Consider the following 57,671-nt stretch of genomic DNA (forward strand, 5'->3'; position numbering starts at 1 on the left):
ACCGTATTTCTTACGCTCTACCATGCGGGAGTCACGCGTCAGGAAGCCTTCCTTCTTCAGTGCCGGACGGAACTCAGCGTTCATCTCTACCAGCGCACGGGCAATGGCCATGCGCGTTGCTTCGGCCTGACCAGCTACACCACCGCCCCGAACGTTGACTTTCACGTCGTAAGCACCGGCACCGTTAACCGTCGCGAACGGTTGGTTCAGAATGATTTGCAGCACTTCGGTGGGGAAATATTGCTTGTAATCTTTCCCGTTCACCTGAATGGCACCGCTGCCGGCCGACAGATACACGCGGCTGATGGCAGTTTTACGGCGACCAATGGTATTAACTCGTTCCATGTGTTAGTTCGCGCCTGACTTAGAATTTGATTTCTTTCGGTTGCTGAGCAGCATGTGGGTGCTCGCTGCCTACATATACGTGCAGGTTGGTAAACAACCGCCGACCCAACCGGTTTTTGGGCAGCATACCCCGTACGGCATGCTCCAGCACGCGCTCCGGGCGCTTTTCCAGCAACAACCGGGGGGTTGCAAAACGTTGACCGCCGGGATAGCCCGTGTGGCGGACGTAAATCTTGTCGGTCATCTTCGAGCCGGTCAGGCGCACCTTTTCGGCATTGATGACAATTACGTTGTCTCCGCAATCGACGTGCGGGGTGAAGTTGGTTTTGTGTTTGCCGCGAATCAGACGAGCAATCTGGCTGGCCAGCCGACCCAGCACCTGCCCCTGAGCGTCAACCACAACCCAATCCTTCTGCACGGTCTCGCTATTGGCAGAGATGGTTTTGTAACTGAGCGTATTCACTGTTATGTAGTACTAATTGGTTGATTTCAAATGATTTGCTTACGCAAAAAAACTCCCGTCCGAAAACGGGAGTGCAAATATACGGTGTAAAAATCTGAAAGACAAGCGAGTGCTTGGTTTTGATACGGGTCAAGGGCTTCATGTACAGGGTTAGGGCATCCTTGTTTCACGCTAAACCTGAGGCCCTGAACGGACAACCTTACCTAACGGAGCTTCAACGTAGCGAGTGTAAGTACGGCCAGAATAATACCGACAATCCAGAACCGGGTCACGATTTTAGCCTCATGATAGCCTTTCTTCTGAAAGTGGTGGTGTAAGGGTGCCATCAGGAAGATCCGACGGCCCTCACCGTATTTTTTCTTGGTGTACTTAAAGTAGCTGACCTGGATAATTACGGAAATATTTTCGGCGAGGAAAATACCGCACATGGATGGGATCAGCAGTTCTTTTCGGATAGCGAGGGCCAGCACGGCTATCACCCCTCCGAGCATCAGACTGCCCGTATCACCCATGAATACCTGCGCCGGATACGAGTTGTACCACAAAAACCCGACGCAGGCCCCCACAAAGGCGGCACAGAAAATTACCAGTTCCCCCGCATTAGGAATGTACATGATGTTGAGGTACTGCGAAAACACTTTGTTCCCCGACAGATAGGCCAGCACGGCAATGGTCAGCGCAATGATAATCGACGTTCCGGCTGCGAGGCCGTCGATACCGTCCGTAATGTTAGCCCCGTTCGACACCGCCGTAATGATGAAAATGCAAACCAATACGTATACAATCCAGGTATAACTGTCGGGCAGCAACCCAAACAGGAGCGAACTGTAATCAAACTCATTGTTTTTAACAAAAGGAACTGTAGTAAGGGTGGACTTAATGTCGGTGTATACGTCGGGGACATTGGACGTGCTCAGTAACCTTGGCGCATACACCCGAATCTTGACGTAGTCATTGAAGTACAGCGTCAGGCCGACGATCATCCCCAGCCCAATCTGACCGACTACCTTAAATTTCCCCTGAAGCCCTTCCTTATTTTTCTTAAATACTTTGATGTAGTCGTCCAGGAAGCCAATCATGCCCGTCCAGACTGTCGATACCAGGGCCAGCACAACGTAGACGTTGGACAGTTTGGCAAACAGCAGCGCCGGAATCAGGAGGGCCGCCAGAATAATGAAGCCGCCCATGGTTGGCGTACCGCGCTTCTGCATCTGCCCCTCCAGCCCCAGATCGCGGATGGATTCGCCGATCTGTAGCTGGCGGAGTTTGTCGATGATCCGTCGGCCAAACACCGCTCCAATAATCAGCGACGTAGCAACGGCTCCAAGGGCCCGGAACGAAATGAACTGAAATACCCCGGCACCGGGAAAATTGTAACGCTCGTCGAGAAACTGGAAAAGGTAATAGAGCATGTTTCAATTAGCGAATGAGTAAATGAGTGAATAAGCGAATAGTGAGCGGTTTTACACATTCACTCATTCGCTAATTCACTCATTCAGCAATTGGGCAAAGTTACTGATTTCCGGCATTGGCAAAAGCTTCTCGCAATACCTCTCGATCATCAAAATCATATTTTACGCCTTTGATCTCCTGGTAGGTTTCATGGCCCTTTCCGGCCACCAGGATAATGTCGTGCGGCTGGGCCAGCAGAACTGCCTGCAAAATAGCATCGCGCCGATCTTCAATTGTCAGGGTTTTCTTAAAATCAACGGGGGGAATTCCGGCCTGCATCTGTTCCAGAATGGCCATGGGGTCTTCGTTGCGGGGGTTATCGGACGTCAGGATAACCCGGTCGCTCAGTTTGCAGGCAATTTCGGCCATGATCGGGCGCTTGGCCGCATCGCGATTACCTCCGCAGCCTACTACGGTTATGACTTGTGGGCGGTGTCCAGCTTCGTCGCCATGCCGTATTCCATCAATGGTTTCCAGTACGTTCTGCAAAGCATCGGGGGTGTGGGCGTAATCAACAATCCCTACAATGTTGCTGTCGGATATAACCTGCTCGAAGCGGCCCGGTGGGGGGGTTAGTCCGGAGAGCTGGGTCAGTACTTCCTCTGCCTCCTCGCCCAACAGAACAGCGGCACCGTAAACAGCCAGGAGATTATAGGCGTTAAACCGACCAATAAGCTTAAACCAGACTTCGCGGTCATCGATCTGCATGTTCAGCCCGAACAGACTATCGGCCAGAACTTTTCCTTTATACGTAGCCAGCGTCTGGAGCGAGTAGCTTTCCTTCCGGGCAACCGTATTCTGTAACATAACCAGCCCGCGTTTATCATCGACGTTGGTCAACGCAAAAGCGGTTAAGGGAAGCTGATCGAAAAAGCCCTTCTTGGCTTTGATGTAATTATCAAACGTACCGTGAAAGTCGAGGTGATCGTGCGTAATATTTGTAAAAATGCCACCGGCGAATATTAGTCCGGCGATACGCTCCTGCACCACCGCATGTGAACTGACTTCCATGAACACATGGGTACATCCCGCTTCGAGCATTCGGATCAACAGCTCGTTGATAGTCACCACATCCGGCGTCGTGTGCGTAGTTGGAATAACCTGATCGTCAATCTGGTTCTGCACCGTCGACAACAGTCCGCACCGGTAGCCCAGCCCACGAAAGAGCCGGAAGAGGAGCGTTGCGACGGAGGTTTTACCGTTCGTACCCGTCACGCCCACGAGCTTGAGCTTTTGCGATGGCTGTTCATAGAAGCTGGCAGCAATCAGGCCCAGCGCCCGGGCTGAGTTCTGCACCTGAATGTAAGCGACCTGATCAACCGTAGTGGCCGGCAACTCTTCGCACAGAATGGCCGAGGCTCCCTGCTGAATAGCCGTATCAATGAAGGTATGCCCATCCGTGACGGAGCCGCGGATAGCCACGAACAGACTGCCGGGGCCGGCCCGACGCGAGTCCATTGTCAGGTTGGTAATCTGGGCATCCATGCTACCGGACGTTGCCAGCAGCGAAACTTTATACAGGAGGTCTTTGAGTGATTTCGGCATCAATCAATGTATGACGGGTTGGCCGGCAAAGTTAGCAGCCTCTCCGTTAATTCAACGTCAGCGTAATCGGCGTGTTGGCTACCAGTTGCGCACCCGGCTCCAGCGATTGGTTCTTCACTTTACCCTGCCCCTCCACGGCAACGCGCAGGCCCCGGTTTTCGAGCAGGAACAACGCATCCCGTAGTGTCAGGCCGCGCACATCCGGTACGCGGTCGGTCCGGGTTGGCCGGGATTTCCAGCGGCCGGCTGGCGTAGCTTCTACCCACCCCTCGGTCGACGGCTCACTTTTCAGATTTAAGACCGCACTGATCGTATGCAGATCGTCGGAGTAGCCGGCCAGTAAACCGTCGGATGACGAAGGCTGCTGACTGCCCGGGCGAATGGGGGCGTGCATCCGAACGTCGTAGGCCACAATCCGGTCGGCTACCTCCCGGAACACAGGCGCGGCTACGGCTCCGGCGTAGAGCAAATCGATGTTGTCGCCCTGGGGCGAATCCACCACCGTGATACAACTGTATTTTGGTCGGTCGGCGGGGAAATACCCGATAAACGACGTATAATATTTACCCACCTGATAGCGTCCGTTGATAATCTTCTGGGCCGTACCGGTCTTACCCGCAATGGTGTAGTACGGATTATCAATATGCCGGGCGGTTCCTTTCTTTACAACACCCCGTAGCAATTCCCTCGCCTTGCGGGCCGTTTCGCGGGAGCAGATCGGCTCAGGCACTACATAGGGCTTGAATTCCTCAACGACTTCTTCTGCTTTCTTGATCTGCTTGACAATCATCGGGCGGACCCACTTGCCGTCGTTCGCTACGGCGTTGTAGAAGGTCAGCATCTGCAACGGGGTGATCTGCATTTCGTAGCCGTATGACATTGACGTCAGCGACACTTTACTCCATCCTTTCATGTCGGGATTCCGCACCACCGGGGTAGCCTCGCCTTTCATGTGAATACCCGTGGGTTGGGTGAGCCGGAACCGACGCAGGTACTGGCAGTATAGATCCGGGCGTTTGTAAAAATAGCTTCGCATCAACAGATGCGTCCCTACGTTCGATGACTTTTCGAATACCTGCCGGGCCGTAATCGTACCGGCTCCGCCCCGCTTGGCATCGTGTATACCCAGGCCATTGTAGGTCATCGACCCGCCACCGGTAGCTACCATCTGATCCAGCGAAATGGCTTTTTCTTCCATTAATGCCATCATCGTAGCGAGCTTGAAAGTAGAGCCGGGATCAGTTCGGCCCGCCAGCGCATGGTTGAAGTTTTCGACGTACTGATCTTTTTTACGGGTCAGGTTGGCCATCGCCTTGATTTCGCCGGTAGCCACTTCCATCACAATGACGCACCCTTTGGCGGCATTATACTTCTCCAGGGCCGAACGTAAGGCGGTTTCGGCCATGTCCTGAAAGTTGACGTCGATGGTCGTATACAGATCCATGCCCGACTCCGGCTTCATGTCCGGGCCATCGTTGACTGGCTTGCGGATACCCCCCGCCAGAACTTCAACCAGGCCCACCGCGTTTTTACCGGCCAGTCGCTGCTGGAAACTGGCCTCCAGGCCAATTAGTCCACGACCCGTTTTCGCATCCAGGTCACCAATGGTACGCTTGGCCATGTTGCCAAACGGATGATACCGTTCGTAGTGTGGACGTAATACCCCTCCCCGAGCAGCCACTTTCACCGAAGACCGGAAGAACGGCCACTTGATCATCATCTGCCGCTCCTGGAACGTAACCCGCCGACGGTTCAGCAACACGTACCGGCGCTTTCGGGCGCGGGCATCCCGTACCATATCAGCGTAGTCCTGCGCGGAACGGTCGCGGAAGATGCGCGAGAGCAGTATGCCCAGGGAGTCTACTTTTTTGGTAAAATAATCTGGTTTGGCAACAGTTGGGTCCAGGCCGACTACGTAGGTAGGCAGCGACGTAGCCAGCAGACTACCGTCGCTGGCGTAAATGTTACCCCGCATGGCCCGGATCGTATCCCGCTGAATGACGGCAGCCGCCACCCGGTCGCGCCAGAACTTACCCTTGAACGTCTGAAAATATTGTACGTACACCAACCGGCCGATCACGCAGGCCGCCAGCACGATCACGATGTAGGTGACGTGGCTCGCCCGCTGTAAGATGTCCTGCTTAATGTTCATTTAGATTGACGACGATTTTGTGTGGAGGAGTTAAACTATCGGTCAGGCCGAGTCCGGAAACTCGTTTACTAAGCTCGGATTGTTTGCCGCTTTTCATGAAATCGGCCTCCAGTGTGGTAGCCTGCGCCCGGAGTTCATCTACCTGGGTTTTGCTCCGCTGAATCCGGCGGACAAGTCGCTCGGCATTGTGGTTCAGCCCAATATAAATGATCAGCAGCAGGGTAACCCAGAGAATTCGGTCAATGTGCCGGATAGGCCAGGCGTTATCTTCGCCAAAAAGGCGATCCAGGCCAATGACGTCATTGATCCAGAGCGTCAGGCGGTTTTTGCGCTTCTGTTTTTTTTGTCTGGCAACGATGCGTTCGGGTTGCCGAAAGGTATTCTGAGCCATGAGGAACCAATGTGAACGTAGTCCGTCCGCTTGCACAAAGAAACGAAAAGCTCTGTACGGAATCTAGTCAGGCGATAAGAGATATAATGCCCGTTTGGTAAAATGAGACCACTGATTACGCTAAACAGACAGCGAGTCGGCTCAGAACTGACTCTTCATTAAGCTTTGCTGGCCGCACCCGAGCTTTATGGCCGGGCGCTGCCAGTTTACTCCTTCCACCGCCACTCGTTGGCAATCTGGAGGGGTGTCCGTAGTCCCTGCGCTACGAGGTAATCGCGGGTTTTGGAATCGTTCAGCCGGCGGGTCGGAATATCGTCGGCGTCGGCGAGGGCGTAGAGTAACATGGATGTATAGCGAACCGTATTTTTCAACTGCTCTTCATTGACGAGGTTGATCCGGTCGCAGTTGGCGTGGTAGCAGTCCAGCACCTCTTTCGACAGGTGCCCACTCATCCCGACAACGGGAACGCCTTCGAGCATAAACGGCTGATGATCGCTGTGCAAACCGGCCTGATTCATCATCTGATTGGCAAACGCCGGTTCAGCCCGCTTTATGGCCTCACCCACTTCGTTCAGAAACGGTAGCATATCATTCCGACCGAATGCATTCAACCCGGTGGGGTCGTTTGTCATGTCGAGGTTCATCATACACCGAACGTTGTCGAGCTGGCCGCTTTGTTTCAGCGCCTGCACCATGCTTTTTGAGCCCAGCAGCCCCTGTTCTTCGCCCATAAACAGGACAAATTCGATAGTCCGTTTGGGTTTGAGTTTCAGCGCACGGAATGTACGGGCGATGTCCATAACCGCAAATGACCCTATGCCATTATCGATGGCCCCGGTCGCCAGGTCCCACGAATCGAGGTGGCCGCCGATAATGATTTTCTCGTCGGGGTATTTGGCACCGGGCAACGTAGCGACTACGTTACGAGCGCGGATTTTACGGCTCTTGTTGCTCATGTCGATCATGGCGTGCAGCGGGCTTCGTTCCTCCTGCATCCACTGCCGTAGCTGCTGTCCGCTTTCCAGCGAAATGCAGACCGACGGAATGGGGATCAGCTTACCCGTAACGGAGGCCGTTCCGGTAAGCAGGACGTTACCCGGCACCAGATTCACCATGATTACGCCTTTTGCACCGTGCTGAATAGCCAGGGCCGTTTTCTCGGAGCGGTGCAGATTGCGGGCACCCTGAGCCGGAGCCGCTATGCCGATATTGACCAGCGCGACCTTTCCTTTCAGTTTGTGTTTAACGGCCGCAAAATCGCCTTCCAGCCCGTTGCCGACATCCACAATCTCACCCTGTACGTGCGCTTCGACCGGCGAATGCGCCAGCGCCACGACCGGCACCTCCCGGAAATTGTCGCTTTTGCTGGGCACGATGGACAAGGTCACCGTATCGCGCATCCAGGCTTCTACCTCAAACGGCTCATACCGTAGTTCTTTGAAACCGTACGACTTAAGCAAATCGTACGCATATGCTTCAGCCCGGGTACCATTGGGACTACCGGTCAGCCGATGACCAACCGATTTAGACGCATCAGCCAGGGTTTCGTAGGCCCGGCTCCGCTGCATCACTTCATTGTTGATACGGGAAAACGCTTTCTCGAGGGAGGGCTTCTGAAGGCTGAAGGCCATGAGTGTACCGGCAGTGCCAGCACAAATCAGAACAAACCGCACCGCATGAACCATGCCCGCCGGCCGCCCGGCAGACAAGACCGGCTGACGGGCAGACCGGCAATATGCGTAAAACTTTCGGTGCATATAACGGGAATAAATTCTGGGCTAAATATAGAGAAAAGGCTGTTCATTTCAGGCCCGTCCGATTAGACACCAAAAATGGAGTAAGCGTTCGGCTGAATCGTAACTAAATTTGCGTAATGGTTTGTAAGTTCGCCCATGCTCCCGGCTTCAAACCAACCAATCATGAAAAAAACCGGTTTATTTCTCATCAGCACGCTCACGCTGCATAGCATGACACACGCCCAGTTGCCAACGGCACCTAAAGCCGCCATAAAGCCGAAAGAACTTACGATTCACGGTCAGACACGTATCGACAACTATTATTACCTCAACCAACGCGAAAATCCGGAGGTGATTAGCTACCTCAAAGCCGAAAACGAGTACCTCGAACAGGTACTGGCTCCCGTCAAGAGCCTACGCGAAAAATTGTTTGAGGAGATGAAAGGCCGGATCAAGCAGCAGGATGAATCGGTGCCCTATAAAGAAGGAACCTATTACTATTATACAAAGTACGTAACAGGTGGCGAATACCCCATCTATTGCCGCAAGAAAGGCTCGCTGACGGGTTCGGAAGAGGTTATGTTCGACGGAAATACACTGGCTAAAGGTCACCCGTATTACAACCTCGGCGGCTACGAAATCTCGGACAATGAAGAACTGGCCATTTTTGCCGAGGATACCGTCAGCCGTCGTTTATACACGTTGCGGGTCAAAAACTTGAAAACCGGACAGATTTATCCCGAGGCCATTCCGAATACCGAAGCCGGCAGCTTTGCCTGGGCCGCCGACAATAAAACACTGTTCTACATCCGGAAAGACCCCCAGACGCTGCTCGGCTACCAGGTGTATCGGCACGTACTCGGCACCGATCCCAAGCAGGATGTGCTGGTGTACGAAGAAGCTGACAACCAGTTCTACCTCGGGCTATACCGGATGAAGTCCAAGAAATACGTCGCCATTGCATCCGACCACAACGGAGTGGCTACTGAATACCGGCTTCTTGATGCCAAAACCCCGACCGGCCAGTTCACGGTGTTTCTGCCCCGCGAGAAAGGGCATGAGTACGACATCGTTCACTTTGCCAACAAGTTCTATGTCCGCACGAACTGGAAAGCCGAAAACTTTCGGCTGATGGAAGTGACCGAAGGCAAAACTACCGACCGCGCGGCCTGGAAAGAGATCATCCCCCACCGCCCCGATGTGATGCTGGCCAACATGGACGTATTTGTGAATCACCTCGTGCTCGGCGAACGCAAAGCGGGGTTGACCAACATCCGGGTTATCAACCAGAAGACCAAAGCCGACGAGTACCTCGACTTCGGTGAACCGGCCTACGTAGCGGGCATCGGCTATAACCCCGATTTTAACACCAACGTACTGCGTTTTGGCTACTCGTCGCTGACGACGCCTTCGTCTACGTTCGATTATAACATGGACACCAAACAGAAAACCTTGCTGAAACAGCAGGAAGTGCTGGGTGGTTTCGACAAGAATAACTACGTATCGGAACGGGTGTATGCCACAGCCCGCGATGGGGTGAAGGTGCCGATTTCACTGGTATACCGCAAAGGCACCAGAAAAGACGGATCAGCGCCGTTGCTGCAATACTCGTATGGCTCATACGGCTACTCGACCGATCCGGGTTTTAGCTCGACGCGGCTAAGCCTGCTCGACCGGGGCTTCATCTACGCCATTGCGCACATCCGGGGTGGCCAGGAGATGGGTCGGCGCTGGTACGAAGACGGTAAAATGCTGAAGAAGAAGAACACCTTCAACGATTTCGTCGACTGCTCGGAGTTTCTTGTCAAGAATAAATATACCTCCTCCGACAAGCTGTTTGCGATGGGTGGCAGCGCAGGCGGTCTCCTCATGGGTGCGGTTATCAACCAGGCTCCACAGTTGTACCGGGGCGTTGTGGCCGCTGTTCCGTTTGTGGACGTAGTGACGACCATGCTCGACGAAACCATCCCGCTGACGACCGGCGAATTTGAAGAGTGGGGAAATCCCAAAGAGAAGAAATATTACGACTACATGCTGTCGTACTCGCCTTATGACAACGTAGAGAAGAAAGCGTATCCGAACCTGCTGGTGACCACCGGCCTACACGATTCGCAGGTGCAGTACTGGGAACCCGCCAAATGGGTCGCTAAGCTCCGTACGATGAAGACCAACACCAATCCCGGCCAGGAAACGCAGTTGCTGCTGCACACGAATATGGAAGCCGGTCACGGGGGAGCATCCGGCCGCTTCCAGGCGCTGAAGGAAGTAGCGCTGGAGTATGCCTTCATGCTCAATCTGGTGGGCGTGCAACAGTAAAATAAACGCTATCGAGTCGTAAAGCCCTCGTCAGGTTAAAGTAGGACTTTAACCTGACGAGGGCTTTACCGCTTCATGTAGGACTACTGCTGCTCGCAAGCGCATATTATCTTCTTGTTAACTCACTAATTCCTGAGATTACTATCCGTAATTTTAATGTCGAATCTACGTCAGGTGCCTTCGCCTGTTTTGCGGGCTTACCGTACTCACGTTAACAGCTTGTTCCATGCGTGCGCCATCCTTGTACGATTATCTGTTGCCCAGCTCCGGGCATACTCACGTACGGATCGATAAGTATGAAAAGGGAGCGTATATCTACCAACCCGGCGATGAACTCCCCCAAATCTTTCTGATCAATAAGGGAGCCGTAAAAATTGGCAGCTACTCCAACGATGGCGAACGGGTCATCTACGACGTACTCCAACCTGGCGAAATCTTTGGTAATCTGGATTACCTCAACGAAGGGGGTATCGAATTCTTTGAGTTCGCCCGTGCTGTTACGAGTATAACTGTCATGGCGATCGACCGGGATTACTTTAAACGCATCATCGTTCATGATCCCGTGGCCTCCGAGTGGTTCAACGTAGCTGTTGTCAGGCGATGGTGGAAGGCCGAAACCCGGCTGTTGCACATGACCCGGGGCGACATTGAGGCCCGGCTCAGTGTACTGCGCAAAGAATACGACAAACCCATTCTCGATAACGCCGGGTACCGCCATAACCTCTTCAACCTGATGTCGCATCAGGACCTGGCCGATCTGACCGGAACAACCCGGCAAACAATCTCCAAGAAGCTGAAAACTAACCTGGAGCCCAGTCTTTAGTCCCGTAAAAAGAAGCGTATGTTAAGACCGCTTCCGGAAAATGAAATTTGTGTGAATTATTAAAAGCACGTTAAATTTTAACATCTCCCTGTCCATACGCAACTGGATTTTTGTGGGTCTTTACCAACCTAAAATCGTGCTATGGATCGGTGCTTTACTGATTTTTTCAAGTTAATTTTTTGTCTAAGCTGTCTGGTACTGCTCACAACACCAGATACGTTTGGACAGGCAACAGATGCCACCATTACGGGCGTCGTCAAAGGTACCAACGGCGATGCGCTACCGGGGGCAACCATCACGGCCCGCAACGAATCGACCGGCTTCCAGACCGGTACGGTATCCAACATCGAAGGGCGTTTCACCATGCGGCAGGTACCCCTGGGCGGCCCCTACACCATCACGGTTACGTACGTTGGCTTTGCCAACCAGACCCGCACCGGCTACCGGCTTAATCAGGGCGACCGACTGGAGGTTAATTTCAACCTGAGCGAAAACGCGAGCCAGCTTCAGGAGATCAAAATTACGGAGAATGCGCTGAAAAGCCGGACCGACCGGCTGGGTGCAGCAACAGCCATCACGGCTAACAACATCGCCAAACTGCCGGTCATTAACCGGGACTTCAACAGCCTGTTGACCTTGTCCCCCCTGAGCAATAGCGGGATCAGCCTGGGTGGTCAGTTACCTTCATCAACGAACTTCCTCGTCGATGGTGCCAGCGCCCGTAATAACCTGACCAGCGGTGACCTTGGCAGCGGCCCCTACACGATCTCGCTGGAAGCTATCCGCGAGTTTGAAGTATCGACCAACGACTACGACGTGACGAAAGGTCGGCAGGGGGGCGGTACGGTCAGCGTCGTAACGAAGTCGGGCACCAATACCTTCACGGGTTCCGTATTCGGTTTCCACAACGCCGATTGGCTGGCCAGTCCGCGCGACATCCGGGGCAACATCCGGACGGTGGATTTCAGCCGGACTCAATACGGATTCAGCCTCGGTGGTCCGATCATTAAGGACAAACTGCACTTCTTTGCCGCGCTCGACCGCCAAAATGAGTCGTCGCCCTTCTACATTGCCGACATCCGTACAGACGCCGATGCCAACGCGCTACGTATCAGCAGAGGTGCCCTCGACAGCCTGATCACCATTGGCCGCGAGAAGTACGGCCTGAGCAGTGCCAAGCAGGTGGGCGAGTTCAACCGGAAGACGGTCGCCAACACGTTTTTCACCCGTTTCGACTGGCAGATCAACAACAAACACACGCTGACGCTCCGGAATAATTTCAGCAACTGGAACAACCCGAACAGCGTCGACGACAACTCCAACATCAACCTGTTTGAGGTGTATAGCAGCTTCAGCTCACTGGAAAACAGTACGCTCATGTCGCTGCGGTCAACGTTCAAGCCGACGCTCATCAACGAGTTAAAAGTTCAGTACCAGTACTCAACCCGAAACTACGAGCCGAATGAACTGCTGCCATCAGCCAATATTCCGCGAGCGATTGTAACGGTACGGTCAACGCTGCCGAACGGTACGCTGGGGAATACACAGGTTCAGCTGGGTGGTCAGCGATTCACGCCGGAGCGCAACATGGAACGGCAGATTCAACTGGCGAACACCACGTACCTGACCAAAGGCCGTTACAACTTTGCGTTCGGTACCGACAACACGCTGACGTACCTGGATACGTACATCTCCAACGAGCAGAACGGCCGCTTCATCTTCAACAGCCTGCAGGAGTTCAACAACCTGAATCCGTCGCGCTACGCCCGTGAGGTTCCGCTCCGTGGTATTCCATCGGTGCAGCAATACGTCCTGAACGCGTCGCTGTTCGGTCAGGTGCAGTTCAATCCGCTGCCGAACGTAACGGCGCAGGCGGGTCTGCGCTGGGACTTGACCAGTTACCTGACCAAGGCTGATTACAACCCGGTTGTTGACCGTGAGCTGGGCCTGCGGACGGATGTGAACCCGACGGACTGGAACAATATCCAGCCACGTCTGCAATTGACCTGGGACGTGCAGGGTAAAGGCCGCGACATCATCCGGATTGGTGGTGGTGCATTCTCCGCCTACGTCATCAACTACGCCCAGGTGAACAACATCCAGAACAGCGGTACGAAGGTTGCGGCCATTGATGTGACCCGCCCGTCGAACGCCAGCCAGCCGAATCTGGTACCCCGTCCGGATTTTGTGTCGTACCGGAACAATCCGGCCACGGCCCCGGGCGTACCGGCCGGTGCTCCGACCGTATCGACCATCAACCTGAACGACCCGAATTTCCAGGTGCCGACCATCTACAAAGCCAACGTGTCGTACAACCACTTCTTCAGCGACAACTTTCGGGTAGGTGCCAACCTGCTGTATACCAATACGGTCAACAACTACGTCTACCTCGACCGCAACCTGGTCGACCAGCCGTTTTTTACGCTGACGAACGAAGCCAACCGGGGCGTATTTGTACCGGCTAACACCATTGCTACCAATAGCGGTCAAACCAACAACGTACTGGGTCGGAAAACGCAGGCGGTAGGTCGTACGCTCATGCTCACCAACGGCGCAAAACTCCGGACATTGACATTCGTGCTCGACGGCGAACTGCGCCTGCCACGTAACGGGGTGGTTGCCTTCAGCTATACCTGGAACGACGCCCGCGACAACACCTCATACAACGGTAACGTAGCCAACACCTCGACGTTCCGGCCCATCAAAAGCGACCCGCGCGATCTGAGCGAGATCAACTATTCCGACAACCAGTTCCGCCACAAGGTGGTCCTCTACGGTACTACGCCGTCGGTACGTGGTTTTGCCCTCAGCGTGCGTTTCTCGGGCCTTGGCGGAACCCGCTACTCGCTGACGACCGATGGCGACATCAACGGCGACTTCGTGGGCGGACCAGGTACGGACAACGACCTCGCCTACATCTTCGACCCGAACAATTCGGCTACACCCGAACCCATCCGGGCTTCCATGCAGCGGGTACTGAACAACCCCGAAAACCGGGCAGCCGACTACATCCGGAACAACCTGGGTACTATTGCCGACCGGAACGGCGGTGAGAATCCTTTCTCGGGCACGTTCGACGTCCGCCTGATTAAAACCATTCCGACGTTCCGCAAGCAGGCCCTTGAGCTGACGATCGATGTGTTCAACTTCGGCAACCTGCTTGGCCAGGCACTCGACGGCGTTACGTTCCGTGGGGAACAAAGCCGCTCGTCGAAAAACTGGGGCGGAAATTACAACCTCGGCAACCAGACGCTGCTGATCCCGACGGGATTCAACGCCACTACCCGCCAATACGTGTACCGGGTTAACGAGAACGTGGGCATTACGCAGAAGAATGGCACACCCTACACCGTTCAGTTAGGGGCTCGCTACGCATTCTAAACGCAGAGTCCTTACAAGTGCAAGCCATCGGTGGGAACACCGGTGGCTTTTTCGTTTGGTTCCACAAGCCGCGGTACCCGAATTTCAAGAATGGCTACTAACAGGACGACACCGTATTCTACGGCCGTCAGCCAGAGGTTTTCCTGATAAGGGGTGGTCTGATACGTAGCGTACGAGAGTGGAATCAGCGCCGACCAGACCAGCGGATACCGGAAGCGGGTAAACACCGCAGCCGCCACGAGCGTAGTCGCGTACCAGGGGTGCACCGTTGTCGCAAAGCCGAAATAGATGGACAGTATACCCAGGATTTGAATTGCGGGCGAAACGTTTCGCCAGCGGAAGGTGATCCACAAAATGCTCAGCGTCGTAACGACCGATAACCAGAAGCCAACGAATTCGATGGTGTTATACCCTCTGACCCAGTAGCCAATTGCCCGCAGGACGTAATAGACACTAGCGTTAAACTCAAACTTCTGGAAGTACAGATTGATACTGGAAAAGATATGTCGAACCAGTTCAATGCTGGCAAACGGTAGAAACAGGGCGATAGTGCAGAGCCCAGCCACAACGCCGTACAGTATGCCCCGACGCCAGCCCAGCACCCGAATCGCCAATGGTATAAACAGCATCGGCACCAGCTTCGTCGCAATGGCCAGCGATAAGGCAATCGCTGAGGCAACCATTCTGCCCGACAGGAGCCACCAGACGGCCAGCAGGCAGAAGAAAATAACGACCGCTTCGTAATGTACATTTCCCGAGAGTTCGATAATGACCAGGGGGTTCAACCCATAGAGCAGAGCCAGATTTGGATTCAGATCAAGCCGCCGGAGCAACGTTGTCATTAGCCATAGCGAGCCGATTTCACTGAGTATAATCGGCATACGAAGTCCGACCACCGTACCCAGCAAGCTAGTTGGGGCCAGGTAGGCGGCCAGGCCAAACATAGCCTGGTTCAGGGGTGGATATATCGTGAAGTAATCGGGTGAGTTAAGCTGCTGAAACAGGGATTTATTCAAACCAGCCTCCAGGGCTATTGGACTATTCAGCAACTGGCGAGGCAGATAAAGGTATGGATTGTAGCCGTTGGCCAGCAGGCGACCATCCCAGATGAACCGGTACACATCGTCCGACAGGCAGGGGATGGCAAACAGCAGCAGTAGCCGGAACAGGACCGCCAGCGTAAACAAAAATTCGTCTGGTTTTTGCCTGCGCGCGCCCGTAAACCGGTACGGCATAACAAGGAAGCCGTACCCGAAAAAAAGGGCCAGCATGAGCATAAACAGCAGACCAAAATTCTGCCGAGGCACTGTATACGCCAGCATGCAGTAGGCAGCCGCTGACGCAATCGCTACCAGCCAGTTAACAGAAAAACGAGTTTGTATCATGCACCCACTTATCCCAACGACGGACTGCCCGGACGGCGCCCCGCGTGGATGAGCGAATATACGAACACCATGCCGAACCCAACCATGAGCATGATGTGCAGGAAGAACATTCGAAAGTCCTGAACGTAGAAAGCCAGCGCCAGTCCACCCAGGAAATAGAGCGTCAGTAGCCCTTCTACTACGGTCAGCCAACTGATTTGCCGACTAACGTACTTGTTGGCAGCCCAGCTATCCCGGGCCGATTTGACATTAAATTTTGGGGTACGGACAAACGGAGTTCTGCGGCCAATGTACCCCTCGACAACGGCGATGGTGTTGTGCAGCGACAGGCCCATCATCAACGACGAGTACATGGGGAAGTACCAGCCGAGCTTGGCTTTATTTTCGTGGCTCAGCAGCCAGAAGGGGATACCGTAGAATGAAATCAGAATCAACAGGTTAACCTGAAACATATTGATTACGAAGAATACCCACTCCCACTCTGGATGGCGGCTGCGAATGTAGATTAGTGGCACACTCATGATACCCAGCACCAATACCAGAATGAACGTAGCGCTGCTGAACAGATGGACGGCAGCATGTAGCTTCATAGGCAGCGATACGCCCGGCGTTTTCAGCACCTTTACGAACAGCTTGCGGGCACACTCAGCCGCGCCCTTCATCCAGCGGTACTGCTGCGATTTCAGCGCGTTCATTGCTACGGGCAACTCGGCCGGGGAGCCGATGTCCTCGCGGTAAACGAACTTCCAACCCCGCAGTTGAGCCCGGTAGCTCAAGTCAAGGTCTTCGGTCAATGTGTCGCTTTGCCAGCCACCGGCGTCATAGATCGCTTCCTTGCGCCAGACACCGCCCGTTCCGTTGAAATTAGCCAGGAAGCCGGCTGCATAGCGCCCACTCTGTTCGATGGTAAAATGTGCATTGAGACCAAACGCCTGGAGTTGCGTCATCAGGGAGAAATCCTCGTTCAGGTGCTCCCAGCGAGTCTGCACGATGGCTACTTTCGGATCGGCAAAATGAGGAACGGTTTTTAGCAGAAAATTGGGGTCCGGCACAAAGTCCGCGTCGAAAATGCTGACAAATTCGCCTTTGGCAAACTCCAGCCCATAAGCCAGAGCACCCGCTTTGAATCCTTTGCGCTCCGGTCGGCGGACATGCTCAATGTCAAATCCTGCTTGCTTGTACTCATTGACCTTTGCCGCAATGATCTCTACCGTCTCGTCGGTTGAATCGTCCAGTACCTGAATCTGAAGTTTGTCTTTCGGGTAACGCAGCTTAACAACCGAATCGATCAGACGTTCCACTACGTAAAGCTCGTTGTAAACGGGTAGTTGCAGCGTTACTACGGGTAGCGCGTTCCAGTCGATCGCATCAGATGCCAGCACGGCAGCCTTCCGTTTTCGTTCGCTACGTAGGTAGATAATAATCAGGCTCAGTTGGCCGCAGTTGTATAGGAACAGCAGCAACAGGGCCAGGCCGTACAGGACTAAGACGATGATTTCCATAGTTGACAAAGCAACAATTCACAACGTTGAGTATTTACTGTGTTACAAGTACCTGAATATTGTCGTAATAATCTTGTATCCAGCTAAAATCGTTCCCTTCACGGTTCCTGATATTTTAGAAAAGCCGATCCGCTTCCGGTAGCTAACGGGCACTTCAGTAATCCGTAAGCCCTGTTTGGCGGCCTTCAACTGCATCTCTACGGTCCATCCGTAGGTTAGATCCCGCATGTTCAGGGCCAGCAAACTATCAAACCGAATCGCCCGGAATGGCCCCAGATCCGTGTAACGAACTCCGTACAGCCAGCGCATGAGCGTTGTGGCCAGCCAGTTTCCAAACACCTGCTGGGGTGTCATGGAGCCGCGCTGCCGGTTGCCCAGCGCCCGCGATCCAATCACCAGATCGACCTCTCCCGCCAGAATCGGAGCCACCAGGGCTGTCATTTCGCCGGGATAATCGGAGTAATCAGCATCGAGAAAAACAACGACATCCGGTTTTTGTTGCCGATTCTGAGCGTAGGCGATACCCCGCAGACACGCTCGTCCGTAGCCCTGAATCGGCTCATTCAGAACAGTGGCCCCGGCACGGGCCGCTTCTACAGCCGTTTGATCGTTGGAGTTATTGTTTACGACTACAATTTCATCAACTAAGCCGGTGGGTATGTCCCGCACCACATTACCAACCGAGTTTTCTTCGTTGAAGGCGGGGATTATGACGAGAATGGACAAGAGCGATGGGGTTTGGGCGTGGGGCTGGGGCGCGGAGCACGGGGCGAAGGGTACGTAAAAGCCCTATGCCCCTTGCTCCACGCCCCCAGCCCCACGCTTTTTCACAAAGGTAACGCACGCCATACAATCAAAAGTCATATACTTGACAATGGAAATATCGTTTATCGGTGCCGGAAACCTGGCCTGGCACCTCGCTCCTGCGCTGGAAAACGCTGGCCATCACATCAATGAAGTATTCAGCCGACAGTTGCAGCATGCCCGGCAACTGGTCAGTATACTGTATGATGCCCGTACACATTCGGAACTGAACTTTGCCGACAGTCCATCCAGCCTGTTCATACTGGCCGTTCCCGACGATGCCCTCGAAGCAGTCTGCGCCCGGCTTGTGCTGCCCGAAGGCGCTACAATCGTGCATACATCAGGGAGCCAGCCACTCAGTGCGCTGGAACAATGGATGGCCGTTTACAGCGACATACCCGTCCAGACGGGCGTTTTCTATGCCTTGCAGACGTTTACGAGAGGGCAGCCACCGATGGCGTTTGACGAGATACCGCTCTGCATCGAATCCAACGACAAAGCAACCGAAACTCAGTTGGTGCAACTGGGCCAGGAACTCAGCGACGTTGTGTACCTGATTAACTCCGAAGAGCGGCAGATGCTGCACGTAGCGGCTGTTCTGGCCTGTAATTTTACCAATCATCTGATGGCTCTGGCCCGCGACCTGACCACGGCCGAAGGGCTCGAGTTTGATCTGCTACGTCCGATTATCCGCGAAACATTTCGTAAGGGTCTGGCTGCCGACAATCCGGCCGATGTTCAGACAGGCCCGGCCCGGCGGGGCGATCAGACAACCATCAACCGCCATCTGGACTTTTTGTCAACCCGTCCGCAGTTTTACGAAGTGTATCAAGTGCTGACCGAGAGTATTCAACGGCGGTATAATTCGTTATAATGGTATGACTTCCCCATTTCGACGCAACCGCTGCGCAATTGCTTTTATTACTTTCTGTGTTTCAGGTCTTTTATTGACTTCGTCTGCTCTGGCTCAATGGCAACCGCAGAACGTAGGGACCGATGCCAGCTTCCGGGCTGTCAGTGCCGCTAACGAAAAAGTTGTCTGGATTGGGGGTACCCGCGGTACGTTCGTTCACACCAGCAACGGCGGTCAATCGTGGGAGCAGGGCCAGGTTCCCGGCGCCGACAGTTGCGACTTCCGCGATGTTCACGCCGTCGACGATCAGACGGCCTACCTGATGAGCGCCGGACCGGCCGAAAAAGGCCAGGCACGTATCTACAAAACTACCGACGGTGGCCGGAACTGGACGCAGTTGTACGAAACCAAACAAGCGGGTGTCTTTTTCGATGGCATGGATTTCTGGGACAAACAGCACGGCATTGTGTTCAGCGATCCTCCGGCTAATGGCAAGTGGTTTATCCTGACGACCGACGACGGTGGAAAGACCTGGCAGCCCGTTCCGCCCGAAGCCTTGCCCGCTATGCAGCCGAACGAAGCCGCGTTTGCCGCCAGCGGTACCAGTCTGGTTGTTCAGGGCAAACGAAACGTGTGGATTGCCTCCGGTGGCGGTACGGTCGGCCGGGTTTTCCGCTCCACCGATCGGGGCAAAACCTGGGCCGTGAGTAATACACCGCTGCCTGCTGGTAGCGCAACGGGACTTTTTGGCCTTCGATTTTTTAACGAGAAGAACGGTATGGCTGTGGGTGGCAATTACCAGCAAACAACCCAGACCGGCCCAAACGCAGCCATCAGCCGCGATGGTGGCCGCACCTGGCAGGCCGTTTCCCCTACCGACCCGCCTGGCCTCAAAGAAGCCGTTGCGCTGCTGCCCGGCGACCGGCTGCTGACCATTGGCCCATCAGGCAGCAGCATTTCCGCCGACCAGGGCCAAACCTGGCAGCGGCTGGACACCGAAGGCTTCCACGCGCTGGCCTGCGTAAAAGGCACTTGCTACGCCGTAGGGGCCAAAGGTAAAGTGGCGGTGCAGCGGTTCAAATGATCAATGGCGGGTGGCGAGTTCGCGACGGATTTTACTCAGGAATTCGGGCGTAATGCCCAGGTAGGACGCCAGCATGTATTGCGGTACCCGCTGTTCAATGAGTGGGTACCGCTGGCGAAAGTCAAGGTAGCGTTCTTCGGCCGTCTGGCTGATGGTTGAGAAAATCCGGTTCTGGAAAGCGATGAACGCCTTCTGTAATTTAACGAGGAAGAATCGTTCAAACTTCGGGACGTTGATGAACAGTTGCTCAATGTCCTTCTTCTCAATCTGCAGCAAATGCGCTTCTTCGATGGCTTCTACATATAACGTAGCAGGCTGTTCGGTCAGCAGGCTCTGAAAATCCGAAATCCACCAGTCTTCCAGCGCGAAGAGGACATTGTGCTCCTGCCCTTTTGGGTCAATGGCAAAAGCCCGAAGCGTACCCTTCACGACAAAATTCTCGAATCGGCACACTTCACCCTGTTGCACGAGATACTGCCTACGACGTAGCACACGCGGTTTGAGTATGCTCAGGAAGTACGTTTCTTCCTCCTCGGTGAGGCTGATCAACTGCTGCACATGGCTCAGAATCCGCTCGTGAGCAGCCGCGGTGTCGAACACTTGCATAACCACAGACGACAGCAACCCGACAGGGCCGGGTTGCGAGTTAGTTTGCCGGTAAATATGGCAAATTACGTCTGCTTAAAACAAGTCGCTGGTAGCCGCCGGGCCTTTATTTCGCCAGTTTACTGTCCAGAGACAGTTTACCCCCGCCCGATATGAGCAGCGAAACGGCCATCGCTACGATCAGCAGATGATACTCATAGCCCTCGCCCGGCTGGCTACCGTTCCAGTTCATAAAGAAACCAATTGCTACGTGTGCTGTCAGAATGATGCCGGTGAACAGCAGACTGATCAGGACACCCACGACGCGGGTAAACAGGCCGGCAACGAGCAGGAAGGGCGAGAGAAACTCAATCAGTATAATACTAAGCGCCAGCAGATACGGCAGATTAACCGTTTCCGTGAAATACTGCATCGTTCCATCAAAGCCATACCCACCGAACCAACCGAATAGTTTCTGGGCACCGTGGGGAAACAAGACCAGCGCCAGCATCAGGCGAATCACGAGAGGTGCAGCCTCATCATTCGTGGCCACCACCCAGCGTAGGGGAAAAACCGGCGTTTCGTCCGGTACGGTCAGCGTTTTCATGCGTAATTTTTGTTAGATCCTCCACTTACTTCATGATACGTTATCCGGCGTAGTAAAACTTCTCGCGGATGATCCGCCCATCTTTCCATTCCTGCACCGACACGTGTTTGTACTGCTTATGCCCCCACTCGCAATGCGTGTAGTCGTACTGCCATTCGACAAACGAGTGATTCTCGCTGGCTGACGTTTTCAGTGGCACGGCCGAAAAATTTGATACGTTGGCTTCGAAGTCGGCTTCGCGCTCATAGTTAGCCTGCTTGCCGATCATGGGTGCCTGCTCATTTTCCTGCATCACCACGTCGTCGTGGTAGTACGTATCGAAGGCGTGCAGGATGTGCCCTTGCTGAACCAGACGGTTCAGGCCCATCAGCTTTTCCAGGGTAGTTTGCATGATTTGTGTTGTTTTTGTTGCTTAACTGATGCAAAACTACCGCCCCGCCTGGGTCCAAAACGATGAAGTATCTTAAGAAAAACGGTTGAACTAGATTAAGAAAAAGGCCTACGATCGATCGTTATAGCCTAAAGTTGAACGGTCGCCAGCGTCGATTTACAATGCCTGCCTAGTTCTGTTCGTTATTCTGCCGTGATGAACGATTAACCCCACCCGGTTATGAACGTGAAAGCGGTTTTATACGTAACTACGCTCGTTTTAGGGGCAACCGGCTCTTTGTCAGCTCAAGCCCCGACCCGCCAGCCGATGCTGGTTTCCGAATCTTTTACCTGCAATTTCACCGGCGCGGCCGTGAATCCGCAGGTTCTCTGTAACTACATGGCGTACACCTCCAATGGCCACGCCGAACGTGTTGTCGACCGGATCCTGAAGCCTATTGGGTTGCTGCGTAATTTTAAGATTATGGAGTGTGCCAATACCCAGAACTGCTTTGCTACGGTCGTGAAGGGGCAGCGGTTTATCATCTACGACGGTGCGTTTATGCAACGAATCGAAGATGCCACCGAAACCGACTGGTCGGCTATCAGCGTCATGGCGCACGAAATTGGCCACCACCTCCAGGGCCATACCATCGACGGAAAAGGCGGTCAACCGTTGAAAGAGATTGAAGCCGATAAGTTTTCGGGCTTTGTGCTACACCAGCTTGGAGCATCGCTTGACGAATCACTGGTAGCCATCAAGCTACTTGGTAATGAACACGCCACCTCGACGCACCCGGCCAAACCCGCCCGTATCGAGGCAATCCGTAAAGGCTGGCTCGAAGCCGAAGAACTGTATCCGAAATGGAAATCGGCAAACAAACCGGCCGTAGCGACCGCGCCGAAACCCATTGCCGACGACGAAACTACTGTCTCAGCTCGCCCCACTACGCCTACTCGTACCAACACATCCGTCCGTACGGTTGGCTGCGTTTCCGGCGACTGTGAGGATGGCCGCGGGGTTTTCGTGTACCCCACCCGCGAGCGTTACGCCGGCGAATTTGAAGAAGGCGACAAACACGGCGAAGGCACGGAATATTACGCCGATGGTAAGATTAAATACAAAGGCAACTTCCGCGACAACGTCCGTTCCGACTACGGTGTGTACTACTACCGCAATGGCGACCGCTACGCAGGCTGGTTCCAGAAGAACGTACCAAACGGCAAAGGCGTGTATTACTTCGCCGACGGGGACCGGTTTGTTGGCTACTTCAAAAATGGGCAGCGCAACGGTCCGGGCATGCTTTACAACGCCGACGGCACCAAGGAAGAAGAAGGCGTCTACGAACAAGACCAGAAGGTGAGGTAAAAAAAAGGAGAAAAGGAGGAAGGGTAGGAAAGGAGAAAGGAAACTGTAGCGGCTTCCTTTCTCCTTTCCTACCCTTCCTCCTTTTCTCCTCTAAAAATTAAGAATCGTCTTTTCAATAATATCGCAGGCTTCGTGCACCTGATCTTCGTTGATAACGAGTGGGGGCGCGAACCGAATCTTGTCGCCATGGGTTGGCTTGGTCAGCAGCCCATTGTCGCGGAGTTTCAGGCAGATTTCCCAGGCGGTTTCTTTGCCATATTCCGGGCGCTCGCTGATCACAATCGCGTTCAGCAGGCCCTTGCCCCGTACCGATTTGACCAGTTCCGTTTTCTGACTCAGGGCCGTCATCCGGCTCCGGAAAACCTCACCCATCGCCATCGCGTTGTCGGCCAGGTTTTCGTCTTTTACTACCTGAAGCGCTTCCATCGTCACGGCGCAGGCCAACGGGTTGCCGCCGTACGTACTGCCGTGTTCGCCGGGTTTGATTGTCAGCATTACCTCATCGGACGTCAACACGGCCGATACCGGCATCGTCCCACCCGACAGGGCTTTCCCCAGTACGAGCAGATCCGGTTTTACCTCTTCGTAATCGCAGGCCAGGCGTTTACCCGTCCGGCCGATACCGGTCTGCACTTCGTCGGCAATGAACAGTACGTTGTATTTGGTGCATAGCTCGCGCACACCCCGCAGATAGCCTTCGTCCGGCACCACAACCCCGGCTTCACCCTGGATTGGCTCAACCATGAAGCCCGCAATGTTCGGATCACGCTTGAAGGTCTCCTCCAGCGCAGTCAGGTCGTTATATGGAATAATGATGTAACCCGGCAACAGTGGCCCAAAATCGCGGGTGCTGCTCGGGTCAGTGGACGAGGAGATAGCCGCCAGCGTACGGCCCCAGAAATTGCCGGCCGCGTAGACCGTTTTAGCCTGATCCTGGGGAATACCTTTCACCAGGTACGCCCATTTCCGGGTCAGCTTCAAGGCGGTTTCGCCCCCTTCGGCACCCGAGTTCATTAATAAGGCTTTGTCATAGCCAAAGTACTCACACAGGAATTTCTCGCAGATACCCGTCTTATCGTTGTAGAAAGCCCGCGAGGTTAGGGTCAATCGCTGCGCCTGCTGGATAAACGCATTAATGATACGTGGGTGGCAGTGTCCCTGGCTAACGGCACTATAGGCTGAGAGGAAGTCAAAGTACCGTTTGTTTTCTACGTCCCAGACAAATACGCCTTCGCCCCGCGTCAGAACGACCGGAACGGGGTGGTAGTTATGAGCGCCGTAGTTCCACTCAAGTTGCATGGCCTGTTCTGTGGCCGAGATAGGCAGTGCGGTTTCCATAGCAGTACGAATAATTAGTGGTGAACAGTTGATGAAGGGGTATTAAATTATAGAACCAACCGTTTAAACAGTTCGTTCCTTTCAAAAATAGCCTGAATTAGGGAGAAGGCAAAACCCAACCTGCTTCATCTCCACAGGGTTAATACAGATATAACATATGGCATCCCACCGGAAAAATAAGAAGATTGATAGCCTCGCAGATGAAGATTACTACTATACCCCGGAAGGTTTTGTCGTTTTTACGGCCGCCTACCACTTAAAACGCGGTTATTGTTGCAAAAACGGCTGTCGGCATTGCCCGTATGGTTTCAAAAAAGCCAAGGAATAGTTTGCGTAGTATCAGCCTTTTAGCTAATTTTGCGCCCTCATACGGAAAACGAGTACGGTCATGGCCAGAGTTTGTCAAATCACAGGAAAGCGGACGCGGACGGGAAATAACGTTTCTCACGCCAACAATAAAACAAAGCGTAAGTTCTACCCGAACCTCCAGAAGAAGCGTTTCTTCGTGGAGTCGACGGGCGAATGGGTCACGCTGAAAGTTGCTACGTCTGCCATCAAAACCATCAACAAAAACGGTCTGGAAGCGACCCTGCGCAAAGCACAACAGCGCGGTACGCTATCCATCTAACGTTTTTGGGGTTATCGCATTACCATAGCCTCTTCCAGTCCGGAGGAGGCTTTTTGCATTTAGTTTGACGTTTGAGAGTAAGACCAGGACCAGTTTTGCTGCTTACCTCAACCAACGAACCTGAACAGTTTACTCATGAAACTGAACTTTGAGGATTTAATCGTTTTTGAAAACGACGACTATATATTAATCAATAAGCCGCCCCACATTGCATCGCTCGATGAGCGCACTAACGACCGGGCGCTGAGCATCATTCGGCTGGCCAAAGCCTATCATCCCGACGCGCAACTGGGGCACCGGCTGGACAAGGAGACGTCGGGTATCCTGGCGATTGCCAAACACCCGGAAGCCTATCGACACCTGGCTATGCAGTTCGAGCACCGCGAGGTGACCAAGCGCTACCACGCCGTAACGAATGGTGTCCACGACTTCGACGGCGTTTCAGTGTACCTTCCGATCGCACCGATCAAAGACGGTACGGCCGTTCGGATTGACCGGGAGAAGGGAAAACTGGCTGAGACGATCTTCAATACATTGCAGGCTTACCGGCAGAATACCCTCGTGGAATGTCTTCCCATTACGGGTCGTATGCACCAGATCCGGGTTCACCTGATGTGTCTGAAAGCACCAATCGTCAATGACCCGACGTACGGTGGCGAGCCACTGTTCTTGTCGGAACTCAAGCGGAATTTCAATCTGAAGAAAGACACCGAAGAATTGCCGCTGATCCAGCGGGTGGCGCTGCACGCCCATTCGCTGACGTTTGAACTACTCGACGGTGAGCGTCGGCAGTTCGAAGCGCCCTATCCGAAAGATTTTGGCGTTTTGGTTAAGCAGTTAGAAAAGTTTTCATAAACACGTAGTAAGTTAGCGAGTCGGTAAATAGGTCAATACACGATATGTAATCGGCTTATGAAGCTACCGACCAGCTAACTTATTACCTGATACCATGTTCGTTCACACAGTTTTTTTCTGGCTCAAGCACCCCGAAAATCAGGCTGATCGCGACGCGCTCCGCGCCGGTCTGGAATCCCTCAAAGGAATCAACGACATCACAACGGCGTACATCGGCGTTCCGGCTGATACTCGTCGGCCCGTCATTGACCACAGCTACGACTTTTCGCTCACGTTTGTCTTTGGAGATAAAGACGCCCACGACCGCTACCAGATTCACCCGGTACACCTGGAATTCGTGTCCGAATGCAGTCACTTGTGGGAACGAGTGCAGGTCTACGACGCCGTTTCGTAGCATTTCATCCGTTGCTCAGGAAGGTAGTTCACTCAGAATAGCTAACTTAATAAGTATTTGCTATTTTGGACTACCTTTGTTTATATATCAAAACACAACCGGGCTGCAATAGTAACGGTTATTGACTCGTTTTTTGTAAGCACGTACTTTATACCACGCTGACCACAATGAACAAACCATATACGTTTTGCCGAAGCCGGCGACTGCTGGGATTGGTCGGCGGATTCGGGCTACTTATCTGGCTCGGGGTGACGCCCGTTGCGGCTCAGCGCAAGGATACAAAGCCGGACACGGAAGCCGGTAAAGCAGCTTCTGGCACCACAACCCTGGCCAAAGCCGAAGAGGAACTCCTTTTTACGGAGGGCATGCGACACCTGATGACCGACGAGCCTGCTCGAGCGATCACTCAGTTCGAAAAACTGCTGCAAAAAAATCCGAACAACGCGGCTGCTCAGTATGCTACAGCCAATGCCTTACTGAAAACCGGTAAAACTGCCGAGGCTATCCCATTTGCGTCAAAAGCCCACTCGATCGACGTTAATAATAAGTTCTATACCCTGCTGCTGGCCGAACTGCTCGTTAAACAGAAGCGGTATGGAGAAGCCGAAGAACTCTACGAGCAATTACTCAGCAAAGGCACGGAGAACGCCGAATATGGCGTCGAACTGGCAGCCATCTACCTCTTTGACGATAAACCCGACAAAGCGCTGGACGCCTATAACCGCGTAGAACGCGTGTTGGGGATGAACGAGGAGATCACGCGCCAGAAACAGCGGATTTACCTCAAGCAGAATAAGATTGATAAGGCCATCGAAGAAGCCGAAAAGCTGGTGGCTTCGGAGCCGGGCGAACCGGAATACCTGCTCGAAGGGGCAGAACTCCTAATCGCCCATGACCGCGACGACCAGGCTATTAACTGGCTCGACAAGGCCCTCAAGCTGAATCCGGACCTGCCCCAGGCCCACGTACTGCTTGCAGACGTGTACCGTAAAAAAGGCGATATGGCCCGGGTGACCAAAGAGCTAAATCAAGTTTTCGCTAATCCGAATCTCGAGGCCGGATTAAAAGCCCGGATTTTGTCGAGCTATGCCGGAGCTACGGGCGAGAGCACCGCAGCCCAGCAGGATGCGCTCAAAATGGCGCAGGATCTCGCGAAAACAAGCCCCAACGATCCGAAAACCCAGATCATGCTGGGCGACCTGCTGACGCAGCAGGGTAAAAAAGCCGAAGCACGGGACGCCTACGCTAAAGCCGCCCGACTCGACGGCTCTACGTATGAAGTCTGGGGAGCTTTGTTGCAACTGGACAGCGAACTAAATCAGGTAGACAGCCTACTGGTTCATTCGCAACAAGCCCTCGAAGTATTCCCGACGCAAGGATTCTTCTGGTATTCAAACGGCTCTGCGCACCTGTTCAAACGTCATTATCAGGAAGCCGTCGACGCCCTGGAAGAAAGCCGGAAGCTTTTGAGTGTCACAAATAACGCTGAACTTGTTAAAGGCATTAACGCTCAACTAGGCGATGCCTACAACGGGCTTGGTGACCACGCCAAATCGGATGAAGCCTACGAGCTGGTGTTAAAGGAAGATCCACAGAACGACCACGTACTAAACAATTACAGCTATTTCCTGTCGTTGCGGAAAGAAAATCTGCCGAAGGCCCTTCAAATGTCAAAGAAGCTGGTAGAGCGCAACCCGACCAACGCTACGTTCGTGGACACACACGCCTGGGTGCTCTACACCATGAAGGACTACGCTAAAGCCCGGCAAATGCTGGAAAAAGTAATCCAGGCTAATCCGGCCAGTGTCAGCGGCACCATACTTGAACACTACGGCGACGTACTGTTCCAGCTTGGTGAAAGGGAGAAGGCACTGGACCAATGGAAAAAAGCAAAAGCCAAAGGCGAGACCAGCGATGCGCTGGATAAAAAAATCGCTACGGGGAAGTTATAAAGAAGTTTGTCGTTCGTGGTGGGTAATTCGACTCAGGCGCTGAACAACAAACGACGAACTAGTTTCATGAACAAATACCTTCTGTTTGCCTTACTATTGGGGGTTTTACTGAATTCGGAAGGCTGCCGTCGTCGGCGGTTGTCGCGTTCGGCCCCTCCCCGCCCTACTCCTGCTGATACCGTAACTGCCGCCCGCCCTGCGCCCCCTGCTGATACCACAAACAACCCGACTCAGAACCGGCCGGGTATTGACGAAGCGCGCGCCATTGTTGCCGAGATAGATTTTAAATATCTCGTTGCCAAATCGAAAGTATCGTTCAAGAGCAAAGATCAGGACATTAACAATGCCAACGTCAACCTGCGCGTTCGTAAAGACAGTGTAATCTGGTTTGCGGTAACAGGGCTGGGCCTTGAAGTAGCCCGGGGACTGATAACGCGTGACTCAATCCAGATTCTGGACAAAATTCATAAGGAATATGCGGCCTACGATTTCCCAACCCTTAGCCGTCAGTTCAATTTCAATCTGACGTTCGATCTGCTCCAGGCGCTCATTGTCGGGAATCTGCCCCTGCCCCAGAAACCGGCACAGAAAGTAAAGCGGGATCGTGATTACCTGCTCCTCCGGCAAACGGAAGGCAAAGTACTGGTCGAAAATTACATTGGCGAAGACGATCGTAAGCTGAAAAAGCTAATGGTTGTTGAGCAGCCAACCAGGAATACGCTACGGCTGGATTATGAGGATTTCGCGGCCCTGAACAATTTTCTGTTTCCGTTTACGAGCCTGATTACACTAGACTATCAATCAAAAACCGACGGGCAGTACTACCAATCACTGCTACGTATTCAACATAACAAAGTTGAACTGGTGGATAAAAATCCCGGGTTTCCGTTCACCATCCCGGCAAAATATCAGCGACGGCCGTAGGCAAATAGTCGATTGACATAACTATGCAGATTACAGCTTTTTTTCGATTGCTTTTTCGCGTTTGGAGTATCGGAGCCGTGTTTATCGGTTTGTTAGTGCCCTTGTCGGTGCAGGGCCAGCAAACCCAGCGGAATCGCCAGACGCTGGAAAAAGAAAAGAAGCAGAATCTGGAGAAAATGAATCAGATCAGGACCATCCTGAAACAAACCGCGTCGGAAAAGCAGGTAGGTCTCGGACAGTTGAAAGCCCTGAACCAGCAAATTCAGGCTCAGACGCAACAGATCAATCTAATCAATAAAGACCTCCGCCTGACTGACACCGAGATCGCCGAACTACGTCAGGCCAGCCAGGCGCTGAAACGCGACCTTGAAAAGCTGAAATCTGAATACGGTGCCATGATCTATGCGGCCGACAAGCGTCGGCAACAGGTGAACCCCATCAGCTTTCTGTTCGCATCCGAAAGCTTCAACCAACTCGTCGCCCGATATAAATACCTTCGTCAGTACTCCGACGCCCGGCAGAGTCAGGTTCGGCAGATGAACAACATCCAGTCCATGTTGCAGAACAAGCAGCAGGTCACGGAACGTAAACGGAAAGAACAACGCGGAGCACTTGCGGCCAAAGTTCGGGAGGGCGAAAAACTTTCTACGCTGAAGGAAGAGCAGAACAAGGTAGTTAAAGAACTTGGCCAGAAAGAGGTTGAACTGCGCGCTGAACTGGCTGAAAGTCGCCGAGCTGTGAATCGGCTCGAAGCCATGATTACGCGGATCATTGCGCGGGAACGGGCCGAACGCGAAGCCCGGGAACGGGCGGAGCGGGAACGACTGGCCCGACTGGAAGCAGCTCGTAAGGCGGCCGAGCGGAAACGCGCTGAAGAAGCTGCGGCTGCCGGCGAAAAACCAGCCAAGACCGACGCCGACGTAGCAGCCGCTGAACGCGAAGAAGCTGCCGAACGCAAGTCGAACGCGGCCCGACCCGACGAACGACGTAACAACAACCTGAACAGCGAAGAAACGGCCCTGGCATCCTCGTTCACTTCGTCGCGTGCCCGACTACCCTGGCCAGTATCGCGCGGCTTTATTTCGGACCACTTCGGACGTAAACCCCATCCCGTGTTAAAAGGGATTTACGTTGAAAACCAGGGCGTCGATATCCAGACAAACGCCGGCGAAACCGTACGGACCGTATACGATGGTATCGTACAGGACGTAACCAGCATGCCCGGCATGAACAATGTAGTCGCTATTCAGCACGGCGACTATTTCACGGTATACGCCAAGCTACGGAGCGTATCGGTTCGAACCGGACAGCGCGTGAAAGCCCGGGAACCCATCGGTACCGTTGCAACGGATAAAAATGGCGTTTCGGAGCTACAGTTCCAGATCTGGAAGGAATTTACCAAGCTCAATCCGGAGTCCTGGCTTATCCCCCGGTGAGTTAATCGGGCACTGAGGATAGTGGTACGTTAGTTTCGCGTAATTTTGCGCGGCCCCGGCCTATTGGCCGGCATCTTACCTTACTGACCATCATCTATGTCCGTTCATAATCCCGACATCAAGCGCGTTACGACGCACACCATACAGGAACTTAAAAATAAAGGTGAAAAAATATCGGCCCTGACCGCCTACGATTACTCGATGGCGCGTGTGGTCGATGCGGCCGGTGTTGAGCTGATTCTCGTCGGCGACTCGGCGTCGAACGTCATGGCTGGTCACGAAACGACGCTACCCATTACGCTCGATCAGATGATTTACCACGCCAGTTCAGTGGTGCGGGCCGTAAAGCGGGCGCTGGTCGTTGTCGATCTGCCGTTTGGCTCCTACCAGGGTAACTCCTCGGAAGCGCTCCGGTCGGCTATCCGGATCATGAAAGAATCGGGTGCTCACGCCGTTAAGCTGGAAGGCGGACTGGAGGTAAAGGAATCCATCGTCCGGATTCTGAGCGCGGGGGTTCCGGTTATGGGTCACCTCGGGTTAACGCCCCAGTCGATCTACAAATTTGGTACGTACGCGGTTCGGGCTAAAGAGGAAGCCGAAGCGCAGAAACTGATGGACGACGCCCGCATGCTCGAAGACATCGGGTGCTTCAGCGTAGTGCTCGAAAAAATTCCGGCGGCTTTGACCCGGCAAGTGTCCCAAAGCCTTCAGATTCCAACCATTGGTATTGGAGCCGGTCCCGACGCCGACGGCCAGATTCTGGTCCTGCACGACCTGCTGGGTATTACGAAGGATTTTAAACCGCGTTTCCTACGCCGGTACGCCGACCTTAGCACAATCATGACCGAGGCCATTGCGCACTACGTCGATGACGTAAAAGCCCGGGACTTTCCGAACGAGAACGAAGCGTATTGAGTTATGTAAGCTGGACAAACAGGTCCATGGGCTATGAAGAAGAAACCATATCAGGTGGTGTATGAAGACAACCACCTGTTGATTGTCAATAAAGAACCAGGCATTTTAGTCCAGGGCGACCGTACCGGCGACATTACGCTCCTCGACGTGCTGAAAGAGTACGTTAAAGAGAAATACAATAAACCAGGCGATGTTTTTCTGGGCCTGGTTCATCGGCTCGACCGGCCGGTCAGTGGCCTGGTGGTGTTTGCGCGTACGTCAAAAGCACTGGAGCGGATGAGTGAAATATTCCGGAAGCGGCAAGTGCAGAAAACCTATTGGGCCGTTGTCCGCCAGAAACCACCCAAGGACAGCGACAAGCTGGTTCATTGGCTGGTTAAAGACGAACAGAAAAATCAGACCACCGCTCACGAATACGAAGTCCCCGGTTCGCAACGTGCGGAGCTGACGTATCGGGTGCTGGGCCGAATCAATGAACACTACCTGCTCGAAGTAAACCCGGTCACCGGTCGCCCGCACCAGATCCGTGCGCAGTTATCGGCCATTGGCTGTCCAATCCGGGGCGATATTAAGTATGGATATGACCGGGCCGTTCCGGACAAAAAAATATACCTGCATGCCCGTCGGCTTTATTTTGTTCATCCTGTAAAAAAGGAGCCTATCATTTGCAAAGCGGGAGTACCGAACGACCCCTTCTGGGAAGAATTTTTAGAACTGGACAAAGAGGATTACAAAGACAAAAATCTCAACTTTATTTTTGAGTAAATGAAAAACCCGGCGGCTATTCAGTCACCGGGTTTAAAGTATATAAGCAAATGATTGTCCTAGAGTAAATATCAATCTATAGTGGCCTCGGTTTTACGATGCGGCATCACATCAGTCCACAGTTGGTCCATCACCCGATCAGCCATCTGGATTGCCCCCCGTAGCGCACCGAACAACATACACAAGGGCAAGATGACGGGGAGGAAGAAAATCCATTGTAAAATCATGTACAAACGAACGTTTTTCATCTCATGTGTCGGTTAAATTAAGCTAAGCTAAGTTTACGGTATAGTTTCAATAGTGAGTTGCACACGCCATGACTGTCATATGCAGCCCCTTTAATATTCAAAATTAACCTTGCCTTAATACAAAAACAAGAATTTTATTGAAAAGTTTACAACAACAAGTATACACTTTTCAATAACTATTTTGTCACTATTGTAACTTCATATAAAACAATAGCAAGTTTGGGGCCAAAGTGACACAAGCCTACCTACCTGTTAAAAACTAATTCACATCGAAGTATTACGAATTTAATACATTTACATAAAAATTAGGTTAAAATTTCTTTAGCGTGCTGCGGTCCAGACATAATCAGCTAAGGATAGCTCGCTTTCTACTTGGTCTGTACATTGCCATACTGACCAACGGGGTTGTTTTTCGCCATGCCCACCGCCTGGCCGACGGAACAATCATCACGCACGCGCACCCATTCAAACCCTCGCCTTCCAGCCAGTTTCCTAGTCACTCCCACACACAGCAGGAGCTAATCTGGCTTGATGGCATCAGTAACGTCCTCTTTACCAATCCAGATTTTTTGTTCTGGCAGCCGCTCGTGCTGATATTGGCTTTGTTGACGGCGGCTTTGGGCAATCTTACGTTCTCCTTCGCGTCACCGCACATCGGATTTCGACACCGGGGCCCACCCGTGGTTTTGGCTTAATTGCTTGCTTTCCGTACAACGCCTTTGTCGCTGTTTACACCGTATGTGATCTGTTTCGACAGGGAACAGATGGCGTGTGTGCGCACATTGGCTCGTAGTAGTCCAGTTTGCCAAACCATATTCAAGCCTCCATGCTTCGACTTCTCACTCTTTTTCTTTTACTGCCTGCCGCAGTATCGGCACAATCTATACTCAATGGCCGTATTACAGACCGAACTACCCGCGAACCACTCGCTGGGGTAACTATTTACCTGCCCGCTTTGCAAAAAGGCGGCTCGACTGATACGCTCGGAAACTTTCGGGTTGCAGACCTCCCGGCCGGCTCTCATAAGGTGGAGATTCGGTTTCTGAGTTATCGGCCCCAAACCCGCACCATTCGGCTCGCGGGCGGGCAGACAACGCTCGACGTTATCCTGGAACCCGAAGCGTCACAGCTTCAGGAAGTAGTCGTGACGGGCCTGACAACCGGTTCGACGGTTAAGGAAAGTCCGGTACCAATCATGACGTACTCGAAAGTTCAATGGCTCCAGACCAGCTCGACCAACCTGACAGATGCGGTCAGCCGACTGCCGGGTATGTCGCAGATTACAACCGGCGTCGGTCTGTCCAAACCGGTGATTCGGGGACTCGGCTTCAACCGGGTTATTACGGTACACGACGGTGTTCGGCAGGAAGACAACCAGTGGGGTGAAGAACATGCCCTCCAGATCGACGAGTACTCGATTGACCGGTATGAAATCATCAAAGGCTCGGGGAGTATGCTATACGGCTCCGACGGTCTGGGTGGCGTCATGAGTCTGATTTCTGCTCGTCCGCCTGATCCGGGTGTCTATCGGGGACAGATTCTGACCAACTACCAGAGCAACAACGGCCTGATTGGCTTATCGGGCGTAGTTGAGGGCAACCACAATGGTCTTTTCGGACGACTTCGATTGAGCCACAAGAACGCTGGTAATTACCGCAATCGGTATGATGGGCGAGTGTATGGGTCGGCTTTCCGCGAGTTCAACGTGAACGGTACGATTGGCATTAACCGTCGGTGGGGGTATTCGCAAATTTATTTTTCCAACTGGCATCAGGATATCAACATCGTGACGGGCGAACGCGATCAAACGGGTCGGTTCCAGAAGCTGGTTCGGATGGATAGCGATTCGGAAGCCCTCGCACCGGTGTCGGACGGCGAACTACGTAGCCGAGCCATCAATCCAGCCAACTACCAGAATCTGAACCACATGAAAGTTTCGTGGAACACCTTCACTAAAGTTGGAGGAGGCAATCTGTCGGCCATTATCAGCTACAGCCAGAACCGCCGGCAGGAATTTGCCAGTACGCTTACTCCCGGTCAGCCTGCGTTGTACTTCTTCCTGCAAAACGTTTTTTATGACCTGAAATATTACTTCGGTGGCAAAAATGGCTGGGATTTTACGGTTGGCGGCAACGGGATGTGGCAGTACAACCAGAACCAGGGACTTGAGGTATTGTATCCGGGTTATAAGTCGTGGGACAACGGTGTGTTTGCGTTTGCCCAGAAGAAGACCGACCGGCTGACGGTGAACGGTGGCGTACGGATGGACGTCCGTCAGATGCGAATCAACCAACTGTATGCCGACAGTGAAGGTGTTTTCAGCGAAACGCCAATCCGTGGGGGTACGGTTCGGTTCAACGGGCTTGACAAGACGTATTCCAACCCGACAGCCAGCCTTGGTGCTACTTACAAGCTCTCGGATCAATGGACGGTAAAAAGTAATCTGGCCCGTGGTTTCCGGGCTCCCGCTACTCCGGAACTGTCAGCCAATGGCGAACACGCCGGTACGTTCCGGTATGAGATTGGCAACCCAAACCTGCAATCAGAAACGTCGTGGCAGTACGACATAGGTGTTCAGTACGAAACGCCGTCTGTATCAATCATTGCTAACCTGTTCCAGAACCGGATCGCCAACTACACCTATTCCGAAAAAGTGCTTGACCGGTTCGGCCGCGATTCAATTGTTGACCCGGCCCGCCCGATCCTGACGTATCGATACGTCCAGGGGAATGCCGTTCTATATGGCGGAGAAGCTCAGGTCACCATAAATCCAAGAGCCGCCCGCTGGTTTCATTTTACGACATCCTACTCGCTGGTTCGGTCGCGCAATCTGTCAGCCACATCAGATTCAGCCCGTTATCTGCCGTTTCTGCCACCTCCACGGCTACTCAGTCAGTTGAAATTTACGAAAGTGGAGAGCGGAACCCGGTGGCGAAACATGTACGCTCAGGTGGAAGTCGAACACAACTGGCGGCAAAACCAGGCGTTGCTGGCTTATGGTACGGAGACGGAGACCCCGGCCTATACGTTGATTAACCTCGGTGCCGGCAGCGACGTACTCAGCAATGGACAACCCTTGTTCTCAGTGTACGTAGCCATTCAGAATCTCTTCGATGTAGCGTACCAGAGCCACCAGAACCGCTTGAAGTATTTCGGCGTGAATCCGGCCACCGGACGGCCTGGTGTCTTCAACATGGGCCGGAACGTGAGCGTGAAGGTGGTTGTCCCGATCGGGCGAAGATGAGGATTTAAGGAGAAAAGGAGAAGGGAGGAAAGGAGGATGGACAGTATTCCCTTCTCCTTTTCTCCTCCTCTTGTCTATTTCAACGTAGCCACGGCGTCTTTGATGCGCTGGATGGCTTCGGTCAGGGCTTCATCCGAGGCTGCCGTTGAAATACGCAGGCAGTTAGGAGCGCCAAAACCAGCCCCTGCAACCGTCGAAACAAAAGACGTCCGAAGGAGCCACATGGCAAAATCGTCGGAGTTATTGATCGTCGTTTGTCCATCCGACTTGCCATAGTAATAGCTGATATCGGGGAACGCGTAGAAAGCCCCCTGTGGTACGTTCGTCCGGAAGCCGGGCACTTCTTTCAGCAGCTTCACAACCAGGTCACGACGACGTTCATAGGCCTTCGCCATTTCCTGCGTCGGTTCCATCGTACCGGTCAGGGCTTCAACGGCCGCTTTCTGGGCAATCGAGTTGGTACCCGACGTGACCTGTCCCTGCAGCTTTTCAACGCCGTCGGCAATCCACTTGGCAGCCCCAATGAATCCGATCCGCCAGCCAGTCATAGCAAAGCCTTTCGCCATGCCGTTGACGGTGATAACGCGGTCGGCAATCTCCGGAACTGACCCAATGCTGAAATGACCTTCAGGCGTGAAATTGATGTATTCGTAGATCTCGTCGGCCAGCACGAATATGTGTTCGTGACGAGCTACCACCTCGGCAATGCCCCGCAGTTCCTCTTCCGTATACACCGAGCCGGTTGGGTTGTTCGGCGACGCATACATAACCACCTTCGTTCGGTCGGTGATGGCCGCTTCAAACTGCTCCGGCGTCACCTTAAAATCATTCTCAAACGGCCCGTCCAGGACAACCGATACGCCCTCGGCCAATTTCACCATCTCGGAGTAGCTAACCCAGTATGGCGAGAAAATAATGACCTCATCGCCCGGATTGATCAGCACCTGCAGCACATTGGCCAGCGAGTGTTTAGCCCCGGTTGAAACGACGATATTCTCTGGTTTCCAATTCAGGTTGTTGTCACGTTTAAACTTATCGGCAATGGCCTTACGCAGATCCGGGTAGCCGGCCACCGGCGTATAGCCGTGGTAGCCTTCGTCGATGGCTTTCTTGGCAGCCTCGCAGATATGAGCCGGCGTTTTGAAATCAGGTTCGCCGATACTCAGATTGATTACTTTGTGCCCTTGCGCAGCCAGTTCGCGGGCATTTTTGGCCATCGCCAGCGTCGAGGACTCCTCCAACGCATTGATGCGGTCGGCTAATAGACTCGTGGTGTCGAGCGTGGCAGACATAATCGGTGGTTATATTGATAAACTGACAACAAACTGACCACAAAGGTACTACCTTTTCAGTGGTAAGCCTTGAAATTTCGGAAATTAAAAAACGGCCGCTGATGCCGCTAACTCACACCGATTGCCCAGGTACGTAGCGATTAACCTGACCGTCGTCGGGTAGTTCGTTTAACAACTCCGTAGTGGTTTTGTGAAAAACTGGGTGTGCGAAATCAGGAGCGATGTCAGCGAGGGGCACGAGCGTAAATCGCCGTTCGTGGAGGTACGGATGCGGTACCGTCAGCGTATCGGTGTGCAGAACCAATTGATCGTAGTAGAGAATATCAATGTCAATCAGGCGGGCGCCCCACTTTTCGTGTCGGACGCGCCCCAGTTCCTGCTCAATGGCCTGCGTTCGGGTCAGCGTTTCCTCCGGCGAGACATCGATTTGCACGGCTATCACCTGATTCAGAAACGTAGGCTGGTCCGTAACGCCCCAGGGCGCGGTTTCGTACACCGCCGACTGCTGCGCTACGGTTCCTACCCGTTCAGCAATCAGATCGACCGCACGACGTAACGTAGCAACGCGGTCGCCGAGGTTAGCACCGAGAAGGAGGTAAGTTGTTGGCATGTTTTGCAGCGGACAGGTTGATGTGTCCGCTGCAAAAATGGGTATAATTAATCAGATCAATAATCTTTGATTGGCTCGATGTTGTAATACGACTTGATTTCTTCGTCGCTCGGTTTGGTGGCCGGGCGGACGATGCGGAAACCAACGAACGAGGCACTCGTGAGCCACCAGTCACTCTTGGGGCTTTGCGGATCGAGTACTTTCCACGATGGATCGGAGGGCGTGCGGGCCGCCGACCGTAGTACAGTCGGATCGTCGTCCCACGAGCCCCCACGGACAGAATTGGGGTAAAGGGTAGTCGTCGGCGCGTACGGCTCCTTTACGGTTCCTTTGGCCACTGACGCGTAATAGGTCGGAATATACTGATCCTTTGTCCACTCCATTACGTTGCCATGCATGTCGTACAAACCAAACGGATTCGGCTTTTTGGTACCTATTTTCTTATAGGCTCCATCGCTGTTTCCCTTGAACACCGCATACTCGCCCAGTTTTTTCACGTCGGCTCCGAACGAATAAGGTGTCGTCGTTTTAGCACGGCAGGCGTATTCCCATTCAGCTTCCGTGGGCAGGCGGTAAAAAATACCCGTTTTGTCGTAGAGCCAGGCGCAGAACTTGATAGCTGCGTATTGGGTCATGTTAATCGCAGGATAGCCGGCCCGCCCCATTCCGAACGACATATCAACGTAGGGCGGACTTGGCCGTGTGCTGGCGTCGGTTTTGCTCAGATCGCCACCGGGGTATTTGGCGGCCATTTCGGTTTCCATGTTCTTGAACGCATAGAGGTCGTACAGGTCCCAGGTCACCTCATATTTTCCCATCCAGAACGGCTCAATTTTTACCTTATGCTGAGGCCCTTCGTCGGGTTTCCGCCCCTTTTCGGTAACCGGACTGCCCATCATAAATTCTCCGCCGGGGATGGCTACCATCTCGTAGGTCTGGTTACTGCCGGAAATTGCCTGGGTGTAGGATGTAAACTTGTCGGGGGTTTGTGCAAACGCTGCCAGCGAACTCATCGCCAGCAAAACCGCAGGCACCAGATGGGGTAAGCGCATATTCAGATTGTTGTAAGAGAAATCGATTTACCATTGAAAGGTAAAAATACAAACCTTCTCCTTACTTAAAACCGAAACAATACGCGTGCCCGCACGCCAACCGACGTGTTGTTGAGTGAGTTGTCCGATAGCCAGAACGGAATAGTAACGTACGGACTAGCCTGCACCACAAACCGGTTTATCTGCTTTTCAACGCCCATCGACACCATCCAGGAGTGATAGAGGTCGTTCGTTTGCTGCTGCCTGAGTTCAACGATCCGGTCTTTGTCATAGCCTGGTTTCGGGCCGGGCCCTGGTTGCGGTATCGGAATATAACGCAGCCGGATCAGGTACGAAGCCTGCCCTTCGGTATAAACGCTCAGATTGGCTCCCACCGAAGGAGTCAGCACGAAGCCCCGTTTCAGCGGAAGCCGATAGCTCACCGATATAGGCAGCTGCCAACTGGAACCCTGTAGGTTGATGTCCAGAATATCGTGGATGTACGTTACTCCCCGGCCAAAATCCCGCCGAAAATCATGACGTTTCTGATCCTGGAAATCCACTTCGGTAATGAAACGCTCACTGGGCAACCACACCCGGTTCAGGCCGATGCCTACCGCCCAGTGTCGGCCCAGCAGCACTTCCCCGTAAGCCCCTACACTCTGCTGATTGGTACCCACCTCGGCGGCTCCGCCAATACGTACCTGTCCTGAAGGCGTCGGGCGGACGCTCTCCGGCTCGGCACTCGATGCATCCGTCGATGTCTGTTTTGGAATGTTGATGGCTACGGACGTAACGGGAGCCGAGGGTGTCGCCGGCTTGATTCGACGGGCTCGTCGGTTAAATCGTGTTACTAAGGCGTCGGTGTTGGTTTGAATAGCCAGCGGTTGCAGTGGCGTCACAGTTAACTGTTTTTCATCGCTACCTGTTGCGGCTCCCTCGACCTGTTCATTAGCAGCCAGATTTATCCCTCGCTTCGGCTGATTATCTTCCTCATTTCTTGGCGCTGCATCGGTAGTTTGCCCCCCTTTGTAGCCAGATGAACGAAGCACGGACCCATTGGCCGATACCAGTCCGGTTGCCTCGCCGGTCGGTTTGGCTCCTTTAGTCCGACGACCGCGACTCTTGTTTGATGCATTGCCGAACTCAGACAACGTATTGGTTGCCATCCGCTCACCCGATACACCCGAACGGCTCCGTGGCGTAGTCCGATCAAACGTATTGCCGCTAGCTACTTGCCGATCGGTTGTGACCTGACCCGGCAATTCGCTCACACCCGATTGATGTTCTGGCTGCTTAGAGTCAGGCAACCTATCTGATCTAGCGGGCTGACTTTCAACAGCAACCGGTGTATTGGGTTCGGTCGATCTGGAACGGGCCAGGTCTGACTGGTTTTGAATACGCTGTTGTTTGTTTGGCGCGACTCTATGTAAATCCGTTGGGTTTGCTGTTTCGGTTCCATTAGTGTTGCTGCGGGTTACAGCGTCAGACCGGGTCACGCCTGACCGGGTCACGCCTGAAGGCTGGGGCGCGTCAGACGTACCGTCAGACGCGAGTTGGTTTGGCCTAGTCCGATTTACTATCACGCCTGACGGTACGTTAGACGCTTGGGTGGTGGAACCGGCTAACCGCTGATTTGGACTAAGGCGAGCCGACTCAGCTTCTGTGAGTGTAGAGTTATTGGTCGATAGTGAAGGAGTTTGTTGGGGCTGGATGGGATTTATACGGGTAATATACACCGTATCAGCACGCGGTTGCGGCTGTTGCAAGGCAGTCTGGGACTGTTCCAGGCGAGTCACCGTCTGGCTGAGCGAATCAAGTTTGGTCTGAAGCTCCCGATTGGTCTGGTATTGCCAGACAACCGCAACCAGCAGACTGGCGGCCGTCAGACCAGTAGCCACCGGCTGTAGCCACCGACTGGCCCCAGACCAGGCCGGCGGAAAGCCGTGCTGGTGCAGGTACGACTGCATCCGTACCCAATCCTTTTCGCGGTAGGTAGGTTGCAGGTCCTCCAGCTTTTGGCGGATACGATCATTAAACTTATCGTTCATACGGGCGAATGTCAGTCAAAAAAAAATGAGGATAGTGTCGCTTTATAAGTTGCTGGAGCCGCTGGCGCGCCCGCAGAAAGTGCGAACGGACCGTAGCTTCGTTGCTGGGTAGCAGATCGGCGATTTCGCGTAAGCTGTAGCCATCTACTACGTGCAGGTTAAACACCGTTCGCCATACTGGAGGCAGTTCCTGCACCAGAGCCAGAATCTCCTCGGCCGTGATGCGATCCAGTATATCGTCGTCAAAGCTTGGCTCGGGACTATTTTCCAGCGTCGAATCCGGTTCATTTTTATGATACCGGCGGTAGTAGCTGATGGCCGTATTGACCAGAATAGCCCGCAGCCATGCCTTAAAGGGCTGGCTCGTATCGTACTGATGCAGATGCTGAAAAACTTTCAGAAAGCTTTCATTGAGAACCTCTTCCGCTTCCTCAACGGTAGACGAGTAGCGCATGCAGACACTTTTGGCATATCCAAAAAACTGTTTGAACAGAACCCGTTGTGCCTGCGCATTTTGGGCACGGCATGCCTCAATGACACTCAGCAGGTCATTTTCGGAAAAAGAAGAGCGTTTCCGGAACAGCAACGGCGTTGACGATTAAGCCAGTAAATGTCTTTATCCTCTTCTGTACGCGAAAACGTTATCGATCGTTGCAGCGCCGGACAACTTTTTTACAAAAATTTTTTATTTCAACATTTTTCAACTGTGGCTGCAACGGCATCGTAGGGCACCGCGTAATGGCGGTTAGATGATCACCCACCTAACGGTTGATCTCGCTCGCATGGCAGCAAAAACACAACATATTCTCGTCATTGGCGGCCCGGCAGCCGGTGGGCTTGGCGTTAAGCCCGGTCAGGGTTTCGTCGAGCAGTTTGCCCGGCGGCTGGTTCAGTCTGGTCAGCGGGTGCAGGTAGACTACCACACACCCCTCGATGTTGAGTCGGCCAATCTGGTGCTTCCCCGGCTCTATGGCAGCCGGTACGACCTTATTCTGCTGGAACTGGGCCACAGCTTTCTGCTCGGACCAACGGTAGTCTCCGGATCGTCTAATACGCTGGTTCGGGCCTTTGCCAACCTGACCACCAGCCTGCGCGTTCACTGGCTTCGGGCGCATCACCTGTTTGGCCGGGTAGCGCTCCTGAAGAAACTGGAAAGCCAGTTAGCTACCCTGTTGAAACACCTGAGGCCATTCCGCCATAAGGTGATTCTGCTCACCCCCATCCCTCACCAGGAACCGGTAGCCCAATGGCTTTGTGGACGTAGTCGACCCTTATTTCTGGCGTTGGGCGAACAGCATGGTATCAGTGTTTTTGATACGCATCCGCTGATTCGCTGCCAGAGCGAGTACTTCCTTGACAACGATCCGCGGTTGCTGAGCGCCGTTAGCCACGAAATTATTGGCAGTTACCTGCACGCTTTTTACCAGGCCATGCCAACGGTCATTGACTCGGCTCCGGTAATCCGTCCCGAAAAACGATCTCACTAAGCTTACCAATCAATTTACCTATATACATCTCCATGAAACGCAAACTGATTATCGGTTGCATTGCCCTGATGGGCCTAAGCCTTTACGGTTGTAATCAAAACCAGGTGGCGGTCGATCCAGCCACGGAAGAAAGTACCTTGTCGGGTGCCCGCGTTACAACCGACAGCGCCGGATTTTTCTGCAAACAGAAACTAACAAAAGTAGCCACCGCCGATCTGCCGGCCACCATTACAAGTTTTATCAGCACGAGTTATGCCGGTGCCACGATTGAGTACGCAGCCAAAGATGACACCGGGCGCTTCTACGTCGGTATTGTTCAGAATAGTCAGCCCAAAGCGCTGTTGTTTAACGCCGACGGTACGTTCAGTCAGGAGATAACGATGCGAGCCGGCAAACCCGGACCCGGCCGCGGCCATGGCGGTAAGCGGGACAGCCTCCAGCAGATAGCCCAAACGGATTTGCCCGCAGCCATCACCAGCTACATCAATACCAACTATGCCGGTGCTCAGGTGAAAGTGGCCGCCAAGGACAACACGCGCGGCTACATCGTCATGATTACGGTGAATGATCAGCCAAAAACGCTCCTGTTCAACCTCGACGGTACGTTCAACAAGGAGCTGGAAAAGCAGCTTCGCGGCCGGTTCACAGACATCGACATTGCTACGCTGCCGGCTGCAGTTACGAGCTACATATCGACTACCTATGCAGGCAGTACGGTTAAGAAGGCCGCCAAAAATACCGAAGGGCAGTACATCGTCTGGGCACAAACCTCCGATAACAGGCTGGTTAGCTTACTCTTTGCGGCCGACGGTACATTCATTGAGGTCGTAAGACGTCACCGTTAATCAATTGACCCAAAAATAAATGTCGGACGAGCTCGTGTTTCCCTCAATCCCTTCAGCCGTCTGTACGCGTGGGTACACATGACTCGTCCGACTTATTCTTTAACGTTGAATACAGCCTAACTAATCTCAACGATGAGAACATATTCATTCTTTCGCAATACCACCTATGTAGCTTTACTGACCACGGTGCTGGGTGTATCCGCCTGTCGGAAAGAGGCCGATGTCGTACCGGACGCTACCACCACGGCAGCCGAGAACAAGGTCGTTAATGACTGGATTCTGGAAAACATGCAGGATTTGTATTACTGGAATGACAAGATTCCGGCCAATCCCGATGAAACGCTGTCGCCCGACAAGTTCTTTGACTCCATTCTGTACACATACGATGAAGTAGCGCGCCCCGACGGCGACCGATTCTCCTGGATTGAGGAGAGCGCCGACGACCTCACGGCGAGTCTGAGCGGAGAAACCAAGACCACGGGTATGGAATTTACACTGTACCTACGCGCTCAGAACTCCAGCGATGTAATTGCGCAGGTGGTGTACGTTCTGCCCGGCTCACCGGCTGCCACCGCTGGGATGAAACGCGGTGACATTATTTCCAAAGTGAACGGCCAGACATTAAATACGACCAACTACGTATCGCTGCTGTTTGGCAATCTAACTACCTATACTTTCGGGCTCGCTACGGTGAGTAACCAGGCGCTGGTGGATTCCGACCAGACCCGGATCGTTACGGCCACTACGTTCCAGGAAGACCCGGTTTTTCTTGACTCTGTTTATACGGTTGGCGGCAAGACCGTTGGCTATCTGGTGTACAACCAGTTTAATCCCGCTCCCAACGGCAGCAACGGCACCGAATATGATCAGAAGATTGACGCTATCTTCAGCGAATTCAAGGCAAAAGGGGTCAACGAGTTAGTGCTGGATCTGCGCTACAACCCGGGCGGTTACACGTCGTCGTCGGTTAATCTGGCCAGTCTGATTGGCCGTGGCATCGATGCCAACAAGGTGTATTTCCGCGAAGAATGGAACAAAACCCTGACGCCTTATCTGCAAAAGGAATACGGCGACTCGTTCTTTGTCCAGAATTTCGTCAATAAATCGCAGAACATCGGCGCCAACCTACAGCGTGTATTTGTGCTCACAACGGATTATACAGCCTCGGCCAGCGAGTTGATTATCAATGGACTTCGACCTTTTATGACCGTTACGACCATCGGCACTGCAACGTATGGCAAGAATGTGGGGTCTATTACGGTGACCGACGAATCAGGTAAGATTAAGTGGGGTATGCAGCCCATTGTGTTCAAATCGTTCAATAGCCTTGGCCAGTCCGACTATGCCAGCGGATTCCAGCCGAATGTTGAAGTAGAAGAACCCATTAGCCTGCTTCCACTTGGTGACACCCGCGAGGCATTGCTGAACGAAGCGTTGTTTCAGATAACCGGTAGCCGTCTGGCCCGTCGGTCGGCCCCCGAAAAGAATCCGTTGCCTGGCATTGGCTCGTCCATTGACCGGAAAGCGAACGGAAGCGGAATGTTTAAGCAATTTAAAATGAACAAATTATAGGCAAATTTGTAAAGTAAATGTAAGTTGCATTCCGTTCTTGGACGGGGGAGTTAGTGATAGAATCTCATTCGATGTGCGTACGTATGAAAACACTTCTAACTACCTTTTTTGTTGCCGTTGGTGTTGTTTCAGGGCTTGCGCAGCCCATCACCGACTATTATCGGCTACCCGCCGAACGTACGGACCTGAACCGTTCTAGGGTTGAACGGACACTTGCCCGCTACGGGAGCATATACACCCGGGAGCGCTGGTACATTTCGGGCGAAGGATTCGTCCGGACGGACATCAACCAGCTCGATGGTACATTTAATGGATTGATCGGCACGGAAACGACCGTCAAAACCGGCTGGGGCGCAACGGTGGGCTGGGTTAGCCGCGAGCGGTGGGCTGTAGAAGGTGGCTACGCACGGTCACCTATTCATAGCACTCTTGCCATCCAGAACGGGCTCGCTCCGCTGGTGTACCGGTATACGAACGACAAGCAGGGGTTCGTGTTACGCACCAAATACAGACTTCCAATTGGAAAGCAATCGATGACCCGGTCGGGCTTGTGGCTCGGGGCGGGGCTCTGGCTCGTGCCAAACTCCGGTCAGCCCCTCGAACGCGTATCCCTGATCGGTTACCGGGGTGGATACCGGATGTATGGCCGCGATCAGATCGATACGCTTCGCCTGACGAGCAATACGCGCATTAGCCCTCATCTGAGCGGATTGGCCGAAGCATCGGCCGAATACACCTTTCAGTTGGGCGGTCGGACCGAACTCAGCCTGTTCGGGCGCAAGAACTGGGGTCTTGGTAATTCCATACGGACCGATATAACGTATCGCGTTAATGGAGGAGCTGTGCAGAACGCAACCCTGCGCGGCAATGGCAACGGCTGGACGTTTGGTATAGCCCTGCGTTTCAACTACGCCATGCGCTACGATCTTCGATCAATGCCAAACATTTACAACCTCCGCGGCAACGGTGAACCACGCCGGCGCAACGAAATACGTTCGCTCAATTGAGCTAATTACCCGTCACGAACGGGAAGGAATTCGTAATTTTCGGCGTTAGAAGATTATGAATTACCTTTCAGCAGAAAACCTTTCCAAATCATACGGCGACCGCGTCCTGTTCCGCAACCTGACCTTCGGGTTGAACCGGGGCGATAAGGTAGCCATTGTTGGGGCTAACGGCTCCGGCAAAACGACGTTACTGTCTATACTGGCCGGTACTACCCAGCCCGACGAAGGTATCGTCAGTCACCGCAAGGACATCACCATTGGTTATCTGGACCAGCAGCCCGACCTCAACGAAGCCCTCACAGTAATGGAGGTGGTACTGGCCGGTGAAAGTGCTCAACTGGACGCAGTAAGGGCCTACGAAAAAGCCCTGCTCCACGACGACCCGGTGGCCCTCGAACGCGCCATGACCGATATGGAAAAGCTCGAAGCCTGGGACTACGAAGCGCAGATTCGTCAGATTCTGGGTGAACTCGGGATTCAGGACGTTGAGCAGCCCGTGGCTACGCTCTCGGGTGGCCAACGCAAGCGGGTGGCCCTGGCCCGGGTATTGATCCAGAACCCCGACCTGCTCATTCTCGACGAACCGACCAACCACCTCGATCTGGAAGCTATCGAATACCTCGAAACCTTCCTGAATACCAACAACGGAACGCTGCTGATGGTCTCCCACGACCGCTATTTTCTGGATCGGGTCTGTAATCAGATCGCCGAACTGGATGGGGGGCAGCTCTACACCTACAAAGGCAACTACGCCTATTTCCTCGAAAAGAAGGATGAACGCGAGGCCGCAGCAGCCTCCGAGCTGGACAAAAACCGGAATACCCTCCGGCGCGAACTCGAGTGGATGCGTCGGCAACCCAAAGCCCGGGGCACGAAGGCACAGTACCGCATCGACGCTTTCAACGAGTTGCAGGAGAAAACGGCTGGTCGTCGCACCGACGGTGAACTGGACCTGAACCTGCGGACGTCGCGGCTGGGCAGCAAGATTCTGGAAGTTGAGAACCTGAGCAAGCGGTTCGCCGAGAAAGTGTTGCTCGACCATTTTACCTATACGTTCAAACGGTTCGACCGGGTTGGCCTGATCGGCAAAAACGGCATGGGCAAAACGACGCTGCTCAATATGCTGACCGGCCAGCTCCGTCCGGATTCGGGGAAGATTACGACCGGCGGCACGGTCAAATTCGGTTATTATACGCAAAGCGAACTGAACCTGCCCGAAAATCAGCGCGTCATCGACGTTGTGCAGGATGTGGCGGAGGTAATGAAACTGGCCACCGGCGAGACCGTTACGGCCAGCCAGTTGCTGCACCATTTTCTGTTCAACCGGCAGAAGCAGTACGACTACGTATCAAAGCTCAGCGGGGGCGAAAAACGGCGGCTCCAGTTGTTGCTCGTTCTGGTGCAGAACCCAAACTTCCTGATTCTCGACGAGCCGACCAACGATCTTGACATTACGACGCTGAACGTACTGGAAGAGTTTTTGCTGAACTTCCCCGGCTGTGTACTGATCGTGACCCACGACCGTTACTTTATGGACCGGTTGGTCGAACACGTATTTGTGCTGGAAGGCGAGGGTAAGGTGCGCGACTATCCGGGCAACTACACCGACTACCGCGAATGGCGTGATAGTCAGCCTAAACGTTCCGAACGAATTGATGAACCGGTAAAGAACCAAAAGTCAGAGCCGGTAGTTACAAAGGCGCCGGCCGCTGCGCCAACGGAGACCAAAAAACGTTTGTCGTTCAAGGAACAGCGTGAGTACGAAACGCTCGAAAAAGAAATAGAGTCACTCGAGCAACGGAAAGCCGACATATTGGGTCAGCTCAACGCGGGTGGGCACCACGAGCAACTGACAGCCTGGGCGCGGGAAATCGAAGAGATCGAACAGCTTATTGCCCAGAAGTCAGACCGCTGGCTCGAGCTGGCTGAGTACGTATAATTGACGAGTGATTGAATTATCGAATAATTGCTTTAATACTACTCAGCCATTCAGTTATTCAGTGACTCAATCATTCAATCCTCTACCATGGACCAGATCATTGACTTTATTCAGTACCTACTCAACTCCGAGGAAATTATCCGCACCGGAGGACTGGTGTTGGTGACGCTGATCATCTTTGTTGAGAACGGTTTTTTCTTCGGTTTTTTCCTGCCGGGCGATTACCTGCTGTTTCTGTCGGGGGTGTTTGCCGGCACCAAGATACTGAACGTACCGCTGTGGCTCCTGCTGGCCTGTATTTTCGGCGCGGCTGTCTTTGGCTCACTGACGGGGTATCTGACGGGCCATTATTTTGGTGGTCGTATCCAGAACCGGCCGGATGGGTTGTTCTTCAAGAAAAAGTATATCGAAAGTACACGGCAGGCGTTTGCCCGCTACGGTAACTGGGCACTGATCGTAGCCCGGTTTTTGCCGATCGTACGCACGTTTGCCCCGCTTCTGGCCGGTTTGATTCACATGAATTTCCGGTACTTCCTGCTTTATAACGTAATAGGTGGCGCTATCTGGGTTTTCTCGTTAGTAGGGGGCGGCTATTATTTCGGCGAAAAGTTTCCGTGGATTGTTGACTACGTCCATTACATCATCTTCTTTTTCCTTGGCATTACTACGTTCACGGTGGTTCGCGGCTACCTGAACGCCCGCCGGGATATGCAGGCCGAACAGAAGGCCGAGAAGGTCTGACCCGATGCTGTTAACACAATAAAGCAACCGATGCCCTGTAGGGTCATCGGTTGCTTTATTTTAGGAGGTCCCCACTGAAATACGGTCAATTAAACGTAGGCTGTATCCTGACCACCCATCACCGAAGAAGTGTTACCTGCCCGGTCTTCTGGATAAAAGGACTGCTCGGCTCCATGGCAGATTTATACCTCAGCAGATAAGCATAAACACCGGAATCACAGGGTGTGCCCCTACTGGTTCCATCCCAACGCTTTGCTGGGTCGGTGGTTGAAAAAATAACGCTGCCCCATCGGTTATAAATCAGCAGTTCAAGTTCGCTGACACCTTCATGAAAGACCTCCAGTTCATCATTTTGATTATCGCCATTTGGTGAAAAGGCACCGGGTATAAAGATCCGGGGCTGGCAATACTCATTAACCGTAAACTGCTGGGCGACCGTACAGCCATCCGGGTTGGTGACCACGACCCGGTAAGTGCCTGGCAAACTGATAGTGTGAACTGCCTGGTCACCAGCACGGGGTGACCAGGAAAAGCTCAGGTTAGGTTCCTGTGTTTCTACCGATAAGGTTACAGGGCCTTCGCCAAGACAATACAGTTTGTCGGCAGGAAAACGAACGTTCGGTGACGACAGACGGCCGGCCTAGTAACTGAACAGGCTCACCCTGACAAACCTGATAGGTTGTCTTCTCAACAATAGTCTTAGTTAAACAGACCGTCTGTCGGCAAGAATAAAAGCCCGTCGATGCCGTAAAGCCCCACCAAACCTGAGGGTTTCCCTTGAAAACGTCATTGATTAAGTTGATTGTCACATTAATACGTTCTTCACAGTCAACCAATACCTTTAATCGGCGATCTTGTGCCTCCCACACTATCCGGATTCTATAATCGAGTCCGTCTTTTACGATGTCTTTGTTGGGTTTGATGCGGGTAGGTGCCGTCAGATTGGAAGGCAGGCGATGATTAGTACTCCCATCGCGCAGAACAGCCATATGGTCGTACAGCGGATCGCCATAATCCCGATTGATATAGGTGTCAAATTCCACCCCTAAAGACGGGTCAAAACCGGCAAAGCCTAACCCCTGGCCGCTCGTACCGAGTGCATTAGGCCCTACCGTTTGCATGACGAACATCATGCCGTCGGCGCCGTTCGGGTTGTTGTCAAAATTCAGGGTAAACTCCAAGCTGAATGAGGCTCTTAAATCCAGCTTCTGATCGTACCAGACCGCTCCGTATTCGCCATTCAGCCGGTCGGTCAGTTGGAAACAGTCTGTTCCACTAATTGCTTTAGCCGTTCCCCGAAGGCGATACTGGGCAAAACACTCGCGTTTATGTACGACCAAAGCTGTGAGTAGAACAAAGCAAAGACGTATAGTATAGGCATTCATACTACCTGCTTTTAAGGTGGGTAACGTACCAACGACGTTACCTCACCTATTTTCTGTGTGGATAGAAGGGGGTACTTACTGCTATGGTTCTACTGAAGTGTAGCTGGCTGAACCTGGGTTGTGTCCTGGTTACACATTACCTGATACTCGTACGCAAATGGCTCGATAGAAGGACGTTTAGCTTTGAATGAAAAGCTGCCATTGCCAAGTATTACCTTTTTTCGACGAAGTGCTCCTATCAAAGCGCCTGTCTCCGCTCCGCTAAGCGGGGCTATGTATATCATAAGCCACCGCAGGCCATTTAGAAGGGCGACTCCCGGCCTGAAGGTGCTGGAGCCAGGTGATGACCCTCCCCAGTCTAAACGGCCGACATCTCCGGGTTCTGTAAACGTAGCCAGTGTAACACTCAGCGCTAAGCCAACACCGGCTCCTCTTATCATGGAGCATAACACCTGCCCTTTACGTCGAATAGTTATCTGACGAATATCATTAGCCTTTATTGTGTACAGGTGCGGCTCCCCGTCCCGAAGTGAACGGATAGCTTGCGGAGTATTTGAAACATACGTCAGCGTCGAATCAGTTACGCTATGTAGAATGCCCTTAATCTGGTAGTGATTAGTAGTCGTTATTACGACACGATACAACCTAGCCTTACGCTGGGAGTGACTCAAAGTTGGATTGACCAGCACGAAGAACAGAACCGAGCAGAGCAGTAGAGGAGTTTTCATGTGAGTTGGCTTAGTGAATGACTGAGCCAAAAGTAGACTCCTCCACACCGCTCCGAAAGTGACGGTTTACCTTCGGCGAGTCCGGGTTTATGTTCGGCGGGAAAATCAGAGACAAACAGCCGGGCAGTAGACGGCTTTTTAGTTCTCCAGGCCCATCTTTTTCAAGAAATCGGGCTTGACGCGCCGGGCCACGTCTACCTCGCTGCCATCAGTCATGACCAGCGTACCGCCTTCGCCCCGCCGGTATTTCATGATGTAGTTCAGGTTGACCATGTGCGATTTGTGCACCTTGAAAAAGAGGTCATGATCGGCCAGCACCTGTTCGAACTCGGCAATGGAGCGGGAGGCTACCATTTCTTTGCGGTTGGTGAAGTGAACGGTCGAATAACTCCCCATCGCTTCAATCCGCACAATATCCTCGGCGGTGAACAGCAAGACACCCTCCAGCGTAGGAATCGGTATCTTCTTCACCTTCTCGCGCTCGTCGCGGATCATACGGAGTAGTTGCTGCAGGTCGTCAGTTGGCGAGGACTCGGATCGCTGCAACTGTTTTTCAAGCACTTCGTTATGACGGGCCATCAACTGCTCATTTTCTTCGAGCCGTTTGAGGGCCAGTTCCTGGGCCTGCCGAATGCCGTCGCGCAATGTATTGATACGGTCCATGACCGCAAACGTCAGCAGGGTAGCCTGACAAACGGCCCCGATCTGGTAGCCGTAATAGGTAAAGACATGATCGAAGGAAATGACATTGAACAGCGTCAGTATTAGCAGCAGGATTTCAACGATATAGATGCCCCAGCCCAGCAGATAGAACCGCGCCGGCCGGAAGCCCCGACGATACAGCCAGAAGCCCACACCCAGAAAGGAAAGAAACGTAACCAGCACGATCACGTTAAAGGCCATTTCAGCGCGCTGAATGCCCATAATCTTAGCGACCACCACCCCGATTGCCAGCAGAGCCACGCCCTGATACGCCCGGACCATGTACGGCCGGACCGCACTAATATTCAGGAAGGCAGCAGAAAAGGCAATGCTTGTCAGCAGTGTACCTAGCCGGATCAGACTGGAATTGATGCCATTGTTCATGTAAGGCATGTCCCGCCAGAGCAGATCAAACAAATACCCCTCAAAGGTGAGCAGTGTGAGCGCCGAAAAGACCACGTGCAGGGCGTAGAGCAGAAACGTCCGGTCGCGCAGGGATACGTACATAAAGAAGCTGAAGAGGGCAATCAGCGCCATGACCCCAATCACAAACGCGTTGATCATCGTTTCGCGGTACACTTTGTGCATCACCGGCCGAACCGTGCCGAGCTTGATGGGCAACACCAGCCCGTTCATGTCCTTCAGGGCGATATAAAGCTGCTTAGGTGCTTTGCCCAGGTAAAGCACAATGCTGTTGGTACCAAAGTATCGGTTGGCGAAGGGACGTAATACACCGGTTTCCACAAAATAGGTAGTATCCTCGCCCACGACGTACGCATCGATGTAGTCAATATCCTGGGCTTCCAGAACGGCATAAACCGGTTCGTTGGTCTGGTTGTGAATGTCCCATTTCAGCCAGATGCGGGAGGGCGTAAATCCCAGGTTAAGGATTTTGTCGGGACTGTCGGCGTACCGGCTGTCAGGCAGCCGACTAACTTGCTGGTGAGTCAGTTGGTTGGAGGTATCTTCGAAGTAGCGGGCGTAGCTACCCATTTCAACCAACTCGTCGGACTGGGTATAGTGAATAATACGCTGCCCCAGGGTGTCCCGGATAAATAACAGGCAGCAAACTAGCAGAACAAGTGTACAGTGTCTCAATGAAAAAAGGTGGGTATACTTAAGTAGTTACTGCCGGTAATATTAACGTATTCGCCTTACATTGTAAATAAGCTTCCAGCCTAAAAGAGTAGACTAATCCTTTCGAGCGTTTAGTCTCCTGCCACTAGCAACTTTCTCAACAACAATCATTTAATACACTTATACGCTGCACTAAATCAAACGCCCTGCTGACAACTCAGCAGGGCGTTTGATTTAGTGCAGGCAATAGCCTTGTAGAACTTCCTTGTTAATTCCGTACGGGCTTGCCACCGGCCAGCAGGCTTTGAATCCGCTCCAGCGTTTTCTTCTCACCCGACAGCGACAGGAAGGCTTCGCGCTCCAGATTCAGCAGATACTGTTCCGACACCATCTGAGGAGCGCTCAGGTCACCGCCACAAATGACGTACGCCAATTTATCGGCAATCTTCATATCGTGTTCGGAAATGTATCGTCCCATGCGCATGGCCGTAATACCCGCCTTGAACAACGCAATGCCGGTTTTTCCCTGCACCTTGATGTCCGTGCGAGGCTTCGGCTGAACGTAGCCATTATCAGCCAGTTCGATAACCGCCTGCTTGGCCTCCGCCAGTAGCCGACTACGGTTCAGAACAATCTGATCGCCCGCCCGGAGGTAGTTCATATCACGCGCTTCCTGTGCCGACGTCGACACCTTCGCCGTCGCGATGTTCATGTAAATGTTCTGGAGAATGTTCAGCTCCGGGTCACCGGTCTGATACAGGTCCGACGCGCGGGCGGCCATTTCCTTCGTACCGCCACCGGCTGGAATCAGACCAACACCCACTTCGACCAGCCCCATGTAAGTTTCGGCGTGCGCCACAACGCGGTCGGCGTGCAGGACGGCTTCGCAGCCGCCACCCAGCGTCAGGGTGTGTGGAGCCACAACCACCGGAATTGATGAGTACCGGATGCGTCGGATTACCTGCTGAAACTGGGCGATCATCAGGTTGATCTCATCGAATTCCTGTTCAACCGCCAGCATGAACAACGTACCCAGGTTTGCCCCCGCGGAGAACGCTTCTGTCGAATCGTTACCGATGACTAACCCCCGGAAATCTTTCTCAGCAATGCTGATGGCTTTGTTGATACCTTTCATTACTTCCAAACCGAAGGTATTCATCTTACTGCGGAATTCAACGTTCAGAATACCGTCGCCGAGATCGTACAGGTGGACGCCTGCGTTCTTCCAGACTACGTTGTTCGAGGGATCGTCGCCCCGAATGTTTTCGAGAATGATAAACTCCTCAGCCCCCGGAACCGGCTTATAGTTCTTGGTCTGAATGTCGTAATACAGCCGCTTGCCCCCTTCCACTTTGTAGAAAGACTCAAAACCGGCGTCGAGCATATCGTATACCCACTGAGCAGGTTTCTGCCCCTGCGACTCGATCAGCTCAACCCCTTTGCGAACGCCAATGGCATCCCAGGTTTCGAAAAGACCCAACTGCCAGCCGAAGCCGGTTGTAATAGCCGCATCGATACGGTACAGTTCATCAGAAATCTCAGGGATACGATTCGTTGCGTACCGGAAGCCATCAGCAAACGTCCGGCGGTAAAACTCTCCGGCTTTATCCTGACCGGCCAGCAGTACCGGGAACCGTTTGCGCAGGTTTTCGATGGCCTTCGTACTTTCCAGCGTCGCGAATTTGACCTTCTGCGACGGCTTGTATTCGTACGTTTTCAGGTCGAGGGCCAGAATGACCGTCTGCCCATTTTCGTCTTTAGTTTTCTTGTAATACCCCTGCCCCGTTTTGTCGCCGAGCCACTTGTTTTCCATCAGCTTCTGCATGGACGCCGTCAGTTGGAACGACTCCCGCGACTCGTCGTGCTCCATCTTAACGAGGTTATTCGCGACGTTGACGGTCGTATCCAGGCCTACTACATCCGACAGCCGGAACGTACCTGATTTCGGCCGACCCACTACGGGTCCGGTCAGCTTATCCACTTCTTCGACGGTAAGCCCCAGGTCTTCGGCCACCCGGATCGTCTGCACCAGCGACTGAATACCCAGGCGGTTGGCGATGAAACCGGGGGTATCTTTACACAGTACGGTGGTTTTACCCAGATACAGATCGCCGTACTTCATCAGGAAATCAATTACGGCCGAATCGGTGTCGGGTCCCGGAATGATTTCGAGCAGGCGCAGGTAGCGGGGTGGGTTAAAAAAGTGGGTACCGCAGAAATGCCGCCGGAAGTCGTCGCTCCGGCCTTCGGCCAGCAGATGCATCGGAATTCCCGACGTATTGGACGTAATAAGTGTACCTTCCTTGCGGAACTGTTCGACCCGCTCGTACAACGACCGTTTGATGTCCAGCCGCTCTACAATGGCCTCAATGATCCAGTCATACGTACCGATGTCTTTCAGGTTATCGTCAAAATTGCCCAGCTTTACACGTTCCGCAAATTTTGAACTGTACAAGGCAGCGGGCGTCGCCTTGAGGGTATTCTGCCACGCATCGTTCACTAAACGGTTACGAACGGCGGGTTTATCGAGTGTCAGGCCCTTGGCTTCCTCAGCCGGAGTCAGTTGCTGCGGCACGATGTCGAGCAGCAGGACCTCAAGTCCAATGTTGGCAAAGTGGGCCGCAATGCGCGAACCCATAATTCCTGAACCCAGCACGGCCACGCGCCGGATGCTGCGGTTTTTTAAGGCGGTTTTTGGTTGTTCTAAGGTTGCTTCCATACGTTAGCAGTAGTGACGGAATACAGATGCCACGGCTAAGATGCACTTATACCTAATGAAGGTAGTTCTTATCAGTGCATCTCATCCGGATCAAACGCATTCCTATTGGTATTTGCTAATTTTTGTAGTTCTTCAACTCTGGTCTTTGGGGATAAGCATACAGGCAGTGGCTTACTCCAGCGTCAGCTCTTCGGTTTCGTTGGCTTTCAGCTTGGCGTTTTCTTCCTCAACCAGCCGGTTTATGTCTTTGATAACGTCAAAGAACAAAACCAGTTTTTCGAGCGGTATTTTCTCCCGGATCAGGTTATTAAACTGAATTACCCCTTCCCGGGCGATTTCGCGCTTCTTTTTCCCCTCGTCGGTCAGGTAAATCCGGACGAACCGCTTGTCACTTTCATCGATTTCGCGCCGTATCCAGCCTCGCTCCTCCAGGCTTTTCAGCATACGTACCAGACTGCGGGGCTCCATCCCCAGCAGCGGGCCGATTTTAGTAGCGGGCGTACCGTCTTCCAGGTCGATGTTGAGCAGCACGTAGCCGATCGCCATTGTCATGTCGTAGCGGGCTGCGTAGGCATTGTACATGCGCGAAATGGCATGCCAGCTCCATTTTATGTGAAAATCAACGGTTTTCTCTTTTTTCATAATGATGTCGCACTCCCCTTCCAATGTGTAAATCTACAATTTTTTGGAGATATTATGCAAGCATACTATTATAAACAATGAGCGCCCGGGACGACAGGTGTCTACCCTGCGGCCTAAGCACTCAATAGGAAAAACGCGAATAACAACAACAGCAACTATCAGGATTCGGAAAGCAGTTTATCGATCAGCCGATTAAACTCCTCTACGTACTGGTCATAGTATTTGCCCGTTCCAGGGCCGGAGAAGCCGGTATGGATATGCCGTACCTGCCCTTTCTTGTCCACGAATAGGGTGGTTGGAAACGCCACCACCCGGTTCAATGCCGGTAAGGCTTTTGATGCCTCGGCTTTGTCGTTCGTTCCGGCCAGAACAACGGGGTAGTCGATGCCAAAGCGTTGCTTCATCCGCTCGATTTTCGGACCAGATTCATTCATCTCGGCCGTTTTCTCGAACGCCAGCCCCACCACTTCGACGCCCCGCGACCGATTCCGTTTGTACCACGGGCTAAGAAATACGGTTTCGTCCATGCAGTTCGGGCACCACGTTCCCAGAATCTGGATGACCGTCACTTTGTCCTTGAAGCGAGGATCGTTCAGCGACACCAGCTTGCCATTAGGCTCTGGAAACGAGAACGCAAACGTCTGTCCGGGCCGGATGTAGGTTAGTGATGCCGGATCAGGTAGTGCAGCGTTGGGATCGAACCGGGCTACCCACGGTTCGTAGCCAGTAAAGCCAGACCAGAACCCACCAGCCAGCGTGTTGTTGGCGGAGTTGTGTTTGGCTTTAAACAGGAACGCGTGCGTACCGTCGAAGCAGGAGAGAAACAGGCTGTCGCCCACTACGTCGCCGGCCAGATAGCGATAGTCGCCGGTGGGTGTCAGGAAGGTACCCGTCACGCGACTCCCCTGCTGATCAAACACCCCAACGGCATTGACCGTATCCACAGCCCCTTTAGCCTTGCCAAACTCCGTTGCCCATTTGCCGGTTAACGAGGTAGTACCGGCTGGTTTGCCGGGCTGGTCTGCAAATCGGTGCGTAACGCCGTAGCGGGCTTCGAACGGCATTGTCTGATACTGCCTGGCCGTCCGGCGCCGACGCCAGACACCGCGCAGCACATCACCGTCGGGTTTTGCCACCAGTTCCGACTCAAACAGTGCCATAGGAATGTGGAGCGAATCGCCTTCGAGCGTAGCGGGGTCCATTTTGAGCCGTTCGGTACCGTTCAGGGCAAAAACCGTATAGGTCTTGCCTGCCGGTTGGATGTCGAGCCCAAATGGTAAGTCGCCACCACGCGTTTTCAGCACAGCGCGGTAAACACCGGGTTTAATGGCGGTTGACGTTTGACCAAACAGGAAAGAGCATGAAAGCAGTAGTGAAGCCGTTATAGCGAAGCGCTTTTTCATACGGTAAAGAAAAGATATGTTTGTAACGACCGCAACGAACGGTTAGTTTCTTCATGACTGATTATCACCAACCTGTTTTATTACACGAATGCATCGATGGTCTGGCCCTGCAGCCCGGCGGTACGTATGTTGACGTGACCTTCGGTGGCGGGGGCCACAGCCGCGAAATTTTACGACGGCTGGAGGAAGGGCGGCTCTTCGCCTTCGATCAGGACGCCGACGCCAAAGCTAACGCGCAGGCGCTCAACGACCAACGGCTCACGTTCATTGCCTCGAATTTCCGCAACCTTAAGCGGTATCTACGGCTCTATAAAGCCGATGGCATCGACGGTATTCTGGCCGACCTCGGCATTTCGTCGCACCAGATCGATACGCCTGAACGCGGCTTTTCGACCCGTTTCGACGCCGATCTCGATATGCGTATGAACCAGCAGGCCGAACGCACGGCACGCGAGGTCGTGAACGACTATCCGGAGGCTGAACTTCACCGGATTCTGGGCATGTACGGCGAAATTACGAACGCCCGCACGGCTGCATCGGCTATTGTTTCGGCCCGTTCGAACCGGACTATCAATACCG

General features: G+C 53.3%; 51 protein-coding genes (2 of these 51 cut by a window edge). 24 read left to right on the forward strand and 27 right to left on the reverse strand.

What is annotated here, in order from left to right:
* The 7 genes from rpsI to BN8_RS24420 all read right to left on the reverse strand — a co-directional run.
* Positions 1-345, reverse strand: partial view of a 30S ribosomal protein S9 gene (rpsI, locus tag BN8_RS24390; protein WP_009284616.1) — the 5' portion only. 42 nt of this gene lie to the left of the window's left edge; 345 of the gene's 387 nt are visible here — the first part of the coding sequence; the start codon lies at positions 343-345; the stop codon falls past the left edge of the window.
* A 19-nt stretch (positions 346-364) separates the two neighbouring features.
* Complete coding sequence (rplM, locus tag BN8_RS24395; RefSeq protein WP_009284617.1) at positions 365-808, reverse strand: 50S ribosomal protein L13; 444 nt, start codon at positions 806-808, stop codon at positions 365-367.
* Between the two features lie 203 nt (positions 809-1,011).
* Positions 1,012-2,220: a phospho-N-acetylmuramoyl-pentapeptide-transferase gene (mraY, locus tag BN8_RS24400; protein WP_009284618.1), complete on the reverse strand. Its 1,209-nt coding sequence runs from the start codon at positions 2,218-2,220 to the stop codon at positions 1,012-1,014.
* Positions 2,221-2,320: 100 nt separating this feature from the next.
* Positions 2,321-3,805 (reverse strand): UDP-N-acetylmuramoyl-L-alanyl-D-glutamate--2,6-diaminopimelate ligase, encoded by a 1,485-nt coding sequence (locus BN8_RS24405; RefSeq protein WP_009284619.1) that lies wholly within the window; start codon positions 3,803-3,805, stop codon positions 2,321-2,323.
* Between the two features lie 46 nt (positions 3,806-3,851).
* Complete coding sequence (locus tag BN8_RS24410; protein ID WP_009284620.1) at positions 3,852-5,957, reverse strand: PASTA domain-containing penicillin-binding protein; 2,106 nt, start codon at positions 5,955-5,957, stop codon at positions 3,852-3,854.
* A complete protein-coding gene (locus BN8_RS24415) occupies positions 5,947-6,348 on the reverse strand; it encodes an FtsL-like putative cell division protein (RefSeq protein WP_009284621.1) in 402 nt (133 codons plus the stop codon). The genes BN8_RS24410 and BN8_RS24415 overlap by 11 nt, the downstream gene beginning before the upstream one ends.
* A gap of 206 nt (positions 6,349-6,554) precedes the next feature.
* On the reverse strand, positions 6,555-8,033 hold the full coding sequence (locus tag BN8_RS24420; protein ID WP_040006498.1) for a M20/M25/M40 family metallo-hydrolase: 1,479 nt from the start codon (positions 8,031-8,033) through the stop codon (positions 6,555-6,557).
* A 234-nt stretch (positions 8,034-8,267) separates the two neighbouring features.
* On the opposite strand from BN8_RS24420, the gene BN8_RS24425 reads away from it, so the two are divergent.
* The 3 genes from BN8_RS24425 (at position 8,268) to BN8_RS24435 (ending at position 14,604) form a co-directional block, all read left to right on the forward strand.
* A complete protein-coding gene (locus tag BN8_RS24425; protein WP_040006499.1) occupies positions 8,268-10,400 on the forward strand; it encodes a S9 family peptidase in 2,133 nt (710 codons plus the stop codon).
* Between the two features lie 226 nt (positions 10,401-10,626).
* The gene (locus BN8_RS24430; RefSeq protein WP_009284624.1) at positions 10,627-11,223 is read left to right on the forward strand and encodes a Crp/Fnr family transcriptional regulator; all 597 of its coding nucleotides are present in this window, start codon (positions 10,627-10,629) and stop codon (positions 11,221-11,223) included.
* 141 nt (positions 11,224-11,364) lie between these two features.
* Positions 11,365-14,604, forward strand: coding sequence for a TonB-dependent receptor (locus BN8_RS24435; RefSeq protein WP_009284625.1), 3,240 nt, complete (start codon positions 11,365-11,367; stop codon positions 14,602-14,604).
* An 11-nt stretch (positions 14,605-14,615) separates the two neighbouring features.
* Here the strand turns inward: BN8_RS24435 and BN8_RS24440 are convergent, their stop codons facing one another.
* The 3 genes from BN8_RS24440 to BN8_RS24450 are packed head-to-tail and all read right to left on the reverse strand — an operon-like array spanning position 14,616 to position 18,217.
* On the reverse strand, positions 14,616-15,989 hold the full coding sequence (locus tag BN8_RS24440) for a glycosyltransferase family 87 protein (RefSeq protein WP_009284626.1): 1,374 nt from the start codon (positions 15,987-15,989) through the stop codon (positions 14,616-14,618).
* A gap of 8 nt (positions 15,990-15,997) precedes the next feature.
* Positions 15,998-17,491 (reverse strand): cellulose synthase family protein, encoded by a 1,494-nt coding sequence (locus tag BN8_RS24445; protein WP_009284627.1) that lies wholly within the window; start codon positions 17,489-17,491, stop codon positions 15,998-16,000.
* 42 nt (positions 17,492-17,533) lie between these two features.
* The gene (locus BN8_RS24450) at positions 17,534-18,217 is read right to left on the reverse strand and encodes a glycosyltransferase family 2 protein (protein WP_009284628.1); all 684 of its coding nucleotides are present in this window, start codon (positions 18,215-18,217) and stop codon (positions 17,534-17,536) included.
* A 148-nt stretch (positions 18,218-18,365) separates the two neighbouring features.
* Here BN8_RS24450 and BN8_RS24455 point away from each other — a divergent pair, with 148 nt between their 5' ends.
* Together BN8_RS24455 and BN8_RS24460 are read left to right on the forward strand one after the other, a co-directional pair.
* Positions 18,366-19,169 (forward strand): Rossmann-like and DUF2520 domain-containing protein, encoded by an 804-nt coding sequence (locus BN8_RS24455; RefSeq protein WP_009284629.1) that lies wholly within the window; start codon positions 18,366-18,368, stop codon positions 19,167-19,169.
* Between the two features lie 73 nt (positions 19,170-19,242).
* A complete protein-coding gene (locus BN8_RS24460) occupies positions 19,243-20,232 on the forward strand; it encodes a WD40/YVTN/BNR-like repeat-containing protein (RefSeq protein ID WP_229368303.1) in 990 nt (329 codons plus the stop codon).
* On the opposite strand, the gene BN8_RS24465 is transcribed toward BN8_RS24460, so the two are convergent.
* The 3 genes from BN8_RS24465 to BN8_RS24475 form a co-directional block, all read right to left on the reverse strand.
* Complete coding sequence (locus BN8_RS24465; RefSeq protein ID WP_009284631.1) at positions 20,233-20,838, reverse strand: Crp/Fnr family transcriptional regulator; 606 nt, start codon at positions 20,836-20,838, stop codon at positions 20,233-20,235.
* Positions 20,839-20,944: 106 nt separating this feature from the next.
* Entirely contained in the window at positions 20,945-21,424 is a 480-nt protein-coding gene (locus tag BN8_RS24470) for a DoxX family protein (protein WP_009284632.1), read from the reverse strand.
* A gap of 40 nt (positions 21,425-21,464) precedes the next feature.
* A complete protein-coding gene (locus BN8_RS24475) occupies positions 21,465-21,815 on the reverse strand; it encodes a nuclear transport factor 2 family protein (RefSeq protein ID WP_009284633.1) in 351 nt (116 codons plus the stop codon).
* Positions 21,816-22,034: 219 nt separating this feature from the next.
* On the opposite strand from BN8_RS24475, the gene BN8_RS24480 reads away from it, so the two are divergent.
* The gene (locus BN8_RS24480) at positions 22,035-23,162 is read left to right on the forward strand and encodes a M48 family metalloprotease (protein WP_009284634.1); all 1,128 of its coding nucleotides are present in this window, start codon (positions 22,035-22,037) and stop codon (positions 23,160-23,162) included.
* A 90-nt stretch (positions 23,163-23,252) separates the two neighbouring features.
* On the opposite strand, the gene rocD is transcribed toward BN8_RS24480, so the two are convergent.
* Positions 23,253-24,500, reverse strand: coding sequence for an ornithine--oxo-acid transaminase (rocD, locus tag BN8_RS24485; RefSeq protein WP_009284635.1), 1,248 nt, complete (start codon positions 24,498-24,500; stop codon positions 23,253-23,255).
* A 157-nt stretch (positions 24,501-24,657) separates the two neighbouring features.
* Here rocD and BN8_RS33420 point away from each other — a divergent pair, with 157 nt between their 5' ends.
* From BN8_RS33420 to BN8_RS24525, 9 genes are all read left to right on the forward strand, one after another.
* Positions 24,658-24,828, forward strand: a complete 171-nt coding sequence (locus tag BN8_RS33420; protein ID WP_192579089.1) for a C1orf53 family protein — start codon at positions 24,658-24,660, stop codon at positions 24,826-24,828.
* Between the two features lie 60 nt (positions 24,829-24,888).
* Positions 24,889-25,128, forward strand: coding sequence for a 50S ribosomal protein L28 (gene rpmB, locus BN8_RS24490; RefSeq protein WP_009284636.1), 240 nt, complete (start codon positions 24,889-24,891; stop codon positions 25,126-25,128).
* A 135-nt stretch (positions 25,129-25,263) separates the two neighbouring features.
* Positions 25,264-25,983 carry an RluA family pseudouridine synthase gene (locus BN8_RS24495; RefSeq protein ID WP_009284637.1) on the forward strand — a complete coding sequence of 240 codons (720 nt, stop codon included), beginning with the start codon at positions 25,264-25,266 and terminating at the stop codon, positions 25,981-25,983.
* A gap of 94 nt (positions 25,984-26,077) precedes the next feature.
* Positions 26,078-26,377: a Dabb family protein gene (locus BN8_RS24500; protein ID WP_009284638.1), complete on the forward strand. Its 300-nt coding sequence runs from the start codon at positions 26,078-26,080 to the stop codon at positions 26,375-26,377.
* Between the two features lie 167 nt (positions 26,378-26,544).
* The gene (locus tag BN8_RS24505) at positions 26,545-28,329 is read left to right on the forward strand and encodes a tetratricopeptide repeat protein (RefSeq protein WP_009284639.1); all 1,785 of its coding nucleotides are present in this window, start codon (positions 26,545-26,547) and stop codon (positions 28,327-28,329) included.
* Between the two features lie 66 nt (positions 28,330-28,395).
* The gene (gene lolB1 / locus BN8_RS24510; protein WP_009284640.1) at positions 28,396-29,253 is read left to right on the forward strand and encodes a lipoprotein insertase outer membrane protein LolB1; all 858 of its coding nucleotides are present in this window, start codon (positions 28,396-28,398) and stop codon (positions 29,251-29,253) included.
* Positions 29,254-29,276: 23 nt separating this feature from the next.
* Positions 29,277-30,689, forward strand: coding sequence for a murein hydrolase activator EnvC family protein (locus tag BN8_RS24515; protein ID WP_009284641.1), 1,413 nt, complete (start codon positions 29,277-29,279; stop codon positions 30,687-30,689).
* A 96-nt stretch (positions 30,690-30,785) separates the two neighbouring features.
* A complete protein-coding gene (gene panB, locus BN8_RS24520) occupies positions 30,786-31,604 on the forward strand; it encodes a 3-methyl-2-oxobutanoate hydroxymethyltransferase (RefSeq protein WP_009284642.1) in 819 nt (272 codons plus the stop codon).
* A gap of 33 nt (positions 31,605-31,637) precedes the next feature.
* Positions 31,638-32,369, forward strand: coding sequence for an RluA family pseudouridine synthase (locus BN8_RS24525; RefSeq protein ID WP_009284643.1), 732 nt, complete (start codon positions 31,638-31,640; stop codon positions 32,367-32,369).
* A gap of 71 nt (positions 32,370-32,440) precedes the next feature.
* On the opposite strand, the gene BN8_RS33425 is transcribed toward BN8_RS24525, so the two are convergent.
* Positions 32,441-32,617: a hypothetical protein gene (locus BN8_RS33425; protein WP_192579101.1), complete on the reverse strand. Its 177-nt coding sequence runs from the start codon at positions 32,615-32,617 to the stop codon at positions 32,441-32,443.
* A gap of 326 nt (positions 32,618-32,943) precedes the next feature.
* Between BN8_RS33425 and BN8_RS32060 the strand changes: the two genes are divergently transcribed.
* Both BN8_RS32060 and BN8_RS24535 read left to right on the forward strand, forming a co-directional pair.
* Positions 32,944-33,312, forward strand: coding sequence for a DUF8478 family putative metalloprotein (locus tag BN8_RS32060; RefSeq protein ID WP_009284644.1), 369 nt, complete (start codon positions 32,944-32,946; stop codon positions 33,310-33,312).
* Between the two features lie 131 nt (positions 33,313-33,443).
* Positions 33,444-35,861 (forward strand): TonB-dependent receptor, encoded by a 2,418-nt coding sequence (locus BN8_RS24535; protein WP_009284645.1) that lies wholly within the window; start codon positions 33,444-33,446, stop codon positions 35,859-35,861.
* A gap of 74 nt (positions 35,862-35,935) precedes the next feature.
* On the opposite strand, the gene BN8_RS24540 is transcribed toward BN8_RS24535, so the two are convergent.
* The 5 genes from BN8_RS24540 to BN8_RS24560 form a co-directional block, all read right to left on the reverse strand.
* Positions 35,936-37,153 carry a pyridoxal phosphate-dependent aminotransferase gene (locus BN8_RS24540; RefSeq protein ID WP_009284646.1) on the reverse strand — a complete coding sequence of 406 codons (1,218 nt, stop codon included), beginning with the start codon at positions 37,151-37,153 and terminating at the stop codon, positions 35,936-35,938.
* A gap of 112 nt (positions 37,154-37,265) precedes the next feature.
* Positions 37,266-37,763 (reverse strand): 2-amino-4-hydroxy-6-hydroxymethyldihydropteridine diphosphokinase, encoded by a 498-nt coding sequence (gene folK, locus BN8_RS24545; RefSeq protein ID WP_009284647.1) that lies wholly within the window; start codon positions 37,761-37,763, stop codon positions 37,266-37,268.
* Positions 37,764-37,819: 56 nt separating this feature from the next.
* Entirely contained in the window at positions 37,820-38,815 is a 996-nt protein-coding gene (locus BN8_RS24550) for a formylglycine-generating enzyme family protein (RefSeq protein ID WP_009284648.1), read from the reverse strand.
* A 65-nt stretch (positions 38,816-38,880) separates the two neighbouring features.
* Positions 38,881-40,845, reverse strand: a complete 1,965-nt coding sequence (locus tag BN8_RS24555) for a hypothetical protein (protein WP_009284649.1) — start codon at positions 40,843-40,845, stop codon at positions 38,881-38,883.
* The gene (locus BN8_RS24560; RefSeq protein ID WP_009284650.1) at positions 40,835-41,431 is read right to left on the reverse strand and encodes an RNA polymerase sigma factor; all 597 of its coding nucleotides are present in this window, start codon (positions 41,429-41,431) and stop codon (positions 40,835-40,837) included. The genes BN8_RS24555 and BN8_RS24560 overlap by 11 nt, the downstream gene beginning before the upstream one ends.
* A 196-nt stretch (positions 41,432-41,627) precedes the next feature.
* Here BN8_RS24560 and BN8_RS24565 point away from each other — a divergent pair, with 196 nt between their 5' ends.
* From BN8_RS24565 to BN8_RS24590, 6 genes are all read left to right on the forward strand, one after another.
* Complete coding sequence (locus BN8_RS24565; protein ID WP_144051801.1) at positions 41,628-42,332, forward strand: hypothetical protein; 705 nt, start codon at positions 41,628-41,630, stop codon at positions 42,330-42,332.
* Between the two features lie 32 nt (positions 42,333-42,364).
* Positions 42,365-43,177: a PepSY-like domain-containing protein gene (locus tag BN8_RS24570; protein WP_009284652.1), complete on the forward strand. Its 813-nt coding sequence runs from the start codon at positions 42,365-42,367 to the stop codon at positions 43,175-43,177.
* A gap of 132 nt (positions 43,178-43,309) precedes the next feature.
* Positions 43,310-44,749, forward strand: a complete 1,440-nt coding sequence (locus BN8_RS24575; RefSeq protein WP_009284653.1) for a S41 family peptidase — start codon at positions 43,310-43,312, stop codon at positions 44,747-44,749.
* 83 nt (positions 44,750-44,832) lie between these two features.
* Positions 44,833-45,756 (forward strand): hypothetical protein, encoded by a 924-nt coding sequence (locus tag BN8_RS24580; RefSeq protein WP_051041126.1) that lies wholly within the window; start codon positions 44,833-44,835, stop codon positions 45,754-45,756.
* A 55-nt stretch (positions 45,757-45,811) separates the two neighbouring features.
* The gene (locus tag BN8_RS24585) at positions 45,812-47,695 is read left to right on the forward strand and encodes an ABC-F family ATP-binding cassette domain-containing protein (protein WP_009284655.1); all 1,884 of its coding nucleotides are present in this window, start codon (positions 45,812-45,814) and stop codon (positions 47,693-47,695) included.
* 87 nt (positions 47,696-47,782) lie between these two features.
* Positions 47,783-48,436 carry a DedA family protein gene (locus BN8_RS24590; RefSeq protein ID WP_009284656.1) on the forward strand — a complete coding sequence of 218 codons (654 nt, stop codon included), beginning with the start codon at positions 47,783-47,785 and terminating at the stop codon, positions 48,434-48,436.
* Positions 48,437-48,554: 118 nt separating this feature from the next.
* Here BN8_RS24590 and BN8_RS24595 read toward each other — a convergent pair whose 3' ends face one another.
* The 7 genes from BN8_RS24595 to BN8_RS24625 all read right to left on the reverse strand — a co-directional run bounded on the left by BN8_RS24595 (position 48,555) and on the right by BN8_RS24625 (position 57,092).
* Positions 48,555-48,920 carry a T9SS type B sorting domain-containing protein gene (locus BN8_RS24595; RefSeq protein ID WP_009284657.1) on the reverse strand — a complete coding sequence of 122 codons (366 nt, stop codon included), beginning with the start codon at positions 48,918-48,920 and terminating at the stop codon, positions 48,555-48,557.
* A gap of 55 nt (positions 48,921-48,975) precedes the next feature.
* Positions 48,976-49,776 carry an L-type lectin-domain containing protein gene (locus tag BN8_RS24600; RefSeq protein WP_192579090.1) on the reverse strand — a complete coding sequence of 267 codons (801 nt, stop codon included), beginning with the start codon at positions 49,774-49,776 and terminating at the stop codon, positions 48,976-48,978.
* A gap of 134 nt (positions 49,777-49,910) precedes the next feature.
* On the reverse strand, positions 49,911-50,549 hold the full coding sequence (locus BN8_RS33430) for a hypothetical protein (RefSeq protein ID WP_040006501.1): 639 nt from the start codon (positions 50,547-50,549) through the stop codon (positions 49,911-49,913).
* 138 nt (positions 50,550-50,687) lie between these two features.
* The gene (locus BN8_RS24610; RefSeq protein ID WP_009284659.1) at positions 50,688-52,349 is read right to left on the reverse strand and encodes a 7TM diverse intracellular signaling domain-containing protein; all 1,662 of its coding nucleotides are present in this window, start codon (positions 52,347-52,349) and stop codon (positions 50,688-50,690) included.
* A 247-nt stretch (positions 52,350-52,596) separates the two neighbouring features.
* Complete coding sequence (locus BN8_RS24615) at positions 52,597-55,047, reverse strand: 3-hydroxyacyl-CoA dehydrogenase/enoyl-CoA hydratase family protein (protein ID WP_009284660.1); 2,451 nt, start codon at positions 55,045-55,047, stop codon at positions 52,597-52,599.
* A 171-nt stretch (positions 55,048-55,218) separates the two neighbouring features.
* Complete coding sequence (locus BN8_RS24620) at positions 55,219-55,689, reverse strand: MarR family winged helix-turn-helix transcriptional regulator (RefSeq protein ID WP_009284661.1); 471 nt, start codon at positions 55,687-55,689, stop codon at positions 55,219-55,221.
* A 158-nt stretch (positions 55,690-55,847) separates the two neighbouring features.
* A complete protein-coding gene (locus BN8_RS24625) occupies positions 55,848-57,092 on the reverse strand; it encodes a TlpA disulfide reductase family protein (protein ID WP_009284662.1) in 1,245 nt (414 codons plus the stop codon).
* A gap of 53 nt (positions 57,093-57,145) precedes the next feature.
* Between BN8_RS24625 and rsmH the strand changes: the two genes are divergently transcribed.
* Positions 57,146-57,671, forward strand: the 5' portion of a protein-coding gene (rsmH, locus tag BN8_RS24630) for a 16S rRNA (cytosine(1402)-N(4))-methyltransferase RsmH (RefSeq protein WP_009284663.1). It continues 380 nt past the right edge of the window; the window shows 526 of its 906 coding nt (coding positions 1-526); the start codon lies at positions 57,146-57,148; the stop codon falls past the right edge of the window.

It is taken from the genome of Fibrisoma limi BUZ 3 (assembly GCF_000296815.2).
Lineage (GTDB): Bacteria > Bacteroidota > Bacteroidia > Cytophagales > Spirosomataceae > Fibrisoma > Fibrisoma limi.

Coding starts and splice junctions, on each gene's coding strand:
- mraY (WP_009284618.1), bottom strand. CDS start 2,220: ATGCTCTATTACCTTTTCCAGTTTCTCGACGAGCGTTACAATTTTCCC.
- BN8_RS24405 (WP_009284619.1), bottom strand. CDS start 3,805: ATGCCGAAATCACTCAAAGACCTCCTGTATAAAGTTTCGCTGCTGGCA.
- BN8_RS24410 (WP_009284620.1), bottom strand. CDS start 5,957: ATGAACATTAAGCAGGACATCTTACAGCGGGCGAGCCACGTCACCTAC.
- BN8_RS24415 (WP_009284621.1), bottom strand. CDS start 6,348: ATGGCTCAGAATACCTTTCGGCAACCCGAACGCATCGTTGCCAGACAA.
- BN8_RS24420 (WP_040006498.1), bottom strand. CDS start 8,033: ATGGTTCATGCGGTGCGGTTTGTTCTGATTTGTGCTGGCACTGCCGGT.
- BN8_RS24425 (WP_040006499.1), top strand. CDS start 8,268: ATGAAAAAAACCGGTTTATTTCTCATCAGCACGCTCACGCTGCATAGC.
- BN8_RS24430 (WP_009284624.1), top strand. CDS start 10,627: ATGCGTGCGCCATCCTTGTACGATTATCTGTTGCCCAGCTCCGGGCAT.
- BN8_RS24435 (WP_009284625.1), top strand. CDS start 11,365: ATGGATCGGTGCTTTACTGATTTTTTCAAGTTAATTTTTTGTCTAAGC.
- BN8_RS24440 (WP_009284626.1), bottom strand. CDS start 15,989: ATGATACAAACTCGTTTTTCTGTTAACTGGCTGGTAGCGATTGCGTCA.
- BN8_RS24445 (WP_009284627.1), bottom strand. CDS start 17,491: ATGGAAATCATCGTCTTAGTCCTGTACGGCCTGGCCCTGTTGCTGCTG.
- BN8_RS24455 (WP_009284629.1), top strand. CDS start 18,366: ATGGAAATATCGTTTATCGGTGCCGGAAACCTGGCCTGGCACCTCGCT.
- BN8_RS24465 (WP_009284631.1), bottom strand. CDS start 20,838: ATGCAAGTGTTCGACACCGCGGCTGCTCACGAGCGGATTCTGAGCCAT.
- BN8_RS24470 (WP_009284632.1), bottom strand. CDS start 21,424: ATGAAAACGCTGACCGTACCGGACGAAACGCCGGTTTTTCCCCTACGC.
- BN8_RS24475 (WP_009284633.1), bottom strand. CDS start 21,815: ATGCAAACTACCCTGGAAAAGCTGATGGGCCTGAACCGTCTGGTTCAG.
- BN8_RS24480 (WP_009284634.1), top strand. CDS start 22,035: ATGAACGTGAAAGCGGTTTTATACGTAACTACGCTCGTTTTAGGGGCA.
- rocD (WP_009284635.1), bottom strand. CDS start 24,500: ATGGAAACCGCACTGCCTATCTCGGCCACAGAACAGGCCATGCAACTT.
- BN8_RS33420 (WP_192579089.1), top strand. CDS start 24,658: ATGGCATCCCACCGGAAAAATAAGAAGATTGATAGCCTCGCAGATGAA.
- rpmB (WP_009284636.1), top strand. CDS start 24,889: ATGGCCAGAGTTTGTCAAATCACAGGAAAGCGGACGCGGACGGGAAAT.
- BN8_RS24495 (WP_009284637.1), top strand. CDS start 25,264: ATGAAACTGAACTTTGAGGATTTAATCGTTTTTGAAAACGACGACTAT.
- BN8_RS24500 (WP_009284638.1), top strand. CDS start 26,078: ATGTTCGTTCACACAGTTTTTTTCTGGCTCAAGCACCCCGAAAATCAG.
- BN8_RS24505 (WP_009284639.1), top strand. CDS start 26,545: ATGAACAAACCATATACGTTTTGCCGAAGCCGGCGACTGCTGGGATTG.
- lolB1 (WP_009284640.1), top strand. CDS start 28,396: ATGAACAAATACCTTCTGTTTGCCTTACTATTGGGGGTTTTACTGAAT.
- BN8_RS24515 (WP_009284641.1), top strand. CDS start 29,277: ATGCAGATTACAGCTTTTTTTCGATTGCTTTTTCGCGTTTGGAGTATC.
- panB (WP_009284642.1), top strand. CDS start 30,786: ATGTCCGTTCATAATCCCGACATCAAGCGCGTTACGACGCACACCATA.
- BN8_RS24525 (WP_009284643.1), top strand. CDS start 31,638: ATGAAGAAGAAACCATATCAGGTGGTGTATGAAGACAACCACCTGTTG.
- BN8_RS33425 (WP_192579101.1), bottom strand. CDS start 32,617: ATGAAAAACGTTCGTTTGTACATGATTTTACAATGGATTTTCTTCCTC.
- BN8_RS24535 (WP_009284645.1), top strand. CDS start 33,444: ATGCTTCGACTTCTCACTCTTTTTCTTTTACTGCCTGCCGCAGTATCG.
- BN8_RS24540 (WP_009284646.1), bottom strand. CDS start 37,153: ATGTCTGCCACGCTCGACACCACGAGTCTATTAGCCGACCGCATCAAT.
- folK (WP_009284647.1), bottom strand. CDS start 37,763: ATGCCAACAACTTACCTCCTTCTCGGTGCTAACCTCGGCGACCGCGTT.
- BN8_RS24550 (WP_009284648.1), bottom strand. CDS start 38,815: ATGCGCTTACCCCATCTGGTGCCTGCGGTTTTGCTGGCGATGAGTTCG.
- BN8_RS24555 (WP_009284649.1), bottom strand. CDS start 40,845: ATGAACGATAAGTTTAATGATCGTATCCGCCAAAAGCTGGAGGACCTG.
- BN8_RS24565 (WP_144051801.1), top strand. CDS start 41,628: ATGGCAGCAAAAACACAACATATTCTCGTCATTGGCGGCCCGGCAGCC.
- BN8_RS24570 (WP_009284652.1), top strand. CDS start 42,365: ATGAAACGCAAACTGATTATCGGTTGCATTGCCCTGATGGGCCTAAGC.
- BN8_RS24575 (WP_009284653.1), top strand. CDS start 43,310: ATGAGAACATATTCATTCTTTCGCAATACCACCTATGTAGCTTTACTG.
- BN8_RS24580 (WP_051041126.1), top strand. CDS start 44,833: ATGAAAACACTTCTAACTACCTTTTTTGTTGCCGTTGGTGTTGTTTCA.
- BN8_RS24585 (WP_009284655.1), top strand. CDS start 45,812: ATGAATTACCTTTCAGCAGAAAACCTTTCCAAATCATACGGCGACCGC.
- BN8_RS24590 (WP_009284656.1), top strand. CDS start 47,783: ATGGACCAGATCATTGACTTTATTCAGTACCTACTCAACTCCGAGGAA.
- BN8_RS33430 (WP_040006501.1), bottom strand. CDS start 50,549: ATGAAAACTCCTCTACTGCTCTGCTCGGTTCTGTTCTTCGTGCTGGTC.
- BN8_RS24615 (WP_009284660.1), bottom strand. CDS start 55,047: ATGGAAGCAACCTTAGAACAACCAAAAACCGCCTTAAAAAACCGCAGC.
- BN8_RS24620 (WP_009284661.1), bottom strand. CDS start 55,689: ATGAAAAAAGAGAAAACCGTTGATTTTCACATAAAATGGAGCTGGCAT.
- BN8_RS24625 (WP_009284662.1), bottom strand. CDS start 57,092: ATGAAAAAGCGCTTCGCTATAACGGCTTCACTACTGCTTTCATGCTCT.